Source organism: Aeromonas mytilicola subsp. aquatica, from assembly GCF_044336385.1.
Taxonomy (GTDB): domain Bacteria; phylum Pseudomonadota; class Gammaproteobacteria; order Enterobacterales; family Aeromonadaceae; genus Aeromonas; species Aeromonas rivipollensis.
Map to the genome: position 1 here is coordinate 181,197 of NZ_CP172298.1, position 55,766 is coordinate 236,962.

At 62.2% G+C, this 55,766-nt stretch carries 52 protein-coding genes and 1 pseudogene (2 of these 53 cut by a window edge); 32 read left to right on the plus strand and 21 right to left on the minus strand.

The annotated features are described in order from the left end of the window. The 6 genes from ACFWHB_RS00855 to ACFWHB_RS00880 form a co-directional block, all read left to right on the plus strand. Positions 1-331, plus strand: partial view of an aspartate aminotransferase family protein gene (locus tag ACFWHB_RS00855; RefSeq protein ID WP_395949289.1) — the 3' end only. It extends 1,001 nt beyond the left edge of the window; only the last 331 of its 1,332 coding nucleotides appear in the window; its start codon lies off the left edge, out of view; the stop codon is at positions 329-331. A gap of 103 nt (positions 332-434) precedes the next feature. After that, complete coding sequence (locus tag ACFWHB_RS00860; protein ID WP_395949290.1) at positions 435-1,931, plus strand: CoA-acylating methylmalonate-semialdehyde dehydrogenase; 1,497 nt, start codon at positions 435-437, stop codon at positions 1,929-1,931. Positions 1,932-2,014: 83 nt separating this feature from the next. Beyond that, positions 2,015-2,743: a glutamine amidotransferase-related protein gene (locus ACFWHB_RS00865; protein ID WP_042650122.1), complete on the plus strand. Its 729-nt coding sequence runs from the start codon at positions 2,015-2,017 to the stop codon at positions 2,741-2,743. Between the two features lie 157 nt (positions 2,744-2,900). After that, positions 2,901-3,872 (plus strand): LysR substrate-binding domain-containing protein, encoded by a 972-nt coding sequence (locus tag ACFWHB_RS00870; RefSeq protein WP_025325328.1) that lies wholly within the window; start codon positions 2,901-2,903, stop codon positions 3,870-3,872. Between the two features lie 60 nt (positions 3,873-3,932). Further along, positions 3,933-4,772: a PfkB family carbohydrate kinase gene (locus ACFWHB_RS00875; protein WP_163156298.1), complete on the plus strand. Its 840-nt coding sequence runs from the start codon at positions 3,933-3,935 to the stop codon at positions 4,770-4,772. A 287-nt stretch (positions 4,773-5,059) separates the two neighbouring features. After that, complete coding sequence (locus ACFWHB_RS00880; RefSeq protein ID WP_005326180.1) at positions 5,060-5,512, plus strand: Rrf2 family transcriptional regulator; 453 nt, start codon at positions 5,060-5,062, stop codon at positions 5,510-5,512. A gap of 92 nt (positions 5,513-5,604) precedes the next feature. Here the strand turns inward: ACFWHB_RS00880 and ACFWHB_RS00885 are convergent, their stop codons facing one another. After that, positions 5,605-6,117: a ferredoxin-type protein NapF gene (locus ACFWHB_RS00885; RefSeq protein ID WP_395949291.1), complete on the minus strand. Its 513-nt coding sequence runs from the start codon at positions 6,115-6,117 to the stop codon at positions 5,605-5,607. A gap of 137 nt (positions 6,118-6,254) precedes the next feature. On the opposite strand from ACFWHB_RS00885, the gene ACFWHB_RS00890 reads away from it, so the two are divergent. Continuing rightward, on the plus strand, positions 6,255-6,470 hold the full coding sequence (locus tag ACFWHB_RS00890; protein WP_025325331.1) for a hypothetical protein: 216 nt from the start codon (positions 6,255-6,257) through the stop codon (positions 6,468-6,470). 49 nt (positions 6,471-6,519) lie between these two features. Next, entirely contained in the window at positions 6,520-7,851 is a 1,332-nt protein-coding gene (rmuC, locus tag ACFWHB_RS00895; protein WP_395949292.1) for a DNA recombination protein RmuC, read from the plus strand. A gap of 81 nt (positions 7,852-7,932) precedes the next feature. On the opposite strand, the gene ACFWHB_RS00900 is transcribed toward rmuC, so the two are convergent. The 5 genes from ACFWHB_RS00900 to def form a co-directional block, all read right to left on the minus strand. Continuing rightward, complete coding sequence (locus tag ACFWHB_RS00900; protein WP_106885271.1) at positions 7,933-9,375, minus strand: TrkH family potassium uptake protein; 1,443 nt, start codon at positions 9,373-9,375, stop codon at positions 7,933-7,935. 93 nt (positions 9,376-9,468) lie between these two features. After that, the gene (gene trkA, locus ACFWHB_RS00905) at positions 9,469-10,845 is read right to left on the minus strand and encodes a Trk system potassium transporter TrkA (RefSeq protein ID WP_025325334.1); all 1,377 of its coding nucleotides are present in this window, start codon (positions 10,843-10,845) and stop codon (positions 9,469-9,471) included. An 80-nt stretch (positions 10,846-10,925) separates the two neighbouring features. Further along, positions 10,926-12,218, minus strand: coding sequence for a 16S rRNA (cytosine(967)-C(5))-methyltransferase RsmB (gene rsmB, locus ACFWHB_RS00910; RefSeq protein WP_395949293.1), 1,293 nt, complete (start codon positions 12,216-12,218; stop codon positions 10,926-10,928). Positions 12,219-12,278: 60 nt separating this feature from the next. After that, a complete protein-coding gene (fmt, locus tag ACFWHB_RS00915; protein WP_395949294.1) occupies positions 12,279-13,223 on the minus strand; it encodes a methionyl-tRNA formyltransferase in 945 nt (314 codons plus the stop codon). A gap of 12 nt (positions 13,224-13,235) precedes the next feature. Then, a complete protein-coding gene (gene def, locus ACFWHB_RS00920) occupies positions 13,236-13,748 on the minus strand; it encodes a peptide deformylase (RefSeq protein ID WP_025325337.1) in 513 nt (170 codons plus the stop codon). A gap of 108 nt (positions 13,749-13,856) precedes the next feature. Here def and ACFWHB_RS00925 point away from each other — a divergent pair, with 108 nt between their 5' ends. The 7 genes from ACFWHB_RS00925 (at position 13,857) to aroE (ending at position 19,952) form a co-directional block, all read left to right on the plus strand. Continuing rightward, the gene (locus ACFWHB_RS00925; protein WP_395949295.1) at positions 13,857-14,945 is read left to right on the plus strand and encodes a LysM peptidoglycan-binding domain-containing protein; all 1,089 of its coding nucleotides are present in this window, start codon (positions 13,857-13,859) and stop codon (positions 14,943-14,945) included. 1 nt (position 14,946) lies between these two features. After that, complete coding sequence (gene dprA, locus ACFWHB_RS00930; RefSeq protein WP_395949296.1) at positions 14,947-16,062, plus strand: DNA-processing protein DprA; 1,116 nt, start codon at positions 14,947-14,949, stop codon at positions 16,060-16,062. Then, entirely contained in the window at positions 16,055-16,528 is a 474-nt protein-coding gene (locus ACFWHB_RS00935) for a DUF494 family protein (RefSeq protein ID WP_025325340.1), read from the plus strand. The genes dprA and ACFWHB_RS00935 overlap by 8 nt, the downstream gene beginning before the upstream one ends. Positions 16,529-16,583: 55 nt before the next feature. Then, a complete protein-coding gene (locus ACFWHB_RS00940) occupies positions 16,584-17,141 on the plus strand; it encodes a DNA topoisomerase family protein (protein ID WP_139745007.1) in 558 nt (185 codons plus the stop codon). Positions 17,142-17,455: 314 nt separating this feature from the next. Beyond that, positions 17,456-18,016 carry a Sua5/YciO/YrdC/YwlC family protein gene (locus ACFWHB_RS00945; protein WP_395949297.1) on the plus strand — a complete coding sequence of 187 codons (561 nt, stop codon included), beginning with the start codon at positions 17,456-17,458 and terminating at the stop codon, positions 18,014-18,016. Positions 18,017-18,117: 101 nt separating this feature from the next. Then, on the plus strand, positions 18,118-19,026 hold the full coding sequence (gene hemF, locus ACFWHB_RS00950; protein ID WP_163148941.1) for an oxygen-dependent coproporphyrinogen oxidase: 909 nt from the start codon (positions 18,118-18,120) through the stop codon (positions 19,024-19,026). 104 nt (positions 19,027-19,130) lie between these two features. After that, positions 19,131-19,952 carry a shikimate dehydrogenase gene (aroE, locus tag ACFWHB_RS00955; RefSeq protein ID WP_289986747.1) on the plus strand — a complete coding sequence of 274 codons (822 nt, stop codon included), beginning with the start codon at positions 19,131-19,133 and terminating at the stop codon, positions 19,950-19,952. A gap of 1,012 nt (positions 19,953-20,964) precedes the next feature. Here the strand turns inward: aroE and yihA are convergent. Further along, positions 20,965-21,621 (minus strand): ribosome biogenesis GTP-binding protein YihA/YsxC, encoded by a 657-nt coding sequence (gene yihA / locus ACFWHB_RS00960; RefSeq protein ID WP_395949298.1) that lies wholly within the window; start codon positions 21,619-21,621, stop codon positions 20,965-20,967. Between the two features lie 143 nt (positions 21,622-21,764). Here yihA and ACFWHB_RS00965 point away from each other — a divergent pair, with 143 nt between their 5' ends. From ACFWHB_RS00965 to hemN, 4 genes are all read left to right on the plus strand, one after another. Next, positions 21,765-22,382, plus strand: a complete 618-nt coding sequence (locus ACFWHB_RS00965; RefSeq protein WP_041206664.1) for a c-type cytochrome — start codon at positions 21,765-21,767, stop codon at positions 22,380-22,382. A 795-nt stretch (positions 22,383-23,177) separates the two neighbouring features. Beyond that, positions 23,178-23,753: a Der GTPase-activating protein YihI gene (yihI, locus tag ACFWHB_RS00970; protein ID WP_111911643.1), complete on the plus strand. Its 576-nt coding sequence runs from the start codon at positions 23,178-23,180 to the stop codon at positions 23,751-23,753. An 11-nt stretch (positions 23,754-23,764) separates the two neighbouring features. Beyond that, the gene (locus ACFWHB_RS00975) at positions 23,765-24,205 is read left to right on the plus strand and encodes a DUF2489 domain-containing protein (RefSeq protein ID WP_111911641.1); all 441 of its coding nucleotides are present in this window, start codon (positions 23,765-23,767) and stop codon (positions 24,203-24,205) included. 31 nt (positions 24,206-24,236) lie between these two features. Further along, entirely contained in the window at positions 24,237-25,610 is a 1,374-nt protein-coding gene (gene hemN, locus ACFWHB_RS00980; protein ID WP_111911639.1) for an oxygen-independent coproporphyrinogen III oxidase, read from the plus strand. A gap of 76 nt (positions 25,611-25,686) precedes the next feature. Here the strand turns inward: hemN and add are convergent, their stop codons facing one another. The 5 genes from add to glnA all read right to left on the minus strand — a co-directional run bounded on the left by add (position 25,687) and on the right by glnA (position 31,584). Then, positions 25,687-26,688 (minus strand): adenosine deaminase, encoded by a 1,002-nt coding sequence (gene add, locus ACFWHB_RS00985; protein WP_111911637.1) that lies wholly within the window; start codon positions 26,686-26,688, stop codon positions 25,687-25,689. Between the two features lie 142 nt (positions 26,689-26,830). Further along, the gene (glnG, locus tag ACFWHB_RS00990; RefSeq protein WP_106885257.1) at positions 26,831-28,249 is read right to left on the minus strand and encodes a nitrogen regulation protein NR(I); all 1,419 of its coding nucleotides are present in this window, start codon (positions 28,247-28,249) and stop codon (positions 26,831-26,833) included. Between the two features lie 9 nt (positions 28,250-28,258). Continuing rightward, on the minus strand, positions 28,259-29,314 hold the full coding sequence (gene glnL, locus ACFWHB_RS00995; RefSeq protein WP_041206667.1) for a nitrogen regulation protein NR(II): 1,056 nt from the start codon (positions 29,312-29,314) through the stop codon (positions 28,259-28,261). Positions 29,315-29,400: 86 nt separating this feature from the next. Continuing rightward, positions 29,401-29,976, minus strand: a complete 576-nt coding sequence (locus ACFWHB_RS01000) for a DUF4124 domain-containing protein (protein WP_041206668.1) — start codon at positions 29,974-29,976, stop codon at positions 29,401-29,403. A gap of 198 nt (positions 29,977-30,174) precedes the next feature. Continuing rightward, entirely contained in the window at positions 30,175-31,584 is a 1,410-nt protein-coding gene (glnA, locus tag ACFWHB_RS01005) for a glutamate--ammonia ligase (protein WP_025325354.1), read from the minus strand. A gap of 350 nt (positions 31,585-31,934) precedes the next feature. On the opposite strand from glnA, the gene typA reads away from it, so the two are divergent. From typA to dtd, 4 genes and pseudogenes are all read left to right on the plus strand, one after another. Then, positions 31,935-33,746, plus strand: a complete 1,812-nt coding sequence (typA, locus tag ACFWHB_RS01010; protein WP_041206669.1) for a translational GTPase TypA — start codon at positions 31,935-31,937, stop codon at positions 33,744-33,746. A 177-nt stretch (positions 33,747-33,923) separates the two neighbouring features. Further along, on the plus strand, positions 33,924-34,796 hold the full coding sequence (locus ACFWHB_RS01015; RefSeq protein WP_395949299.1) for a virulence factor BrkB family protein: 873 nt from the start codon (positions 33,924-33,926) through the stop codon (positions 34,794-34,796). Positions 34,797-34,856: 60 nt separating this feature from the next. After that, positions 34,857-34,943, plus strand: a pseudogene (locus ACFWHB_RS01020) (ribonuclease BN); the annotation flags it as partial. Positions 34,944-35,071: 128 nt separating this feature from the next. Beyond that, a complete protein-coding gene (gene dtd, locus ACFWHB_RS01025; protein WP_395949300.1) occupies positions 35,072-35,509 on the plus strand; it encodes a D-aminoacyl-tRNA deacylase in 438 nt (145 codons plus the stop codon). A 98-nt stretch (positions 35,510-35,607) separates the two neighbouring features. Here the strand turns inward: dtd and ACFWHB_RS01030 are convergent, their stop codons facing one another. Next, positions 35,608-36,261, minus strand: a complete 654-nt coding sequence (locus ACFWHB_RS01030; protein ID WP_106887815.1) for a spermidine synthase — start codon at positions 36,259-36,261, stop codon at positions 35,608-35,610. 173 nt (positions 36,262-36,434) lie between these two features. On the opposite strand from ACFWHB_RS01030, the gene ACFWHB_RS01035 reads away from it, so the two are divergent. Then, positions 36,435-37,343 (plus strand): bifunctional GNAT family N-acetyltransferase/hotdog fold thioesterase, encoded by a 909-nt coding sequence (locus ACFWHB_RS01035; RefSeq protein WP_025325359.1) that lies wholly within the window; start codon positions 36,435-36,437, stop codon positions 37,341-37,343. A gap of 53 nt (positions 37,344-37,396) precedes the next feature. Here ACFWHB_RS01035 and ACFWHB_RS01040 read toward each other — a convergent pair whose 3' ends face one another. From ACFWHB_RS01040 to ACFWHB_RS01055, 4 genes are all read right to left on the minus strand, one after another. Further along, positions 37,397-39,466, minus strand: a complete 2,070-nt coding sequence (locus ACFWHB_RS01040) for an AsmA-like C-terminal region-containing protein (RefSeq protein WP_395949301.1) — start codon at positions 39,464-39,466, stop codon at positions 37,397-37,399. A gap of 252 nt (positions 39,467-39,718) precedes the next feature. After that, positions 39,719-41,788, minus strand: a complete 2,070-nt coding sequence (recG, locus tag ACFWHB_RS01045) for an ATP-dependent DNA helicase RecG (RefSeq protein WP_395949302.1) — start codon at positions 41,786-41,788, stop codon at positions 39,719-39,721. A gap of 176 nt (positions 41,789-41,964) precedes the next feature. Then, on the minus strand, positions 41,965-43,314 hold the full coding sequence (gene pssA / locus ACFWHB_RS01050) for a CDP-diacylglycerol--serine O-phosphatidyltransferase (protein ID WP_162520212.1): 1,350 nt from the start codon (positions 43,312-43,314) through the stop codon (positions 41,965-41,967). Positions 43,315-43,467: 153 nt separating this feature from the next. Next, entirely contained in the window at positions 43,468-44,829 is a 1,362-nt protein-coding gene (locus ACFWHB_RS01055) for a GntP family permease (protein WP_201035283.1), read from the minus strand. Positions 44,830-44,993: 164 nt separating this feature from the next. On the opposite strand from ACFWHB_RS01055, the gene ACFWHB_RS01060 reads away from it, so the two are divergent. From ACFWHB_RS01060 to ACFWHB_RS01075, 4 genes are all read left to right on the plus strand, one after another. Then, positions 44,994-45,503: a gluconokinase gene (locus ACFWHB_RS01060; protein ID WP_025325364.1), complete on the plus strand. Its 510-nt coding sequence runs from the start codon at positions 44,994-44,996 to the stop codon at positions 45,501-45,503. Between the two features lie 61 nt (positions 45,504-45,564). After that, the gene (gene edd, locus ACFWHB_RS01065) at positions 45,565-47,361 is read left to right on the plus strand and encodes a phosphogluconate dehydratase (RefSeq protein WP_395949303.1); all 1,797 of its coding nucleotides are present in this window, start codon (positions 45,565-45,567) and stop codon (positions 47,359-47,361) included. 9 nt (positions 47,362-47,370) lie between these two features. Further along, a complete protein-coding gene (locus ACFWHB_RS01070; protein WP_168236207.1) occupies positions 47,371-48,012 on the plus strand; it encodes a bifunctional 4-hydroxy-2-oxoglutarate aldolase/2-dehydro-3-deoxy-phosphogluconate aldolase in 642 nt (213 codons plus the stop codon). A gap of 140 nt (positions 48,013-48,152) precedes the next feature. Further along, positions 48,153-48,845: a helix-turn-helix domain-containing protein gene (locus ACFWHB_RS01075; RefSeq protein WP_395949304.1), complete on the plus strand. Its 693-nt coding sequence runs from the start codon at positions 48,153-48,155 to the stop codon at positions 48,843-48,845. Here ACFWHB_RS01075 and ACFWHB_RS01080 read toward each other — a convergent pair. Both ACFWHB_RS01080 and ACFWHB_RS01085 read right to left on the minus strand, forming a co-directional pair. Continuing rightward, a complete protein-coding gene (locus ACFWHB_RS01080) occupies positions 48,834-49,223 on the minus strand; it encodes a nuclear transport factor 2 family protein (protein ID WP_395949305.1) in 390 nt (129 codons plus the stop codon). The two genes, ACFWHB_RS01075 and ACFWHB_RS01080, sit on opposite strands and share 12 nt — an antisense overlap. A 129-nt stretch (positions 49,224-49,352) precedes the next feature. Next, complete coding sequence (locus ACFWHB_RS01085; protein WP_106885245.1) at positions 49,353-50,360, minus strand: substrate-binding domain-containing protein; 1,008 nt, start codon at positions 50,358-50,360, stop codon at positions 49,353-49,355. 89 nt (positions 50,361-50,449) lie between these two features. Between ACFWHB_RS01085 and ACFWHB_RS01090 the strand changes: the two genes are divergently transcribed. Further along, on the plus strand, positions 50,450-51,100 hold the full coding sequence (locus tag ACFWHB_RS01090) for a Qnr family pentapeptide repeat protein (protein WP_395949306.1): 651 nt from the start codon (positions 50,450-50,452) through the stop codon (positions 51,098-51,100). 226 nt (positions 51,101-51,326) lie between these two features. Here ACFWHB_RS01090 and ACFWHB_RS01095 read toward each other — a convergent pair whose 3' ends face one another. After that, complete coding sequence (locus ACFWHB_RS01095) at positions 51,327-52,730, minus strand: peptidoglycan DD-metalloendopeptidase family protein (protein ID WP_392415726.1); 1,404 nt, start codon at positions 52,728-52,730, stop codon at positions 51,327-51,329. A 9-nt stretch (positions 52,731-52,739) separates the two neighbouring features. Then, entirely contained in the window at positions 52,740-54,269 is a 1,530-nt protein-coding gene (gene gpmM / locus ACFWHB_RS01100) for a 2,3-bisphosphoglycerate-independent phosphoglycerate mutase (protein ID WP_106885242.1), read from the minus strand. A 337-nt stretch (positions 54,270-54,606) separates the two neighbouring features. Here gpmM and ACFWHB_RS01105 point away from each other — a divergent pair, with 337 nt between their 5' ends. The 3 genes in view from ACFWHB_RS01105 to gpsA are tightly spaced (at most 47 nt apart) and all read left to right on the plus strand, a layout consistent with a single transcriptional unit that may run on beyond the window. Continuing rightward, positions 54,607-55,038 carry a rhodanese-like domain-containing protein gene (locus ACFWHB_RS01105; RefSeq protein WP_106885241.1) on the plus strand — a complete coding sequence of 144 codons (432 nt, stop codon included), beginning with the start codon at positions 54,607-54,609 and terminating at the stop codon, positions 55,036-55,038. A 47-nt stretch (positions 55,039-55,085) separates the two neighbouring features. Next, positions 55,086-55,556: a protein-export chaperone SecB gene (gene secB, locus ACFWHB_RS01110; RefSeq protein ID WP_005328525.1), complete on the plus strand. Its 471-nt coding sequence runs from the start codon at positions 55,086-55,088 to the stop codon at positions 55,554-55,556. 2 nt (positions 55,557-55,558) lie between these two features. Then, a protein-coding gene (gpsA, locus tag ACFWHB_RS01115; protein WP_106885240.1) for an NAD(P)H-dependent glycerol-3-phosphate dehydrogenase crosses the window boundary here: on the plus strand, positions 55,559-55,766 show its beginning. The gene runs 797 nt beyond the window's last position; the window shows 208 of its 1,005 coding nt (coding positions 1-208); its start codon is at positions 55,559-55,561; the stop codon falls past the right edge of the window.

Sequence of the window (55,766 nt, forward strand, 5' to 3'; positions counted from 1 at the left end):
CGCGACCCTCGAGATCTACCGCAGCGAGAACCTGCTCCATCGCGCCGCCGATCTGGCTGGCTACTGGGAGGAGGCGGCCCATTCGCTGAAGGGCTGCAAGCACGTGAAGGATGTGCGCAACTACGGGCTGGTGGCGGGCATAGAGCTCGAATCCATGCCGGATGCGCCGGGCAAGCGGGCCTACGAGGTGTTCGTGCGCTGCTTCGAGAAGGGGGCGCTTATCCGGGTGACCGGCGACATCATAGCCCTGTCGCCACCCCTCATCATCGAGCGCAGCGAGATCGACGACCTCTTCACCCTGCTGCAGGATGTCCTGCAGGCCCAGGACTGATACTTACCCTTTGTTGCATGGCGCCCGCCGGGCGCCCTCTTCCTGTGCCTGATGCCCACGGCCGCGCACAAGGATGACGCGAATGACCCATCACGGAGGATTTATGAGTTACAGGATCGACAACTTCATCGACGGCGAAACCACAGAGAGTCGCAGCGAGCGTTTCGGCGCCATCTTCGATCCGGCCACCGGCCAGCAGCAGGGCACTGTGGCCCTCTCCACCGCCGCCGAGTGCCTCGATGCCATCGCCAGCGCCGAACGCGCCTTCGCCGACTGGTCCCAGACCCCGCCGCTGGTGCGGGCACGGGTGATGTTCCGCTTCAAGGAGCTGATGGAGCAGCACAGGGACGAGCTGGCCCGCCTCATCAGCCGTGAGCACGGCAAGGTCTTCTCCGACGCCCAGGGGGAGCTGACCCGGGGGCTGGAGGTGGTGGAGTTTGCCTGCGGCATTCCCCATCTGCTCAAGGGGGAGCACTCTCTCAACGTGGGCCGGGGAGTGGACAGCCACTCCATGATGCAGCCGGTGGGGGTGTGCGCCGGCATCACGCCGTTCAACTTCCCGGCCATGGTGCCGCTGTGGATGTTCCCGGTGGCGTTGGCCTGCGGCAACAGCTTCATCCTCAAGCCGTCCGAGAAGGATCCCTCCCTGGCCCTGCGCATGGCCGAGCTGCTCAAGCAGGCGGGCCTGCCGGACGGGGTGCTCAACGTGGTCAACGGCGACAAGGAGGTGGTGGACGTGCTGCTGACCGACCCGCGGGTACAGGCGGTGTCCTTCGTCGGCTCCACCCCCATAGCCCAGTACATCTATGCCACCGCCTCGGCCTACGGCAAGCGGGTGCAGGCCCTGGGCGGCGCCAAGAACCACATGCTGGTGATGCCGGATGCGGATCTCGATCAGGCGGTCTCCGCCCTGATGGGGGCGGCCTATGGCGCGGCCGGCGAGCGTTGCATGGCGATCTCGGTGGCCCTGGTGGTGGGTGATGCCACCGCCGATGCCCTGGTGGCCAAGCTCAAGCCGCTGGTGGAGGCACTGCGGGTCGGGCCCGGCCTTGGTCCGATCCCGGAGAACGAGATGGGCCCCCTCATCAGCCGTGAGCACCTGGCCAAGGTGCGCGGCTACGTGGATCAGGGGGTGGCAGAGGGCGCCAGTCTGGTGGTCGATGGTCGCGGTGTCAGCCACGGTGAGGGCTACTTCATCGGCGGCAGTCTGTTCGACCGGGTCGGCCCCGAGATGCGCATCTACCGGGAGGAGATCTTCGGCCCCGTGCTCGCCATAGTGCGGGCGCCGGACTACGAGACGGCCCTGCGCCTCATCAACGAACACGAGTACGGCAACGGCACCGCCATCTTTACCTGTGACGGGGATACCGCAAGGGACTTCACCACAAGGGTTCAGGTCGGTATGGTAGGGGTGAACGTCCCCATTCCCGTGCCCATGGCGTTTCACAGCTTCGGTGGCTGGAAGCGGTCCATCTTCGGGCCGCTCAACATGCACGGGCCGGACGGGGTACGCTTCTATACCCGGATGAAGACGGTGACTGCACGCTGGCCCCAGAGCCTGCGGGCCAGCGCCGAGTTCTCCATGCCGACCATGAAATGATCTACATGCAGCAGCTAGCCCTGGCATGGCCCGGCGGAAGGAGTCCGCCGGCGTGTCCCGCTATCCCTGTGAAGGAGTAACAGATGCGACTGGGAATTCTCGATTGTGACCGGCTGGACCCCGACTTGGTTGGGAGTTTCGGCCCCGTTTACTCCGAGATGTTTATCAAGGGCTTCCGGGCGCTGGCCCCGGCGTTGGAATACAGGGTCTGGTCGGCGCTCGATGGGGAGCTGCCGAGCGACTTGAACGAGTGCGATGCCTGGCTCATCACAGGATCGCGCCACGATGCCTACAGCGACATCCCCTGGATCCTGGCGCTGCGCGACTGGATCCGGCGGGCCCACGATGCCAACGTCAAGCTGGCCGGCATCTGCTTCGGCCATCAGGTGATCGCCCAGGCACTGGGGGGAGAGGTGGTGAAGTCCACCAAGGGCTGGGGGCTCGGCGTCTCCGTCCACCCCATGCAGGAGGCGAAACCCTGGATGCAGCCAGGGCTGGAGACCATCAGGATCCTGGCCAGTCACCAGGATCAGGTGGAGCAGCTGCCCCCGGGGGCGACCCTGCTGGCGGGCAACGATTTTTGCCCGAACTTCATGTTCCTGCAGGGGGATCACATAGTCGCCATCCAGGGCCACCCAGAGTTTTCGGTGGAATACAACCGGGCGCTGATCGAGCGGCGGCGGGATCGGCTGCCCGACGAGCACTACCAGAGCAGCCTCTCCTCCCTGGAGGGAGAAGTGGACTCGGCCACCATGATGCAGTGGCTGCTGCAGTTCCTCGGCATGCTGCCGGTCGGCCCTGCCGTGCGCTGAGTGTCCGTTTGTCATATCCCCCCGGCAGATGCTAGATTTTGTAGCAAAATGAAGGATCAAGCGGTGATATGCCCAGTTCGGATGGTACACTGGCCGCCATTTGTGTGGCGGCCTTGTCCATCTGATGACAGCCGCGCCAGCCTGTGAGGGTGCAACCTTGAAACTACAGCAGTTGAAGTATCTGATCGCGGTGCGGGACCACAATCTCAACGTCTCCGTCGCTTCCGATGCGCTCTATACCAGCCAGCCTGGAGTGAGCAAGCAGATCGGCTTGCTGGAGAGCGAGCTGGGGGTGCGCATCTTCGAGCGTCGCGGCAAGCACCTGCACAGGATCACCCCTGTGGGGGAGGAGATCATCAAGTGCGCCGAGGCCATGCTCAACATAGAGAGCAAGATCAAGGCCATCTCCCGGGAGTACCTGGACCCGACAGTGGGCACCCTCAACATCCACACCACCCACACCATAGCCCGCTACCTGCTGCCCAAAAGCGTCACCTATTTCACCAAGAAGTACCCCAAGATCTCGTTCCACCTGCACCCCGTGATGTCGGCCACCAAGGAGCAGATCAGCAAGGGTTACTCGGATTTTTCCATCGTGGCCCACGAGATAGGCTTCGACAAGGAGCTGATCGCGCTGCCCGCCTACCTCTGGACCCTGTCGCTGGTGGTGCCGCAGGATCACCCCCTGGCCAAGGTGAAGAAACCGACCCTGGAGCAGCTCTGCCAGTATCCCATCCTCAGCTACGAGAGCGGCGCCACCGGGCGTCAGGTGCAGGACAGGGTGTTCCAGGCGGCCGGCCTCAGCCCCAACTACTACATGACTGTGATGGATGCGGGCGTCATCAAGCGCTACGTGGAGCTGGGCTTTGGCATCGGCATCATCTCATCCTTGGTGGCCAACGACCACGATGCCCCCAGCCTGGTGGCCATCAACCTGGAGCACCTGTTCGAGCCCTGCCCGGCCCAGCTCTGCTTCAGCAAGAGCATACTGCTGCAGAACTACATGTATGACTTCATCAGCTCCTTCTCCCCCCATCTCACCAAGGAGATGATCCAGAACGTGATGCAGCAGCCGACCCAGGCGCGCATCGACGAGCTGCTGGTCGGGGTGGAGCTGCCCGTCTACTGAGTCGTCTTCCGTCATCGGTCCGGCGTCGCTGGATGCCGGACCCGCCCTGCCGAGGTCCCCATGTCCCGCATCCTGCTGCTTGCCAATCTCAACTGTGATCATGTGCTCTCCCTGGCCGAACCCCTGGTCGCGGGGGCACGGATGCAATACGTGGATCAGGGGCGCAGGCTCGGCGGCGGCGCCGCCAACACCGGCATAGGGCTGGTGTGGGCGGGGCATGAGGTCATCATTGCCTCCCGCATCGGGCTGGACGAGACCGGCGACTGGCTGCTGGAGCAGGCGACGGGTCATGGACTGGACTGCTCCCACGTGGAGCGCTTTGGCGGCGAGACGGGGGAGCTGCTGGTGCTGGTGGACTCCACCGGGGAGCGCACCATTCTAAGGCGTCCGCGCCGCCCGGATCTGCCAGGCGACTTGCCGCTGGAGGGGGTGGATTGCCTCTATGTGAACTATCCGGGCACCGCCATCATCGGCTACATGCGCCAGATGCTCGGCAAGAGCTTCGTGGTGGCCCAGTACCCCAAGGGCGGCCAGGCCCGCCGCCCCTGCCACGTGCTGGTGGCCTCCCGCGCCGATCTCGCCGAGGTGGGCGATCCCTGGCGGCATGCCAGGGAGCTCGCAGGGGAGCAGCTCGAATGGCTGGTGCTGACCGAGGGCAAGGCGGGGGCCGTTGCCATCCACGGCGAAGAGCAGGTGCGGGTGGCGGCGCGGCCGGTGTCCGTGGTCGATACCACGGGGGCGGGGGATGCCTTCGCCGGCGGCCTTATCCACGGTCTGGCCCGCGGCATGGCGATGGGGGATGCCCTGCAGTGCGCGGTGGACTGGGGCGCCTTCGCGGTCGCCTCCGAGAGTTCCATCCCTTCCCAGGCCCTGAAAACCTGGCTGAAACATCCCCACTGACAGACTCTAACCTGCCCGCTCGCCGGACTGTGGCCCCCTGCCTGCCGATGGAATTTAGCCGCCGGAAATGGCCAAAACCCCGCCCCGAGCCGGCAAGTTTGCGATCAATCAAAGAAAGTGTCGATTTATGTACATCTTCGTCGACACCCGCCAGAGCTGCTCTTAACCTTGTCACTCCACGACCCGGCTGAAGAAGCGACACCTGTGCGGGCGCACGTGCAGTCTCACCTCTCTGGCCACTGGCTGTCGTCCTGATTTCTGGCTTGTAGTAAGAGGCAAGTGCGACCATGCAACTGACACGATTTACCGACTACGCCCTGCGTACCCTGACCTTTCTGGCTATCCAGCCCGGTGATCGCCTGTCGACCATCACGGAAGTGGCCGACACCTTCGCCATCTCCCGCAACCACGTGGTCAAGATAGTGCATCAGCTCGGCATCAAGGGGTACATCGAAACGGTACGTGGCAAGCATGGTGGCATCCGTCTCGGCCGCTCCGCCGTCTCCATCAACCTGCGCGATGTGGTGATGGACATGGAGCACGTGCTCTGCCCGGTGGATTGCAAGCGTGAGAACTGCCGCCTCTCCGGCGGCTGCCGCATCCAGGGCATACTGCGCCGCGCCATGAACGCCTTCCTCGAGGTGCTGGGGGAATACACCCTGGCGGATGCGGTGCGGGATCCGACCCGGTTGTGCCACCTGCTTGGCATCGAGCAGGACAATATCCTGACCATGGCCTGAGGGTCATGACGGTGAAAGGGCCCCTCGGGGCCCTTTTTGCTGTCTGGCATGCATGCCGGGGACGGATGTGAGTGCGTCGGATGCTGGAGTCGTCAGAGCTGGGGGATCAGGGTGATGGCGCCGTGCAGGCAGGCGAGGCCGCAGGCGCCGCAACCGTCGCAGGCCGCCATGTTGACGCTCACCCCCTCGCTGCTGGCCTTGATCGCCTGCTGGGGGCAGGCATCCTCGCACAGCAGGCAATAAAAGCCCTGACGGGCCTGACAGCTCGACTCTATCCTGACCCGGGTCTGCACCTGGCGGCCGAGCCGCAGGTCCAGCGCCCCGGTGGGACAGGCTCTGGCGCAGCTGCCACAGTAGCTGCACTGGCCGCAGGCGAGATCCAGCACAGGGGTGCCGGCTATGGGGGTGCCGACATATTCGGGCTGGTCGGCGGGTTTGAGCAGGCCGTTGGGGCAGGCCTTGAAGCACTCGCCGCAGCGGCGGCACTGAGCGAGGAATTGCGGCTCGTCGATGGCCCAGGGCGGGCGCGCCTCGTGGCAAACCACGTCCGGTTTGCGGGGGCCCCCCAGTGCGTGCGTCAGCCAGCGACAGAAAAAATGAGTCATGCTCACCCCTATACCTATTAGGGGTTAATTTTATCCAGTTTTCCGCTGGCAAGCCAGAGAATAGCGCCAGCCAGGATCGCAAGCCGGGTTGCCCTTGTGTAAGCTAGGCGGGTCTTTTTGCGGGATCTGATGAACTCATGTGGTTATTTCTGTGGCGTGCTTCTCTGCTGTATATCTTCCCCCTGCTGATGTGGGCCTACTGCCGTATCAAGGAGATCGAGTTCACCGAGCTCGACACCGGGGTCAACAGTCACAAGTGGGTGGTGCTGGCCGCCTACCTCATCTATGTGCTGTTCTGGTTGCTGCTCAACCGTTATCTCGAACTCTTCCTGCGCCAGCGGAGCCGCCGATGATCGCCGCACGCGTTGATGTCCAGCGCTTCCTGTGTCAGCGGAGTCGGCGATGATCCTGATGACGACCTGGCTGCCTGCCTTGCTGGCGGGTCTGCTGGCCCTGCTCCTCGGCTGGCTGGCGGGGCGTCGCACGGCCCGGGAGGAGACACTGCTCACCGAGGAGCGCCATCAGGCGTTGCAGGACAGGTTCGACGAGCTGCAGGACGAGAAGATGCTGGGCCAGCAGAAGCTGGAGCAGCAGCAGGCCCTGCTGCTCAAGCTCACCGCTCGCCTCAAGGATGCCGAAGCCACCCTGCGCAGCGAGCGCATCGCCAGCGCCGAGAAGCTGCAACTGCAACAGCAGGCGGAGGCCCGCCTCAGCCAGCAGTTCGAGAACCTCGCCAACCGTATCTTCGAACAAAACTCCGGTAACTTCCGCGAACTGAACCAGCACAGCCTGGATCTGCTGCTGACACCGCTCAAGGAGCAGCTCGAGGGTTTCCGTCGTCAGGTGGGGGAGACCCACGCTCAGGAGACGGCCCAGCGCCACAGCCTCAAGTTCGAGCTGGAGCGCCTCGCCGAGCTCAATGCCCGCATGACCGAAGAGGCCGCGGCCCTGACCCGGGCCCTCAAGGGTGACAGCAAGCAGCAGGGCAACTGGGGTGAGGTGGTACTGGCCCGTATCCTCTCCGAATGCGGCCTGCGTGAGGGCCACGAGTACCACACCCAGGTCAATATCGAGGTGGACAAGGGCAAGCGCTATCAGCCCGACGTCATCGTCCACCTGCCCCAGGACAAAGACATCATCATCGACGCCAAGGTGTCGCTGACCGCCTACGAGCGCTGGTACAACGCGGACGACGATCTGGAGAAGGCGGTGGCGCTCAAGGAGCACGTTGCCTCGGTGCGCAACCACATCCGCGAGCTGGGCCGCAAGGATTACCAGCAACTGCCCGGGGTGCGCACCCTGGACTATGTGCTGATGTTCGTGGCGGTGGAGCCAGCCTTCCTCACCGCCCTGGAGGCCGATCCCTCCCTGGTACGTTACGGGCTGGATCACAACATACTGCTGGTGAGCCCCACCAACCTGATGGTGGCGCTGCGCACCATAGAGAACCTGTGGCGCTACGAGCGGCAGAACCAGAACTCGCGCCAGATAGCGGAGCGGGCCGGCCGCCTCTACGAGAAGCTGCGGCTCTTCGTGGAGGAGATGCAGCAGATGGGGGGCAGCCTGCACAAGGCGCAGGAGAGCTACGACAAGGCGATGGGTCGGCTGGTCAACGGCCGTGGCAACCTGATCGCCCAGGTCGAGCGTTTTCGCGAGCTGGGAGTGGAGGTCACCAAGCCCCTGCCTGAGCCCCTGGTCAACCGCGCGCTGGAGCGGGAAGACTCCGCCGACTGAAGCAAGGGCGACGGTCGAACGCAGACAAAAAGGGCAGCCCGCGGGCTGCCCTTTTTGTCATGGTGATCCGCCACTCCGGCCTCATTGGCGCCAGAACGAGGGGAAGAAGATCACCGCCACCGTCAGGATCTCGAGCCGTCCCAGCAACATGCCGAACGACAGTATCCACTTGGCCGTATCCGGCAGACTGGCGAAGTTGGTGCTGGGGCCTATGACGGGCCCCATGCCGGGGCCCACGTTGGCCACCGCCGTGATGGAGCCCGAGATGGCGGTCAGGGGATCCAGGCCTATGGCGGCGAGCAGGGCGGCGATCAGCAAGATGATGGCGAAATAGGCCAGCACGAAGGAGATCATGGATCGGATGATGGCGTCGTTGACCGGACGGCCGTTGTATTTCTGGGGGAAGACCCCCGAGGGGTGCATCAGCTGGCGCATCTGCTTCTTGAACAGGGCGAAGGCCACCTGTATCCGGAAGATCTTGAGCCCGCCGGCGGTAGAGCCGGAGCAGGCGCCGAGCGCCAGCAAGATGATGAAGATGATGCTGGTGAGGGGCCCCCAGGTGCCGAAGTCGCCGAGGCCATAGCCGGTGGTGGTGATCACAGAGACTATGTTGAAGCTGCTGATGCGCAGGGCATCCATAAAGCCGTAGATGTCCCGGACCCACAGATAGAAGGTAACGACGACGGTGACCCAGACCACCAGCCAGAAGAAGCCCTGGACCTGTGCATCCTTGAGCAGGCTGTTGTCACGGCGGGAGAGGGCTTGCACATAGAGCAGGAAGGGCAGGCCGCCGAGGAACATGAAGAGGGTGCCAATCCAGTGCGCCGAGTTGGAGAAGTGGGACATGGACTGATCCGAGGTGGAATAGCCCCCGGTGCTCAGCGTCGTCATGGCGTGGTTGACCGCCTCGAACAGCGTCATGCCGCTCACCCAGTAGGCGAGGAAGCAGAGCATGGAGAGCACCAGATAGACCACCACTATGTTGTTGGCCACCGTCTTGGCGCGGGGCGCGCTCTTGTCTGACCAATCCGAGCTCTCGGTCTGGAACAGTTTCATGCCGCCGACGTTGAGGTAGGGCAGCACGGCCACCGCCATCACGATAAAACCCACGCCCCCCAGCCACTGCAAAATGGAGCGCCACAGCAAGATGCTGTGGGCCATGCCGTCCAGCCCGGACAGCACTGTGGATCCCGTGGTGGTGACCCCCGACATTGTCTCGAAGTAGGCGTCGGTGAAGTCGATGTGGTTGATGAAGAAGAAAGGCAGGGCGCCGAAGATGCAGGCCACCACCCAGACCGAGGTGGTGAGCAGGAACATCTCCCGCACCCCGAGGTGAAACTCCACCTTGCGCCCATGGTGCAGGCAGAGCAGGGCGGCGCCGTGGGTGATCAGCACGGACTTGAGAAACTCGACGAAGCCCTCGGAACCGGTGAACAGCGCCAGCAGGGTGGGCAGCCACATGAAGAGGGCCAGCTTGGAGAGCACCAGCCCGAGGGTGAAGACGATGGGACGCAGCTTGATCATGCAAGATAACCTGGTCGTTGATTGAAAAAAGACCCGGACCTTTCCTCTGGGAAATGTCCGGGTCTGGATGTCGTAGCCTGTTGCATGGAGGGCTTACAGGAAGAAAGGACTGGGCTGGAACAGGCGTTCCACTTCAGGGATGTACTTCTTGTCCACCAGGAACATCACCACGTGGTCATCCTGCTGGATCTGGGTGCGATCGTGGGCGATCAGCACCTCATCTCCCCGTACCACGGCGCCTATGGTGGTGCCCGGCGGCAGCTTGAGCTCACCCACCGTCTTGCCCACTACCTTGGAGGTGTTCTCGTCACCGTGGGCTATGGCCTCGATGGCTTCGGCCGCCCCGCGGCGCAGGCTGTAGACGTTGGCGATGTCGGCACGGCGCACGTGGGTCAGCAGGGCCGAGATGGTGGCCTGCTGGGGCGAGATGGCGATGTCGATGGAGCCGCCCTGCACCAGATCCACGTAGGCACCTCGCTGGATCAGCACCATTGTCTTCTTGGCACCCATCTTCTTGGCGAGCAGGGCCGACATTATGTTGGCCTCGTCCTCGTTGGTCACCGCGATGAAGACGTCGATCTGATCGATGTGCTCCTCCGCCAGCAGCTCCTGATCCGCCGCGTCGCCGCAGAAGACTATGGTGTTTTCCAGGTTCTCCGAGAGCTGCTCCGCCCGCTTCTGGTTGCGCTCTATGAGCTTGACGCTGTAGCGCTTCTCCAGCTGGCGGGCGAGGCCGGCCCCTATGTTGCCACCCCCGACTATCATGATGCGGCGATAGGGGCTCTCGAGCCGTTGCAGCTCCGACATCACGGCCCGGATGTGGCCGGCGGCGGCGACGAAGAACACCTCGTCATCCGCCTCTATGATGGTGGTGCCTTGCGGGCGGATGGAGCGGCCCTGGCGGAAGATGGCGGCGACCCGGGTCTCTATGTTCGGCATGTGATCCCGCAGGGTGGAGAGCGCATTGCCCACCAGGGGGCCGCCGTAGTAGGCCTTGACCGCCACCAGACCCACCTTGCCACCTGCAAAATCAACCACCTGCAGCGCGCCCGGATACTCGATGAGGCGACGCACATAGTCGGTCACCAGCTGCTCGGGGGCGATCAGGTGATCCACGGGTACGGATTCCGGCAGGAACAGCCGATCCCGCTCCACCAGATAGGCAGGGGAGCGGATGCGCGCCACCTTGTTCGGGGTGTTGAACAGGGAGTAGGCCACCTGACAGGCGATCATGTTGGTCTCGTCACTGTTGGTGACCGCGACCAGCATGTCCGCATCCTGGGCCCCCGCCTCGCGCAGCACCCTGGGGTGGGCGCCGTGACCGTTCACCACCCGCAGGTCGAACTTGTCCTGCAGCTCCCGCAGGCGGTCGCTGTCGGTGTCGACTATGGTGATGTCGTTGTTCTCGCCGGCGAGGTTTTCCGCTAGCGTGCCACCCACCTGACCCGCACCCAGAATGATGATTTTCATATGGACATCTTACTCAAGATTGTTGCTTCGAAACGAGGCAAGCCAGCCTGTCGCCCGGACTCATCATCCGGGGGCAGGGCCTACAGCTTGATCAGCTTGGCATAATAGAAGCCGTCCATCTCCGCCTCGCCGGGCAGGAACTGGCGACCCGGGCAATCCGGGTTGTCCTGCTCGTGCAGCGGCACCAGGCGGGCATCCTTGGTGTCAGCCAGGAAGGCGCGGATCTGGTCGCGGTTCTCTTCCGGCAGCACAGAGCAGGTGGCATAGAGCAGGGTGCCGCCGCTTTTGAGCTTGCCCCAGAGGGCGTTCAGAATGCGGCGCTGCAGCTCGGCCAGCTCGCGGATGTCCTGATCCCGGCGCAGCCACTTGATGTCGGGGTGACGGCGGATGACGCCGGTGGCGGAGCAGGGGGCATCCAGCAGGATGCGATCGAACTGGCCCTCTGGCCACCACAGGTCCGGCGTGCTGGCATCCCCGTGGATCACCCGGGCGGTTAGGCCGATACGATCCAGGTTCTCCTGCACCCGGGTGAGGCGGTGCTCGTCCGCATCCACGGCTACCACACCGGCGAGGGCGGGTTGCAGCTCCAGCAGGTGGGCCGTCTTGCCGCCGGGGGCGGCGCAGGCGTCCAACACCCAGTCACCCGGCCGGGGATCGAGCAGACGGGCGGCCTGCTGGGCGGCACCGTCTTGCACCGAGCAGTCACCGGTTTCGAAACCGGGCAGCTTGGTCACGTCGCAAGGGCGCTCCAGCAGTATGCAATCCTCACCCTCTTCGCCGACGACCGCATTGATGCCCACTTCGGCCATGCGGGCCAGCATCTGCTCGCGGCTCTGGCGCTGGCTGTTGTTGCGGATCCACATGGGGGGACGCTGGTTGTTGGCCTCCATGATGAATTCCCAATCCTCGGGATAGGCCTGACGCAGGCGCTTGGTGATCCACTCGGGATGGCCGAGACGAATGCTGGGGACGCGGTCGATGCGCAGCAGTATGACTTCGGCGCTGCGCTGGAAGTTGCGCAGCACGCCGTTGATGAGGCCGCGCAGTGAGGTGCCCTTGAGCAGCTTGACGGCATTGACGGTCTCGGCCACGGCGGCATGAGCCGGAATGCGGGTGTAGATGAGCTGATAGAGACCGACCAGGATCAGATAGTGGAAGATGCGGCTCTTGTTCTTGAGCGGCTTGTCCATCATCTCGCTCACCGCAGCGTCGAGGCGGGGCAGCCAGCGCAGGGTGCCGTAGCAGAGTTCTTGCAGGAGGGCGCGATCGCGAGGCGCCACCTTCTCCTGGGCAGCAGGCAGAACAGCGGAGAGGGATTGGCCCTGATCCAGCACCTGTTGAATAACGAGAGCGGCCTGTGCACGTGTTTTCATAGAGTTACCTTAGATGCGCAAGTCGGGGCCTGGGCCCCGCTTGTGTCAATTCAATCCAGTTCAATGCAATTGCGTGCCGGGTTCAAACCAGTCGCGGCGAGAGTTGAGCAGATCCGGGACGGACATGGCCTTCTTGCCGGGCGGTTGCAGGGTCAGCAGACGCAGCACCCCCTTGCCGGTGGCGACGTCGATCCCCTGCTTGTCGGCCTTGAGCAGGGTGCCGGCGCTCTGGCCATGGTCGCTGTCGATGACCTCGGCCTGCCACACCTTGATGGTCTGCTCCGCGGCCTCGAACCAGCTGATGGGCCAGGGGTTGAAGGCGCGAATGCAGCGCTCGATGGCGACGGCCTCCATGGACCAGTCGATGCGCGCCTCTTCCTTGGAGAGCTTCTGGGCATAGTTGGCCAGCGCATCGTCCTGCGCCTCGGCAGCGGTTTCACCGGCGGCCATGGCGTTAAGGGTGTCGACCAGCGCCTGCGGGCCCAGCTCGGCCAGCTTGTCATACAGGCTGGCGGAGGTTTCGTCGGCGGCGATGGGGCAGCTCACCTTGCGGATCATGGCGCCGGTATCCAGCCCCACATCCATCTGCATTATGGTGACGCCGGTTTCGGCATCTCCCGCCCAGATGGCGCGCTGTATGGGGGCGGCACCGCGCCAGCGTGGCAGCAGGGAGCCGTGCACGTTGAGGCAGCCGAGGCGCGGGGTGTCGAGCACCGCCTTGGGCAGGATCAGGCCGTAGGCCACCACCACCATGAGATCGGCGCCAAGGGCGGCCAGCTCGGCCTGTGCGGCTTCATTGCGCAGGGAGGCCGGCTGGTAGACCGGCAGATCGTGGGCGAGGGCCAGCTCCTTGACCGGGCTGGCGGTCAGTTTCTGGCCGCGGCCCGCCGGCTTGTCGGGCTGGGTGTAAACGGCGACGACCTCATGGTCGGAAGACAACAACGCCGCCAGATGACGGGCGGCGAAGTCGGGGGTACCGGCAAAAATCAGTTTCAGCTTATTCAATGGGGCAGATCCTCAGAGGACTTTGCGATCTTCACGGGCCATCTTTTCCAGCTTCTGACGGATGCGCTGGCGCTTGAGCGGGGACAAGTAATCCACAAACAGCTTGCCGACCAGATGATCCATCTCATGCTGTATGCAGATAGCGAGCAGATCGTCCGCTTCCAGCTCGAATGGCTTGCCGTGGCGATCCAGCGCCCGGACCTTGACCCACTCGGCACGCGGTACCAGAGCGCGGCTGCCGGGGACAGAGAGGCAACCCTCTTCGATGCCAGTGCTGCCTGACTGCTCAAGGATCTCCGGGTTGATCAGCACCAGCTGATCTTCACGGTCTTCAGAGACGTCGATGACGATGATGCGCTGATGAATGTCGACCTGAGTCGCGGCCAGGCCTATGCCTTCCTCCGCGTACATGGTTTCGAACATATCATCTACAATCTGTTGTAACTCGGGTGTAATGGTCTCGACAGGGGCTGCGACTGTGCGCAGGCGCTCATCGGGGAAACGCAATACATCTAGAATGGCCATAGTTTTTTCTTTAGTTTCATATAAACGCAGTCAATATTGACGTAATTCTAGTCATTTACGTCGACAAAAAACAGCAACACTTTGCGTGCAGAAGTAACAGGGAGTGTTATGCATCTGAAGCAAATCATCCTCGCCTGTCTGGCGACAGCCCTGGCCAATGGTGCCATGGCACAGCAGTTGACGCTGAAATCCGGCTATCCCGAGAGTTATGTGGTGCAGAAGGGGGATACCCTCTGGGATATCTCGGGCCAGTATCTGGCCGAACCCTGGCTCTGGCCACGTCTCTGGAACATCAATCCCCAGATCGCCAATCCACACTGGATTTACCCCGGTGACGTGCTGCAGCTGAGCTGGGTCAATGGTGAGCCGCGTCTGGGCAAGGCCAGCCAGGGCGGCAAACAGGTCATTCACCTGTCTCCCAAGAACCGCTACGAGAACAAGGCCAATCCCATTCCGACCCTGCCCCTCAGCGAGATAGTGCCCTTCCTGCAAACCGATCACATTCTGGCCGACAGCCAGCAGAGCAAGGATCTGCCCTATGTGCTTGGCAATAACGACAAGCATATCGGCATGCTGGAGGGGGACACCCTCTATGTGCAGGGGGCGCTGAATCCGGGTCAGAGTTACGGCATCTATCGCCCCGGGGTGACTTACAAGGATAAGCTGACCGGTGAGCAGCTCGGCCAGGAGGCGATTTTTGTCGGCACTGTGCGGGCGGAGGATCGCCAGGTCAACAATAGCACCAGAGTCACGCTGACGCACAACAGGCGCGAGGTATATCAGGGAGACAAGGTCATCCCGTTACCACCGCAGGAGAGCCTCTCTGCCGTCTTTATGCCAAAGGCGGCGCCGGTGATTTCCCCCGGTTATGTGATAGAGCTGCCGAGCAAGGTGCGCGGGGGAGGCAAGTTTGACGTTGTCCTCATCAACAAGGGGCTGCGGGATCAGATTGCCCCCGGCGATGTGCTCGAGATCCTGCGTCCGGGAGCCGAGATGGTGGACAAGAATGGCAAGGTCTCGTATCGGGAATATGCTTCCGTCTATGACAAGGCATTCCACTCTGCTGGCAAGTCGTCCCTGCCCGCCGAAGCGGTTGCCAGGGTCATGCTGTTCAAGGTGTATGACAAGCTGAGTTATGGCCTCATCCTGCAGAGCCAGGATCTGGTCAGCTCGGGTTATCAGGTCAGTAACTTCTGACGTGCCACTTCCACTCGGGCGGCTCTCGCTGTGGTTGACGCTGGATACGGTGACCGGCATAGGTCCGGTCACCGCCGCGCGGCTGCTTACGCACTTCGGCGGCGACATCGACGCCCTGTTTGACTGTGATGATGGCGTGCTGCAATCACTTGGCCTGCAATCGGCCCAAATCCGGCAGCTGAGATGGCCATCACCCCTGGTGGAGCAGGGGTTGAACTGGGCCGCGGCACCTGACAATCACCTGCTGTGCCCGGACAGTCCCGCCTATCCCGCGCTGCTCAAAGAGATCCCCGCCGCCCCCCTGTTGCTCTATTGCCGCGGGGATCTCGCATCCCTTTCTCTGCCACAGCTGGCGATGGTGGGAACCCGTCACCCCACCTATGCAGGCAAGGACAACGCAGCCCGTTTGTGTGCCGAACTGGTGGAGAGCGGTCTGGCGATCACCTCCGGATTGGCGCTGGGCATTGATGGCATCTGTCACCAGCAGGCCTTGGCATCGGGCGGTGTGACGTTGGCGGTGCTGGGCTCCGGGCTTGACTGCCTCTATCCGAAGCGCCATCAGGGCCTGGCGATGCAGATCCTAGAGCACGGCGGCCTGCTTGTCTCCGAGCTGGCGCCGGACCAGGGGCCGCTGGCGGAACATTTCCCTCGTCGCAATCGCATCATCAGTGGCCTGTCGCTGGGTACGCTGGTGGTGGAGGCGGCCGAACAGAGCGGCTCACTCATCACGGCCCGCTACGCGCTGGAGCAGGGCCGGGAGGTCTTTGCCGTCCCAGGTGCGCCGCAAAACACCCAGGCTGCGGGGTGCAACCGCCTGCTTCAGCAGGGGGCCAAGTTGGTCTTGAATGCGGCGGATGTCATGGAAGAGCTGCCAGCCCTTGTGCCATTAAAGAGGCTGGCGAACCCTTCTCCCGAGCCATTGCATAATAGCGAATTGCCTTATGCCGATTTGTTGGATAACGTAGATTATGAGACCACGAGCGTGGATACCGTTGCCGAGCGGGCCCAGCTTCCTGTCGAAGTGGTATTGGGCAGGTTGGTAGAGCTGGAGCTGGCCGGTGCAGTGATGGCGGTAGCCGGTGGATACGTCAGAGCGAGGAGGGCGAATCATGTTTGATGTATTGATGTACCTTTTCGAGACCTACATCCACAGCGATGCAGATGTGATGGTCGAGCAGGATGAACTCACCGACGAACTTAGCCGGGCCGGTTTCAATCAGGACGAGATTGAGAAGGCACTCAACTGGCTGGAACGACTGGCCAATCTGCATGACAGCGAGCGGGAGGTGTATGTCACCGCCAGCGCGCAAGGTTCGATGCGGATCTACGCCCCGCAAGAGCTGGCTCGCCTCAGCACCGAGTGCCGTGGTTTCCTGCTGTTCCTGGAACAGGCTCAGGTGCTGAACGCCGAAACCCGCGAAATCTGTATCGAGCGCTTGCTGGAGCTGGACAAGCCGGATATCGAGCTGGATGACCTGAAGTGGGTCGTCATGATGGTGCTGTTCAACGTCCCGGGCAGTGAGAATGCCTACCAGCAGATGGAGGAGCTGGTGTTTGACGAGTCAGACGGTGTCATTCACTGACAGTCCGGTGCCGCGCTGGTAGAATTCAGGCCATCTGGATTCCAAGGCGCGGCCCATGTCAAAAATAGATCATCACCTCTTTTCTGCCCACGAACATGCATTCGAGCGCGAACCGTGCCCGCAGTGTGGCGCCGAGCTGGTGATCCGTCAGGGCAAGCATGGCCCCTTCCTGGGCTGCTCAGCCTACCCCTCCTGTGACTACATTCGTTCCCTGACGCCCTCCGGCCGCGACATCGAAAAGGTGCTCGAAGGATCCGCTTGCCCCGATTGCGGCCAGCCTCTGGCGATCAAGAAGGGGCGTTACGGCCTGTTCGTGGGTTGTACCCAGTATCCGGCCTGCCAGCATATCGAGTCCCTGCAGGAGAGCGACGATACCCAGATCCTCTGCCCGGAGTGCGGCAAGGGTCATCTAGTGAGCCGCACCTCCCGCTATGGCAAACAGTTTTACTCCTGCGATGCCTATCCTCACTGCAAATACGTGGTGAATGACAAGCCTGTTCCCATGCCCTGCCCCGAGTGTGGCTGGGGCATCATGATCGAGAAGAAAGTGAGAGGGAGTCTGCGCTGGGTCTGCCCGCAAAAGAAATGCTGTCATCAGATTGAGCGGGTATAATCCTGCCGCCATGAGCCGGCTGGCAGCTTGCTGGCAAGAGGGTACTTCAGCTGGATTTATCTTCTTGCTGTGAACCGCCCTTCTACGGCCGTGCCGTTGGGCGCCGATCCCGATGCTGCCGTGCCGCCAGCCTCTTGGTCTGTTCATGTGGCCCGGCATCTCAGGCGTTGCAGTGGCCAATGATGAGCCGAGGCTCTGATGGCGGGTCAAACGTCCGAATGTACTGAAGAGGTGAGGGCTCCAAGGTGCCCTCATGTCGGTTCAACTTACAACCCAGTGATGAGAGGTGGCAGCCCGGCTGTCGCATTTTTTCTATGCCAAACGAATTTGAACAAGCGATCGCCGCCCTGTACCGCGAAGGGGTGATCGCCTATGCCACCGAGGCCGTCTTTGGCCTGGGATGTGACCCCGACTCCGAGGCCGCGGTTCAGCGCCTGCTGGCCATCAAGCAGCGTCCGGTGGAGAAGGGCCTGATCCTGATTGCCGCCGATCTGACCCAACTGCAGAATTACATCGACCTGAGCCAGCTCAGCAACGAGCAGCTTGCTCGCGTGCAGGCGAGCTGGCCCGGCCCCTTCACCTGGATCATGCCTGCCCGCACGACCACGCCGACCTGGCTGACCGGACAGTTCGATACCCTGGCGGTGCGCGTCACGGCCCATCCTCAAGTGCAGGCCCTGTGCCGCGCCTTTGGCAAACCCCTGGTCTCGACCAGTGCCAACCTGACCGGCGAGGAGCCTGCCCGTCGGGTGGCCGATATAGGTGCGCTGCTGGCAAGTCAGCTGGCCCATATCCTGCCTGGGGAAGTCGGGGGACAGGCCAATCCATCCGAGATCAAGGACGCCCGTACCGGCGCCATCATTCGTCCCTCCTGAGGGGGCGCTGATTTGCAGTCATGACGGGCGATGTGCTCATGGCGTGACACCACAATATAAAATGGACGGGACGATCAAGATCCTGCCTGACTGGAGACAAGATGAGCAAACCGGATGTGGCCCAGGTCAAGGCCTTCCTGCTGCAGTTGCAGGATGAGATCTGCCGGGGACTGGAGCAGGCTGACGGCGCCGGGCACTTCGTGGAGGATGCCTGGCGCCGCGAAGGCGGTGGTGGCGGCCGCACCCGGGTGCTGCGCCACGGCGCTGTGATCGAGCAGGGTGGGGTCAACTTCTCCCATGTCTATGGCGATGCCATGCCGGCGTCGGCGACCGCTCACCGCCCTGAACTGGCCGGTCGCAAGTTCGAGGCCATGGGCGTCTCGCTGGTGATCCACCCGCACAACCCCTATGTGCCGACCAGTCATGCCAACGTCCGTTTCTTCATCGCCGAGAAAGAGGGCGAGGCGCCCATCTGGTGGTTTGGCGGTGGCTTCGATTTGACGCCCTTCTATCCGTTTGCCGAGGATGTGCAGCACTGGCATCAGGTCTCCCACGATCTCTGTCAGCCTTTTGGCGACGATATCTACCCCGAGTTCAAGTCCTGGTGCGATCGCTACTTTTTCCTCAAGCATCGCAACGAGACCCGGGGGGTGGGCGGCCTCTTCTTCGATGATCTGAATCGCTGGCCCTTTGCCGACTGCTTCGCCTTCATGCAGGCGGTAGGTCGGGGTTATCTCGATGCCTACCTGCCCATTGTCGAGCAACGCAAGGCGCTGCCCTATGGCGAGCGGGAGCGGGCGTTCCAGCTCTATCGCCGCGGTCGCTACGTGGAGTTCAACCTGGTGTATGACAGGGGCACCCTGTTCGGGTTGCAGACTGGCGGACGTACCGAGTCGATCCTGATGTCGATGCCCCCCCTGGCCCGCTGGGAGTATGACTGGCAGCCGGAGGCGGGCAGCCCCGAGGCGTTGCTCTATACCGACTACCTCACGCCACGAGAGTGGCTGTGACTCGAGGGGCCATGACGGGCCCCTTTTTACTGGCCGATATTCGGCTTGTTCCCGACTGAGAAAACCCGTTAAATCGGGTGATCACCCTCTGATGGAACTCTTTGATGGATCGTTATCTGGTTTTTGGCCACCCGGTGCGCCACAGCAAGTCCCCCTTCATTCATACCCTGTTCGCCAGACAGACCCAGCAAGAGCTGGAGTATGGGTTGGCCGAGCCCGCCGTCGACGAGTTTGCCGCTACCCTGCGCAGCTTCTTTGCCCAGGGGGGCAAGGGGTGCAATGTCACAGTGCCCTTCAAGGAGCAGGCGTTCGCCCTGGTCGATCGGTTGAGTCCAAGGGCCAAGCGGGCAGGGGCGGTCAATACCATCAAGCTGACCGATGACGGCGTGCTGTTGGGGGACAACACAGATGGCGCCGGGCTGGTAGCCGATCTCAAGGCCCATGGGGTGACGCTGGCGGACAGCCGGATCCTGCTGCTGGGGGCCGGTGGGGCGGCTCGCGGTGCGTTGGCGCCGCTGCTGGCGGAGAAGCCGGGCGAGTTGGTCATCGCCAACCGCACTCATGGAAAAGCGCAGCAGCTGGCTGCCGAATTTCAGGATCTGGGAGCGCTCAGTGCCAGGACTTATGAACAGCTGGCGGGGCCGTTCGATCTCATCATCAATTCCACCTCCGCCAGTCTGCAAGGGGAGCTGCCACCGCTGGCACCGGCCCTGATCCACGCCGATATCGCCATTTACGACATGATGTACGGTGCGACGGACACGGCCTTCATCGGCTGGGCCAAGCAGCATGGCGCTCGTCAGACCATGGACGGGCTCGGCATGCTGGTGGAGCAGGCTGCTGAAGCCTTTACCGTGTGGCGCGGCATCCGGCCTGGCACCAAGCAGGTGTTGAGAGAACTGAAACGCAATCTGGGCACCCTGTAAGTCGGTCCGCTTATCAAGCGGGTGAGGAGTGGCACAACCGCGAGTGTGCGCTCCTGCTGGCAGGCTGTTGCGATGTCACACCCTATGTCTGAGCAGAACCTCTCTCTTCCTCGGGGGGAAAGTGCTCCCCGTGCGTGGGAGAATGAAATTAGCACCATTATAAAAATAAATATAAATTGATAGGTAACAATGGGTTGCGATGATTTCAGGCTAGTGTCGCTCACGTTTATCAAGTTTTTTCTCAAAGCAGCGGAACTTGTGCGAAATGGTGCTGACTAACTAGATAGTTGAGGAAGTGCTAGCTAGTCACCTTTATAACTCCCCGGTATTTATACTGGGGATTTTTTTATCCATTTGAAAAATATAGAAATTTACCTTCCCCATTTTTGGTGAAACTAAATTACATAAATTACTTTCACTTTCTGCTGCTTTGCTATACAGTTATCGGCGTAGGGTACAGAGGTAAGATGTTCTATCTTTCAGACCTTTTATTTCACGTAATTGAATGTGGCTGAATAGCAGCCCCGATGAGTCATCGTCGGGGTGTTTTTTTATGCGAAGTGTTTAGAGTAAATGCTTTAAACTGGACAATCTTTTGTTAGAATAGGGATGTTTCTTGAGGAAAACCAATCGTCTTTGTTCTCGAGAACTCGCTTTTTCCCAATTTTTTGAACTCATTTCTTCAGGCCGGTCCGCGACAGCGAGACTGGCCTCATTTTTATCCCTTCCTATTCCTTTCTTGTAATAAATTTTCAGTTTTGTTGATGTTCGGCATTATTCCCGGTTTGTTTGGTGGGACGGATGAAAACGGTGTCAAAGAGAGTGAAAGTTAATTCTCACAGCAGCCTAACGTCCTATCTCTCTGATGTACAAGACTTATAAGCTATAGGGATGGGTTGTAACAGAGGTTGTAACAGAAGGGGACGCGGGACAGGCCCAGGCAGGGAAAAACTGAAAGTCTTTCAATCAGCGGAGGGCCAACTCCGCTCATTGCAGCAAGAAGAGGAGCGATTTACTCCTCGATCTGGTGGTCTTCTTCTGTGTCGAACGAAGCGGTTTCGGCATTGGACAGATACCAGCCGCTCAGGGTCTGGGCCAACTTCTCGACGCCTATGTTGTTGAGGGAGGAGAAGGCTTCAACCTGGATCTGCGGACCCAGCTCGGCTACTGCCTGGCGCACCTTGATCACCTGGTTGTTGCGGGGGCCCGGGCTCAGCTTGTCTGCCTTGGTCAGCAGCAGCATCACCGGCAGCTCGCGGTGTGAGCTCCACTCCAGCATGTTCATGTCGGTCTCTTTGAGCGGATGGCGAATGTCCATCAGGATCACCAGACCTTTCAAGGATTCGCGGCGCTGCAGGTATTCAGCCAGTGACTTTTGCCACTTGAGCTTCATTTCCAGCGGAACCTGCGCATAACCGTAGCCCGGCAAGTCGACCAGGCGCTTGCCCGGTTCCAGTTCAAACAGGTTGATCAGCTGGGTACGGCCCGGTGTCTTACTGGTCCGTGCCAGGTTCTTGTGTTTGGTCAAGGTATTCAATGCAGATGATTTACCGGCGTTGGAACGCCCGGCAAACGCAATCTCGACACCCCCATCATTTGGCAGGTGGCGGATGTCGGGTGCGCTGGTCACAAAATGCACCTTATTGAAATTCAGAGTTTGTGTATCCAACGTAAATTCCCCATAGAGATAGAGGGTTATAGAGTTACTTTTTTGTGAAATCGTGTAAAATGGCGTCGTTTAAACGCGTTTATTTTAACATGCCTTCGGCGGCATGGGATCTGGAAGTCTAATAACGAGAAAGTTGGAACGCCATGAAGAACCTAGTCATTACACTTGCTCTGATGGTTGGCGTAACTGGGATGGCACAAGCCAAGGGCGATGCCGCTGCGGGACAAACCAAGGCTGCCGTCTGTGCGGCCTGTCATGGACCGGACGGCAACAGCCCAGTCGACATGTATCCCAAGATTGCTGGTCAGCACGCATCATATATCAAAAAACAATTAGTTGAACTGAAGGCTGCAGCTTCTGGCCAAACTGGTCGGGTTGCTCCCATCATGGGACCCATGGCGTTGCCTCTGTCCGATCAGGATATGGACGACCTGGCGGCCTACTTCTCCAGCCAGAAGGTGACTCCGGTTGCCGTGCCCGATGACGTGGTTGCCGCAGGCAAGGCGCTCTATATGGGAGGCGACATGGAACGTGGCCTGGCTGCCTGTACCGCCTGCCATGGTCCGCGCGGTTCCGGCGTCGAGCAGGCCAAGTATCCCAGCTTGTCGGGGCAGCACCCTGCGTATATCAAGGCGCAGCTCACCGCCTTCCGTGCGGCAGCCCGTGACAATGACCCCAATGGCATGATGCGGGATGTGGCCAAGAAGCTGACGGATCAGGATATCGAAGCCCTCTCCAAATACGTGGCGGGTCTGCACTGATAAGGTCCTGAATCTATCTTGTTGAAAAGAGCAGGGAACTCTCAAGGTTCCCTGCTCTTTTTTGGGGCTTCTGGCACCATGCCTGCAAATGCCCTGCATTGTTGTAAGAGATCCCCCATTTCCGAGTCCGGTCGGGGCTGAAACAGCGTTCAGCCTTCGATGCGGAAGCTATAACTTTCAATATGTTAAAAATGAGATGGCCACTTATCTTCATTTGAAAGCATACCGGGTGGATTGAGCCCGACTACGAAATTGTTACAGTGAGCTCATGGAATGACCTGACGAGCTGTTGGCGTGCGGGTTGGACAGGGAGTCGGCTCAGCAGACAAGTGATGAGCAAGAGAGTCAGAGACCAGGATGGTGACCGCCAGGGATGAGCGGGGCTGCGGGAGGCAACCACCCCAGAAAGACGACCGGATGTTGTCCTCATGGGTTAGACAAGCACACGCACATTCAGGATCGAGCAACAAGGGTCAGGAAGACCTAACGACATGATGCGCAGAGGTACGCCCAGGGATAAGGCGATTTGCAGCCAGGGAATGGGACTCGCATGACAGGATCAAGGCAGCTTCGGCTGCCTTTTTTCTGTTGGGTCATTAACCCGCCAAGGCATTCTGTGTCAAAATACCAGCAACATGCCCAGAGGATGCCGATCCTGCGGTGTTCAGCGACCGAATATGGTCGAATTGGTGCGGGATCCCACTCTTGTTCCAGATTTACTGTTCCCCACTTCAGCATCCTCCCCGGACGAAACAATCCCGGGGGTTTCAATCCAGTTATTTGTCGGAGTCATTCATGTCGGCCAAACAACCCACCCGCAAGCCTACCGGCAAGCGCAAAGAATCAGATGCCAGTGCCCTGGAAGGTCGTGAGCGCAAACGCGCCGCCAAGCGCAAGGGCTTGAAGGCGGGCTCCCGTCAGCAGGTCGAGCAAGGTAACAAGGGCGGTAGTGGCAAGCAGGCCAAGGATCCGCGCATCGGTTCCCGCAAGCCGGTCGTGCTGATCGTGGAAGAGAAGAAGTCCCAGTCCGTGGTGGCCAAACCACAAAAAGAGAAGAAGTTGGTGATGACGCCCGAGCAGGAGCTGGCCTCCATCGAGAATGATGATCGCCTGAACGATCTGCTGGATCGACTGGATGCCGGCGAAACTCTGGAAGCGGCCGAGCAGGCCTGGGTCGATCAGCGCGTCGATCGCTATCAGGAGCTGATGGACGAGCTCGGCATCATAGACACCGACGAAGATGACGACGGTGATTTTGACGACGTCGAGTATGAAGAGCCAAGACAGCCTGCCTCCGAGGAAGAGCTGTGGGAGCGTTTCAGCCAGGTTGACTATCAGCCCGAACCCAAGCCCGAGCCGAAGAAGAAGTGATGAGTGGATGGATGCTGGCCGCCCTGCTGGGGGGCCTTGTCTTGCTGGGGCTGGCTGTCTATGCCGGCACCCTGCTGGCACGTCTCAAGCGTCAGCACGACATGCAGCGGCAGGCCATCGCGGCCCGCAACGAGCGCATCCTCGACAGCGTCAGGGTGATAGCCCATGCGGTACGGGATGGTCAGTGCGACTACTCGGAGGGGGCCATCCGGCTGACCAACCTGCTGGATGCCTTGCAGATCAAGGGAGGGCGAGCCTTCGCCAATGAATTCCCTGGTCTCTATGGCCTCTACGAGAAGGTGAAGGAGATGCCGACTCACGAGGCGAGGCGAGCCCTCAAGCGCAACGAAGTGATGAAGATGGATCTCGAACGCAGCGGCTACGAGGCCGAGCTGGAGGCGCAGATCCTCAAGGATGTCGCCCGACTGAAGGACTTTCAGCTAAGCCGGTGAGCCCTGGATAACAAAGAAAGAGGAAGTAAGCGTGCAAGCAGAACAGATTGTGTGGGATCAGGCCCTGATCGAGAAATATAACTACAGCGGCCCGCGTTACACCTCCTATCCCACCGCGCTGGAGTTCAACGAGGGCTTCGGTTATCCGGACTTCGTCCAGGCCGCGGGCCAGTATCCGGCGCGCAATCTGTCGCTCTACGTGCACATCCCCTTCTGCCACAAGCTTTGCTACTACTGCGGCTGCAACAAGGTGATCACCCGTCACCAGCACAAGGCCGATCAATACCTCGATTACCTCGAGCAGGAGATCAAGGCGCAGGCCCCCCTGTTCAAACACCGGCTGGTGACCCAGCTGCACTGGGGCGGCGGCACCCCCACCTATCTGAACGAAGGGCAGACCCGTCGCCTGATGGCCATCTTGCGGGAGCACTTCCGGTTTGAGGATGAGGGGGAGATCAGCATAGAGGTAGACCCGCGCGAGATCGAACTCTCCATGCTGGATGTGCTGCGGGAGCTGGGCTTCAACCGCATTAGCCTCGGCGTGCAGGATTTCAACAAGGCGGTCCAGGTCGCGGTCAACCGCGAGCAGGACAACGACTTCATCCGCGCCATGCTGGAGCGCGCCCGGGCATTGGGGTTCCGCTCCACCAATCTCGACCTCATCTACGGCCTGCCGCACCAGAACCGGGAGAGCTTCCACCACACCCTGGAGGAAGTGCTCAAGACGGATCCGGCCCGCCTCTCCATCTTCAACTATGCCCACCTGCCGAGCCGCTTCGCCGCCCAGCACAAGCTGAAGGAGGAAGACATGCCGGCGCCCCGGGAGAAGCTGGCCATGCTGCAGGACACCATCGCCTTCCTCACCGGTCAGGGTTATCAGTTCATCGGCATGGATCACTTCGCCAAGCCCGATGACGAGCTGGCGGTGGCCCAGCGCGAGGGCAAGCTGCACCGCAACTTCCAGGGCTACACCACCCAGGGGGATTGCGATCTGCTGGGGCTGGGGGTCTCTTCCATCAGCATGATGGGGGATGCCTACTCCCAGAATCAGAAGGATCTCAAAACCTATTACGCCCAGGTGGAGACGCTCGGCCACGCCCAGTGGAAGGGGTGCTCCCTCAACCGGGACGATCTGATCCGCCGCGAGGTGATCAAGCGCCTCATCTGCGACTTCTCCCTGAACTTCGCCGCCGTCGAGCAGGCCCATGACCTGGTCTTCCGGGAGTACTTCGCCGAAGATCTCAAGCTGCTGCAGACTTTCATCGACGATGGTCTGGTGCGCATGACAGACGACGGACTTGAGGTGGTCTCCACCGGTCAGCTGCTCATTCGCAACATCTGCATGTGCTTCGATGTCTACCTGCGCAGCAAGGCGCGCCAGCAGCAGTTCTCCCGGGTGATCTGAACCGGCAGCCCGGCGCTGAAGATAAAAAAACCGCCTCTCGGCGGTTTTTTTATGGAGTAAGCAAGCGGCTCAAGACTCAGCGGCTGGCGGCGCGGGCGCTCAGCTCGGCTTTCTCGCCATCGCTCAGGAAGGCCAGGGTCAGGCCGTTCTGCTGGGCGGTGCGGATCTCGCTCGCCGTCATGCCGGCGGCCGGGGCGGCCACCTCGTATTCATGGGGCAAGTCAATGCCTTCCACTGCGGGGTCGTCGGTGTTGAGGCAGGCCAGCACGCCGGCGGCCAGGAACTGGCGGATCGGGTGCTCGGTCAGGCTGGCGACAGTGGTGGTCTGGATATTGGAGGTGAGGCAGGACTCGATGCCGATGCGGTGCTCCGCCAGATAGGCCATCAGGGCCGGATCCTGGACGGCCTTGACACCGTGGCCGATACGCTCGGCGCCCAGATCGCGAATGGCCTGCCACATGCTCTCGGGGCCGGCCGCTTCACCTGCGTGCACTGTCACCCGCATACCCGCATCCCGCACCTTGCGGAAGTGATCGGTGAAGAGGTCCCCCGGGAAGCCCAGCTCGTCACCGGCCAGATCGATGGCGACCAGCTTGTCACGGTGGGCCAGACAGGCGGCCAGCTCCTTGTTGCACTGCTCGGTGCCGAAGGTGCGGCTCATGATGCCGATGAGGTTGGTCTTGATGCCAAAGTCGCGGCTGCCGGCGGCCACGCCGTCGATGATGGCTTCCACCACGCCCTGCGGATGCAGCTTGTGGGCCATCGCCATGTAGGCGGGGCTGAAGCGCAGCTCGGCATAGTCGATGCCGGCGCGCAGCAGATCTTCCACGTTCTCGTAGGCGACCCGGCGGCAGGCGTCGTAATCGGCCAGCACGGCCACGCCCCAGTCCAGTTTCTTCAGGAAGGCCACCAGACTCGGCTCGTTCTCGACGATCTGCACGTGAGGGCGCAGGGCCTCCAGCTCATCGGCTGGCAGCTGGATGTTGTGCAGGCGACCCAGCTCGAGAATGGTCTGCGGACGGATGTTGCCATCCAGATGGCGGTGCAGGTCGGTCAGGGGGAGGGATCTGTCAATCATGATGGCGCCTTCTGCGAGTCGGGTTGGAAAGCCTGCCATTCTAGGCGGGGATCTTGAAAAAGATACCCCGTTTGCAGGCAAACGGGGTCTGATTGGTCAGGCTTTCCCTCAAGGCGTGATGGGAATCGTTTTTCCCGAAGACTCAGGGAATGTCGAGTTCCTTGAGCTTGCGGGTCAGGGTATTGCGACCCCAGCCGAGCAGGCGGGCGGCCTCCTGCTTGTGGCCATGGGTGTGCTCCAGTGCCGTCTCCAGCATGATCCGCTCGAACTGGGGCATGGCATCGGCCAGGATGTCGGTCTCCCCCAGCGCCAGCTTGGCGGCCACCCAGTCTTGCAGTTGTTGCTGCCAGCCACCGGTCAGCGCGGGCTGGCCGGGTTCCGCCGTACTGGTGATGGGGGTCAGCAGCTCGGTGGGCAGATCGCCGACCAGCACCTCCTGGCCCGAGGCCATCACGGTCAACCAGCGGCAGACGTTCTCCAGCTGGCGCACGTTGCCGGGCCAGGGCAGGCGGCTGATGTAGGTCTGGGTATCCGGGTGCAGGCTCTTGGCCTCCACGTTCAGCTCCTTGGCGGCCCTCAGCAGGAAGTGCTGGGCCAGCTGGGGTATGTCCTCCCGTCTCTCCTTGAGGGCGGGGATATGGATACGGATGACGTTGAGGCGGTGGAACAGGTCTTCGCGAAACTCGCCGTCGGCGACCCGTTTCTCCAGATTCTGGTGGGTGGCGGCGATGATCCGCACGTCCACCTGCACCGGTTGATGGCCGCCGACCCGGTAGAACTGGCCATCGGCCAGCACCCGCAGCAGCCGGGTCTGGACGTCGAGGGGCATGTCGCCTATTTCGTCGAGAAACAGGGTGCCGCCGTCGGCCTGCTCGAAACGGCCGTGGCGGATGTTGTTGGCGCCGGTGAAGGCCCCTTTCTCATGGCCGAATAGTTCGGATTCGATGAGATCCTTCGGGATGGCGGCCATGTTGAGGGCGATGAAATTCTTGTGGGCGCGCGGGCTGTGCTTGTGCAGGGCATGGGCGACCAGCTCCTTGCCGGTGCCGCTCTGGCCGTTGATCAGCACCGAGATGCTGGAGCGGGACAGTCGACCTATGGCGCGAAACACCTCCTGCATGGCGGGGGCCTCACCGATGATCTCCGGGGTGGTGGTGGCCTCCTGCTGGCGAGCCTTGCGCTTGGTGCGCTGCTCTTTCAGATGATTCTCGGCGCGGCGCACCAGGGTGACCGCCTCGTCGATGTCGAACGGTTTGGGCAGGTATTCGAAGGCGCCGCGCTGGTAGGCGTTGACCGCGCTGTCGAGATCCGAGTGCGCCGTCATGATGATGATGGGCAGATCCGCCTGGCGGCGGTGGATCTGCTCCAGCAGGCTGAGGCCGTCTATGCCCGGCATGCGGATGTCGGAGAGGATCACGTCCGGCGAGCGCATCTCCAGCGAACTCAGCAGGGCTTCGCCATCGGCAAAGCTCTCGCATTCGAAGCCTTCGCTACCAAGGGTGCGCTCCAGGACCCACCGGATGGAGCTGTCGTCATCGACGATCCACACTTTTGCTGTCATGAGGTTCCCTTACTTGCGAAGTGGTAGGTAGATGGTGAATTCGGTGTGGCCGGGCCAGCTGATGCAGTCGATGCGTCCCTTGTGCTGATCGATCAGGTTCTGGGCGATGGAGAGGCCGAGGCCTGTGCCCCCCTCCTTGCCGGTGATCATGGGGTAGAAGAGGGTGTCGCGAATGGCATCGGGAATGCCGGGGCCGTTGTCGATGATCTTGATCTCGGCGGCCAGGCGGTAGCGCTGGCCGTGGATGGTGATCTGGAAGGCGGTGCGGGTCTTGATGCGGATGAGCCCGGTCTGGTCACCGAGGGCCTCGGCGGCATTGCGGACTATGTTGAGAAACGCCTGCTGCAGCTGGTCCGGCTCCATCTCGAACTCGGGAATGCTGGGGTCGTAGTCCCGCTCGATGCGGATCTGGGGCGGCAGCTCCAGGTCTACCAGGCGGCGTACCTGCTCCAGCACCGAATGCACATTGTGCATCTGATGGCGTCCCGGCCGCTGAGGGCCGAGCAGACGGTCGACCAGTACCCGCAGGCGATCGGCCTGCTCTATGATGATGCCGGTGTATTCACGCAGGGCCGGGTCCGGCAGCTCCTTTTGCAACAGCTGGGCCGCGCCGCGCAGACCCCCGAGGGGGTTCTTGATCTCGTGGGCCAGCCCGCGCACCAGCTCCTTGGCGGCTTGCTGCTGGGCATGCTGTTGCAGCTCCTGGCTGATCTTCTTCTGTTGATCGATTTTGCGCAGCTCCACCACCATCAGCCGCTGCTCGTGGTCGGCCATGGGGCTCACGCTGATCTCCACCAGCCTGGGCTCTCCCTCCACCACCAGGGTGACTTCGCTGTCGGTGAAGCCCTGCCCCGAAATGAGGCACTGCTTGAATCGTTGCAGGTCGAGGGAGATGTGCTCCAGCAGATGGGGCAGTTCGATCCCGATCAGTCGCCGTTCGCTGAGGGAAAGCAGCTGTTCGGCCGCCGGGTTGACGAATTGAATGCAGAGCCGCTCATCCATCAGGATGACGGCGGTCAGCAGGTTGTCCAAGAGTGTCTTGGCGTGATCCGAGCGGGTTGGCACAGGTTTCTCCCTAAAACGGTGCTTTACACCTGTTATGCACCGATATGGTGCATTGAGTTTACCCGCATCGGTGCGTCACATCACCCCTAATTGGCCTTGGGGGTGGCTTTGGGAGCCGGATTCACAGTCGTTCTATGCAGGTAAAAGGTGGCTGCTTTGGATTTAGCAAGGATCGTACCGTCTTTGGTGAGCAGCTCGAGCCGCGCCTCGTAGGCGCCGCGAGGGAGGTTCTCAACCCGGATGGCCAGGCTGTTGTGAACGAGGGGAATGGCCTTGTCGTTCAGCAGAAGGCGCACGTCATATTGCACCGGCGCCTGGGGATGGACCTGTGCCTGGAAGACGATGTTGCCCGTGTTGTCGCGCAATGTGCTGCCTGGCTCGGGGGAGAGCAGTTCTATCTCCAGGGGGGCCGCTTCCTGGGCCTTCCTGGCATCGACCCCGGTCAGGCTGTTGAAGTCATCTACCTGGACCGAATGGGGCGAGGTGCCGATGAGGGGGGAGACCCGCAGGTCTAACTCCCTGGCGTTCTTGCCGGGGGGAGGGGCGTCGGTGTAATGGGTCACCCCTTGAGGGTCGACCCAGGAATAGACTCTGGCCGCCTGGGCGGTGCAGGAGAGCATCAGCAAGAGGCCCAGCGTCCATGTCGGGTGTACTGTTTTCATCCATCTCTCCTTGACGGGGTTCACCTTAATCCTATCAGAGAAAAAAAGGTCGGGTTTATTGTCGGATCGGCGGTGAAAAATGGGTTCGCTGAGCCCTAGCCCCATGCTGCGTGAGGCCATGAGTCATGATATTTCAGCCCCTTAGATAAAAAACCCGCCAGATGGCGGGTTTGTCATGATGAAGCAATGGGCACCGGATTAGACGGAGTAGTACAGCTCGAACTCCAGCGGGTGCGGGGTCATGCGGACACGATCCACGTCATGCTGCTTCAGCTCCAGGTAGGAGTTGATGAAGTCGTCGCTGAAGACGCCGCCACGGGTCAGGAACTCGCGGTCTGCATCCAGTGCGGACAGGGCCTCGTCCAGGGAACCGGCAACGGTCGGCACTTCTGCGGCTTCTTCCGGCGGCAGGTCATACAAGTTCTTGTCCATGGCATCGCCCGGATGGATCTTGTTGATGATACCGTCCAGACCGGCCATCAGCTGGGCAGCGAAGGCCAGGTAGGGGTTGGCAGCCGGATCCGGGAAGCGCACTTCAATGCGGCGTGCTTTCGGGCTCGGCACCACCGGGATACGGATGGAGGCAGAGCGGTTGCGGGCGGAGTAGGCCAGCATGACGGGGGCTTCATAGCCCGGCACCAGACGCTTGTAGGAGTTGGTGGTCGGGTTGGCGAAGGCGTTGATGGCCTTGGCGTGCTTGATGATGCCGCCGATGTAGTGCAGCGCCATCTCGGACAGACCGCCGTACAGGTCGCCGGCGAACAGGTTGACGCCGTTCTTGGCCAGGGACTGGTGGCAGTGCATGCCGGAGCCGTTGTCACCGAACATGGGTTTCGGCATGAAGGTGACTGTCTTGTTGTAGGCGTGGGCCACGTTGTGGATCACGTACTTCAGCACCTGCACTTCGTCAGCTTTCAGGGTGAGAGTATTGAAGCGGGTTGCGATCTCGTTCTGACCGGCAGTGGCCACTTCGTGGTGGTGAGCTTCAACGACCTGGCCCATCTCTTCCAGCACCAGACACATGGCGGCACGGATGTCCTGGGAGGAGTCAACCGGCGCAACCGGGAAGTAACCACCCTTGACGAAGGGACGGTGACCCTTGTTGCCGTGCTCGTACTCGGTACCCGAGTTCCAGGCAGCTTCTTCGGATTCGATCTTCACGAAGCTGTGGCCCATGGTGTTGGAGAAGGTGATGTTGTCGAACATGAAGAATTCCGGCTCCGGCCCGAACAGCACGGTGTCAGCGATGCCGCTGGCTTTCAGGAAATCTTCGGCACGCTTGGCGATGGAGCGCGGATCGCGGTCATAACCTTGCATGGTGGCGGGTTCAAGCACGTCACAGACGATGTTCAGCGTGGTCTCTTCGGTGAACGGGTCCAGTTTGGCGGAGGCCGGATCCGGCATCAGCACCATGTCAGACTCGTTGATGCCCTTCCAGCCGCCGATGGAGGAGCCATCGAACATCTTGCCGTCTTCGAAGAAGTCTTCGTCGACCTGGTGGGAAGGAATGGATACGTGCTGCTCTTTACCCTTGGTGTCGGTAAAACGCAGATCAACAAACTTGACTTCGTGTTCCTGGATCAGGGCCAAAACGTTCTGGGCTGACATGCTAAGTAACCTCCGGTGTTAAAACTCTTTGGGTGAATGCGTCATCACATTCACATAAGCCAGTATCGTGCCAAGTTTGTGACAGCTTGATTTCAGTGCATTTGCACCCTTTCAGGCTGTCGGGACTCCCGCTTTCATGCTTGGCTGCGCCTCAAAGTGGTGCAACCTTGGATCGTTTTGGTGCACCAGGATGGTGCGCCTACGTGTCAAGGCCATCTAAGCAGGCTTTTGGCGCGGGGTCCATGATCCAGATCCCCTGTCGTACACGAATGGTCTGCAATTCTGCTAGGCAGATCACAAAGGCGAGAGTACAATTAGCGCCCAATTTTACCCGGTGATTTGAGGCGAGAATGTTAGAGAATTTACGCAATATTGCGATTATTGCGCACGTAGACCACGGCAAAACTACCCTGGTTGATAAGCTGCTGCAGCAGTCTGGAACCCTGGACCGTACCACTGATGGTCAAGAGCGTCTGATGGATTCCAACGATCTGGAAAAGGAACGTGGTATTACCATTCTCGCCAAGAACACTGCGATCCGCTGGAATGACTACCGTATCAACATCGTCGATACCCCGGGTCACGCCGACTTCGGTGGTGAAGTTGAGCGCGTCATGTCCATGGTTGACTCCGTGCTGCTGCTGGTCGACGCCGTTGACGGTCCTATGCCGCAAACCCGTTTCGTGACCCAGAAAGCCTTCGCCCAGGGTCTGAAGCCGATCGTGGTCATCAACAAGATCGACCGTCCGGGTGCTCGTCCTGACTGGGTAATGGATCAGGTATTCGACCTGTTCGACAACCTGGGTGCCACCGATGAGCAACTGGACTTCAAGGTTGTTTACGCCTCTGCACTGAACGGTTGGGCCACCCTGGACCAGAGCGTCGAGTCCGACAACATGGAACCCCTGTTCCAGGCCATCGTTGACAACGTCGAGCAGCCGAAGGGTGACCCCGCCGGTGGCTTCCAGATGCAGATCTCCCAGCTGGACTACAACTCCTACGTCGGTGTTATCGGTATCGGCCGCATCACCCGTGGTCGCGTCAAGACCAACCAGCAGGTCACCATCGTTGGTGCCAACGGCAAGAACCGTACCGGCAAGGTCGGTCAGGTGCTGGGTTACCTGGGTCTGTCCCGTACCGAAGTGGCCGACGCGCAAGCGGGCGACATCATCGCCATCACCGGTCTGGGCGAGCTGAAGATCTCCGACACCATCTGTGACAACAATGCTGTCGAAGCCCTGCCACCGCTCTCCGTCGACGAGCCGACCGTGAACATGACCTTCCAGGTCAACACCTCACCGTTCGCCGGCAAAGAAGGCAAGTTCGTGACCTCCCGCAACATTCTGGAGCGTCTGAACCAGGAGCTGGTCCACAACGTGGCCCTGCGTGTGGAAGAGACCGAAGATCCGGACAAGTTCCGCGTCTCCGGCCGTGGTGAACTGCACCTGTCCATCCTGATCGAAAACATGCGTCGCGAAGGCTACGAGCTGGCGGTATCCCGTCCGGAAGTTATCCTGCGCACCGTTGACGGCGTGCTGCACGAACCGTTCGAAACCGTGACCGTGGACGTGGAAGAGATCCACCAAGGTTCCGTCATGGAGCAACTCGGCCTGCGTAAGGGCGAGATGACCAACATGACCCCGGATGGCAAGGGCCGTGTCCGTCTCGACTTCATGATCCCGAGTCGTGGCCTGATCGGCTTCCAGACCGAGTTCCTGACCATGACTTCAGGTACCGGTCTGCTGTACCACACCTTCGACCATTACGGTCCGCACAAGGGTGGCAGCATCGGTGAGCGTCAGAACGGCGTGCTGATCTCCAACGCTACCGGCAAGGCCCTGACCTTCGCCCTGTTCGGTCTGCAAGACCGTGGTCGTCTGTTCATCGGTCACGCGACCGAAGTGTACGAAGGCCAGGTGATCGGGATCCACTCCCGCTCCAACGACCTGACCGTCAACTGCCTGAAGGGCAAACAGCTGACCAACATGCGTGCCTCCGGTACCGACGAAGCCCAGGTGCTGACTCCGCCGATCCGCATGACCCTGGAGCAGGCTCTCGAGTTCATCGACAACGATGAGCTGGTGGAGATCACTCCGAAGGCCATCCGTATCCGCAAGAAACTGCTGACCGAGATGGATCGCAAGCGCGCCGGTCGTGCTTGATCGATAGCTGTTCATCGACAGACCAAAGAGAGGCCTTATGGCCTCTTTTTTTATGGTCGCGCGGCGGCCTCTTGCTCCGGGTTGGTCGATGGTGATGGCCGCGAATCGGCTCATGGGTGGTCAGATGGGCACCCTATCTGACACAATATCTGCATGATGACGCTTACGAGAATCAAGATGCAGCAGCAAATCCGGGGCCGCCTGGCCCACGCACTCTCCTTCTTGCGCCACGATGGCGCCCATTTTGCCCAGTTTGTCTGGGGCCGTTTCCAGCAGGACAGGCTGACGGTCACCGCCGGTTACCTGGCCTATGTGACCCTGCTCTCCCTGGTGCCCATGGTCGCCGTGGTGTTCGGCATGATGTCGGCCTTCCCGGTGTTCCAGACCCTGAAACAGCAGGTGGAGCAGTTCGTCTATCACAACTTCGTGCCCACCGCCGGCGAGATGCTCAAGGAGTACATAGACGGCTTCGTGGCCAATGCCACCAACACCACTGCGGTCGGCATAGGCGCCCTGATAGTGGTGGCCCTGATGTTGATCTCGGCCATCGACAAGAACCTCAACTACATCTGGCGTTCGACCCAGAATCGACCGCTGGCCCAGGCTTTCGCCATGTACTGGATGATACTGACCCTGGGCCCCGTGCTCATCGGGGCCAGCCTCGCCATCTCCTCCTACATACTGTCGCTGAAGCTGTTTGCCGCTGACAGCCTGTTTGGCGCAGGATATCTGGTGCTGCGCAGCCTGCCGTTCCTGTTCTCTGTGTTCGGCTTCCTGCTTATTTATACCGTGGTGCCCAACTGCAAGGTGCGGCTGACCCACGCCTTGATCGGCGCCCTGGTGGCGGCCACCCTGTTCGAGCTGGCCAAGCGCGGCTTCTCCATCTACATCACCAACTTCCCCTCCTATCAGGCCATCTACGGCGCCCTGGCGACCATCCCCATTCTGTTCGTCTGGGTGTATCTAAGTTGGTTGGTAGTCTTGCTCGGTGCGGAGACCACCGCCTGCCTCGGAGAGTATGAGAAGCCCGGCAACGAGGAGCTGGCCTGAGTCAGCTGCTCATTGTTGGCACCGATATCCATTCTGTTCGTCTGGGCCTTTGTAAACACTCTGAGTTGGTTGGTGGTCTTGCTCGGCGCGGAGACCACCGCCTGCCTGGGGGAATACGAGAAACCGGGCAACGAGGAGCTGGCCTGAGGCCAGCCTGCCATAGCCCCGATCCCGGCGGGAAAGGCGTTGGCCCGGGCAGGGCATTTATTGGTAGCATCAACGACCGCCCCGTCATGACGACGGCGGCGGTCGTTCTGTTTTGAGAGGAGAGGGATGTGATTGCATTGATCCAACGGGTATCCGAGGCCAGCGTGACCGTCGAGGGAGAGGTGACCGGGGCCATAGGCCAGGGGTTGCTGGTGCTGCTCGGGGTAGAGCAGGGGGACGATGAGGCCAAGGCCGACAAGCTGCTGCACAAGGTGAGCGGCTATCGCATCTTCTCCGATGCAGAGGGCAAGATGAACCTCAATGTGGGCCAGGTCGGAGGCAGCCTGCTGGTGGTCTCCCAGTTCACCCTGGCGGCGGATACCGGCAAGGGGATGCGACCCAGCTTCTCCGGCGGTGCCCACCCGAGCGATGCCGAGCGGCTCTGTGACTACTTCGTTGCCCGGGCCAAGGAGGGCGGCATGCCGACCGAGACAGGACGTTTTGCCGCCGACATGAAGGTCAGGCTGCTCAACGACGGCCCCGTGACCTTCTGGCTGCAGGTGTAGGTATCATTGCTGGCGCCAGGCCGAGGATGCCTGGCTTTTCACCCTGCCGAGGGCTCTCGCGGCGACCCGCCAGCAAGAGTGAGGGCCCGCAACAGGCCCTAGGCGAGATTGGTGGCGTGCAATATGACGTTGCGATAACCCGGCACCCCGTGGGCGCTGGTGGGGCCTATCCACTCCTCGGCCAGCCGTTTCGCCTGCGCCAGTTCGAGGTGGGTCCGTGGCAGCAGGTTGACGATGAGGGTGCCGTGCAGGCATCTGGCCAACGCCTGATAGATGGGCGCCTGGAACAGCAGCAGGGGATTGCCGTCCTGGCTGAACAAGTCCAGCAGCACCAGATCGTAGGCGTCCTGGCTCTGGAGCAGGAAGTGCAGGGCGTCCGCATGATGCAGCCTAGGGGGGCGCTGCGAGGCATCCTGGAAGAACTGCTGGAACAGGGTGAGGATCTCGGCGTCCAGATCCACGCAGTCGTGGCGGGCTTCGGGCCAGCGCGCCCCCAGATGACGGGTGAGATCCCCCCCTCCCAACCCCAGCTCCAGGATCCGGCTCGCCTCTGCGGGTAGCCGCTCGGCGATGCTCTGTTGATGGGGCAGGCAGAGGTGTTCCGGCTGGCTCAGGCTCATGGCGGATTGCACCACGCCGTCCATTTCCAGCCAGCGGTGGCGGGCATTTTCCAGGATGGAGAGGCGGCGTTCGGGTTTGGCGCTGAGGTGCAATAAGTGATCGGCTTGGTACGCTTGCAGATTGAAGTCCATGAATTTGCACGGCAAGATGGCTTTCGACCAGTGTAACTCAAGGATGTCGCTATGTACCGGGTGGTCACTCCTCAAACGGCAGCCGAGCGGGGCTCTTACTACCAGCTGCGCTGGGAGGCATTGGTGCGCAAGCTCTTCAATCTGCCCGTCGGCGCAAACTCAAGGATCTCTTTATGTACCGGGTAGTTACCCCCCAAACCCCAGCCGAGCTGGATGCCTACTACCAGTTACGCTGGGAACTCCTACGCAAGCCCTTCAATCTGCCCGTGGGCTCCGAGCGTGACGAATACGATACCGTCGCCATTCATCGGCTGATGCTGGCCGAAGACGGTACCCCCATCGCCGTCGGTCGCCTCTTCATCGGGGGTGACGAGGCCCAGATCCGCTTTATGGCGCTGCGCCCGGAGTTTCGCGGTCAGGGGCTAGGGGCCCGCATGGTGGAGGATCTCGAACAGCTTGCCCGGGACGAGAAGGTGAAACGGCTGGTGATGAACGCGCGCCAGGAGGCGGTAGAGTTCTATCGCAGGTGCGGTTTTCTCGAGGTGGGTGAGGGGCCCGTCTCCTTCGGTCGTATTCCCCATCGACAGATGATCAAATCCATCAGTCCGCTGCAGACCATCCAGTATCGCCCCGAGTGGTGTCAGGATCTCACCACCCGCTGGTCGAGGGGGATCCCCATCAGCGAGAAGATGGGGGTGCACATCACCCACTACGATGGCCAGACCTTCCACCTCAAGGCCAACCTGGCGGCCAACCTCAACGTCCACGACACCATGTTCGCCGGCAGCATCTACAGTCAGTGCGTGCTGGCGGGCTGGGGCCTCATCTGGCTGCAGCTCAAGGAGGCCGGTCTGGGTGGGGATACAGTGCTGGCTGAGGGCAACATCAAATATTACAGACCCGTGAGCGAGGAGCCGGAGGCCAGGGTCGCCCGGGAGGGGATGCCCGCCGTGCTGGCGCCGCTCAAGAACGGGGAGTCCGCCAAGTTCAGCCTGCGGGTGCAGCTGTTCAGCGGCCGCAAGCTGGCGGTGGAGTTTGTCGGCCAGTACGTGGTGCTGCCCATCAAGCGGGCGGGACACTGACCCCGCCGTCCGACATCCGTTAGCAACAAGGCCTCATGATGAGGCCTTGTTCGTCATTGCGCCGCGGTGGCGGGGGGCATCTGGGGTCGCCGGAGCGGGCCACTGCGCCCCTGGGCCGGGTAGCGTACGCCTGTCTCCCAGTCGCAAGTGGCTTCCCCGGTCGGGAAGCGCCATTCAAGGGCCGGGCTCTCAAGGGGGCCACGCCAGCGCGCCAGCAGCTCGGCGCAGCGCCGTTTGTTCAGCACGCCGAGATCAAGCTGCCACTGGTCGCTGGCGAGATCGACCCCGCCCTGCAACGCCAGCAGGTGGGTGATGGTGGAGGCCCCGCCCTGCTCGATCTGCAGCTTGCCCTGCTCGGCCCTGGCCTTCAGCTTGATGTGGTAGAAGGGGGTATCCCCCTGCTGCATCGCCTGCCACAGGGTCTCGGGGGTCAGGGTGGGCGGGGCCGCCTCCTTGAACCAGTTGTCCAGCAGAGGGTCTATCCCGACCTTGTCCCAGAAGGGATCCCTGGCCTCCAGGCTCAGGCTGCCCTGCAGGGTGCGGCGCCAGTTGCCGGTGGCCTGCTCCGGCTGCGGGGCCAGATCCGCCTGCAGATCCGTCTCCAGATCCACCTTGCCCGCCAGCGAAACGGGGGCATGGAGCAGTTCGCCCCACTTCTCCAGATCCAGCTGCTTGCCCTGCAGTTGCAGGCGGCTCTCCTGCCCGGGCACCTTGCCCCATTGGCCGCTCAGGCTGAGGGAGCCCTCATCCGGCAGTTCGCTGCTGAGCCTGTTGAGCTGCCAGGCGCCGGGGGTCAGCTCCGCGTCCAGGGCGCCGTTGCGGGCACTCAAGCCGTCCCACACCAGCTCGAACCACTTGCTCTCGATGCTGGCCCGGCCCAGCAGCGGGTCCGGCTGGTTGCCCTTCAGGCTGAGATCGCTCAGATAGAGCTGCCAGCCGGTCAGGGAGAGGGGCAGGGTGTCGTCGAAGGAGAGCACCTTGAGCTTGTCGAAGGCCAGCTTGCGCACCTCGATCTGCTGCGGGCGCCAGCCCTGCCACTCCTGCCACCACCCTTCCGGCAGGCTGATGTCCATGCCGCTCAGGGCCAGGTCCTTGAGGGTCAGCTTTTGCTGTTGGGTGTCGAGGGCAAGCTCGACATTGAACTCCCCGTCGTATGCCTTGCCCTGCAGTTCGGCATCGATCTGCCCGGGGAAGAAGGCGAGCTTGCCCTCGATGGCTTCCAGCTGGAACAGGCCGCGGCCGAGATCTGACAGGGTGCCGGAGAGATAGCCGCTTGGCTGGTTGCCCGCCTGCCAGTCGAAGGCGGTGAGCTGACCGCTGAAGTTGTTGAGGGAGAGCTCCTGCTCTATGGCGTTGACGCTGACCCGATCGAGCTGGCCCCGATCCAGGGTGATGCGGCGCAGGGGGAACTCACCCTGAGGGATATCCCCCAGTTCGACCCGCATGCCACGGGCCTTCAAGGCGTGCAGTTGTAGGCTGCGATCCGGCCAGTTCAGCACCATGCCGGTTTCCAGCAGACCGTCGAACAGGTTGGTGGTCAGCTTGTCCGTGCTCAGCACCTGCCCCTCCAGTCGCCCCTTGAGGCTGAGGCGGGCCAGGGTGAGCTGCGGCGTCTCCAGCTGGTTGATGCCGAGGCTGAGGTTGGCCTGGGGCTGGCGTTTAGGATCGATCAGCTCCCAGTCGCTCAGGGTGGCGCTCAGGCCGCGCAGGGTCAGCTCCGGGCTCAGCAGGCTCAGGTTGTCTATGGTGCTGTCGCTGATGGTGAGGGAGTGCACCGGCAGGGTCGGCAGCTGGTTCGGTAGCGGCAACTTGATGACGGGGCGGATGAGATCCAGGTGGGCGATGCGTACGTCCCGGTTCAGCCAGTCGATGTTGTCTATCTCCAGATAGATCTTCTCCAGCTGCACCGCATCCCCGTATTGCACCTGCTCCGCCAGCAGGGTGTAGGGGTGAAGCGGGTTGAACACCAGTCGCCCTATGGTGACTGGCACGCCGGTCTGCTGGCTGATCCAGCTGGCGATGGGGCCCTTGGCACGCTCGGCGTCGAACAGGCCGAGGCCGACCCAGACGAACAGCAGCAGGAAGGCAAACAGATAGAGCAGGGCGCGTAGCCAGGAATTCATCGGTGTTTTCCTCCTGTGATCTGTTGGGGGTCAGGCGTTGGAATAGTGATCCCGCAGGCCCAGCCAGCGGCGGATCAAGGGTTCGACGTGGCTGGGATGCTTGTCCATCAGGAATCTGACCATCTTCTGCATCTGCCTCGGTCAGGCATTGGAGTAGTGATCCCGTAAACCGAGCCAACGCCGTATCAAGGGTTCGACATGGCTCGGATGCAGGTCCATCAAGAATCTGACCATCTTCTGCATGTCCCCGGGTCAGGCATTGGAATAGTGATCCCGCAGGCCGAGCCAGCGGCGGATCAGGGGTTCGACATGGCTCGGATGCTTGTCCATCAAGAAGCGCGCCATCTTCTGCACCTGGGGAATGAGCGACTGGTCGCGCACCAGATCGGCGATCTTGAGATCTGCCAACCCGGTCTGGCGGGTGCCGAGCAGTTCCCCCGGGCCACGCAGCTCGAGATCCCGCTGGGCGATCAGGAAGCCGTCGTTGGTCTCCCGCAGCACCCCGAGCCGACTCTGAGCCGTCTTGGAGAGGGGGGCATGGTAGAGCAGCACGCAATGGGAGGCCACCGAGCCCCGGCCGACCCGGCCGCGCAGCTGGTGCAACTGGGCCAGCCCCAGCCGTTCCGGGTTCTCGATGATCATCAGGCTGGCATTGGGCACGTCTACCCCCACCTCGATGACTGTGGTGGCGACCAGCAGCTGCAAGATGCCCGCTTTGAACTCCTCCATCACCCGCTGCTTCTCGACCGGGCGCATCCGCCCATGGACCAGGCCTATGTGCAGGCCGGGCAGCCTGGCTTGCAGCTCGGCGGCCGTGTCTTCGGCGGCCTGGCACTCCAGCACCTCGGACTCCTCGATCAGGGTGCAGACCCAGTAGGCCTGCTTGCCCTCGGTGCAGGCGAGTTTCACCCGCTCGATCACATCCTGACGGCGACTGTCCGGCAGGGCGACAGTAGTGATGGGAGTGCGGCCGGGCGGCAGCTCGTCGATGACGGAGGTGTCGAGATCGGCATAGGCTGTCATCGCCAGGGTCCGGGGAATGGGGGTGGCGGTCATGATCAGCTGATGGGGATGCACCCCCTCCCGCTCCCCTTTTTCGCGCAGGGCGAGGCGCTGGTGTACCCCGAACCTGTGTTGTTCGTCGATGATCACCAGGGCCAGGCGCTGGAACACCACCTGCTCCTGGAAGATGGCGTGGGTGCCCACCACCATCTTGACGCTGCCGTCTTTGATCGCCGCCAGCGCCTCCTCCCGCGCCTTGCCCTTCTGCTTGCCCGCCAGCCAGCCCACCTTGATGCCGAGGGGGGCCAGCCAGTTGCTGAAGTTGACTGCGTGCTGTTCGGCCAGCAGTTCGGTCGGCGCCATCAGCCCCACCTGGCAGCCGTTGCCTATGGCTTGCAGCGCCGCCAAGGCCGCGACCAGCGTCTTGCCTGAGCCCACATCCCCCTGCACCAGCCGCATCATGGGATGGCTGCGTTGCAGATCCTGGCTGATCTCCGCCACCACCCGATTCTGGGCCCCGGTCGGCTTGAACGGCAGGGCGCCGAGCAGCTGTGTGACCAGGGTGGGGGCCGGTTTGAGGGTACGGGCCAGCTGGGTCTGGGCCTGGGCGCGGACCTTGAGGACGGAGAGGTTGTGGGCCAGCAGCTCTTCCAGCACCAGTCGCTGCTGGGCCGGGTGCTGGCCGCTCTCCAGCAGGGCCAGCGCCACCGAGGGGGGCGGACGGTGCAGCAGACGCAGGGCGGCGGCGAGGTCTATCTGCTGGGGGTAGAGGCCGGCGGGCAGCAGCTCCTCCACCCCGTAGAGATCGAGCTGGGCCAGCGCCTGACCCGTGAGGCTGCGCAGGCTGAGCTGGCGCAAGCCTTCGGTGGTCGGGTAGACGGGGGTGAGCGCCTCTTCGGTCTGGCCGGCCTGCTCCTCGCCGAGCAGCTTGTACTCGGGGTGGGCCATCTCCAGCCCGTATTTGCCGGGACGGGCCTCGCCGAAGCAGCGGATCAACCGGCCCTGGGCCAGGCTGTTCTTCTGGGCGGCGGTGAAATTGAAGAAACGCAGGGTCAGGCTGCCGGTGCCGTCGCTGATGCGGCACACCAGCATGCGGCGGCGCCCCATGACCAGCTGGGTATCCTGGATTTCGCCCTCGACGGCGCCGTGCAGCCCGGGCGGCAGATCGCCTATGGGCCACACCTGGGTGCGGTCCTCGTAGCGCAGGGGGAGGTGGAACAGCAGATCCTGTACCGTGGCCAGCCCCAGCCGCTCGAGCTTCTCCAGCATCTTGCTGCCGACGCCCTTGAGGCTATCGAGAGGAATTTTATCCAATTTCATCAATTAGATGCCCGAAAACACTGTAAATATGTCCAGATGATAGGGGTTGTTGCTGTCTCGATGCAAGCCGCGTTGCAGCGGCAGGGGCCCCCAAGCTGGGTGAGAGGGCACATAGGACAAAGGCCTGCCGAAAACGGCAGGCCTTTGGAGGGGCAGACAGGGGAGGCGGATAAGGCCTAGATGATCCGCTTGAGCAGGATGTGGGCCCTGACCCTGTGGATCCTGGCAAGCAGCTTGCGCACCTGCTCGGGGTAATCCTTGATCTGCTCTATCTGATCGAAGTGGCTGATGCGACGGGTATGGGCCAGTATGTTCTCGCGCTCCTCCTGGAAGCGCACGCGCAGGTGGTGGTGGCGGTCATGGACCAGCAGGCCGTTCTCCAGATCCAGCGCCCAGGCGCGGGGATTGAGGTTGTTGCCGGTGAGCAGGGCCCACTCCTCGTCCACGAAGATCCCCTTGAGGTGATAGGAGTGCTTGTCGCAGCACCAGAGCATCAGGTTGAGACGGCCGCTGTCGATATGGTGCTGGTTGCGCTCGGCAAACTTGCGCAGGTTGGTCTCGTAGAGATAGGGCAGGCCGCCTATGGTGGAGAATTTCTCCTCCGGCGGGATGAAGAAGTCGTTGGCTGTCTTGTCGCCCACCACTATGGTCACCTTGCAGCCGCGCTTTAGCAGGGCTTCCACGTCCTTGTTCAACTCCTTGGGGGGGTTGAAGTAAGGGGTGCAGATGAAGATCTCCCGCTCGGTGGCCCGCACCAGGTTGCGGATCATCCGGTTGAGCTGGTTGCCGCGCTTGCCCAGGCCCACCATGGGGGTGATGGCGATCTCCTGGCTGTTGGCCGGTATGCTCTCGAATCTGTACTGGCTGGTGCGCAGGTTGTGCTTGAAGCGGCGGATCTGCCCCTTGAGCTGCTTGGCACCCGGAATGCCGGTGCGATCCAGCCGCTGCACGGCCTCGCTCTTGAGGAAGACGTCATCCACGTAGTTGACCATGCTGCGGGTCAGGGCCTGGCTGTGGATCTGGTGATAGCGATCGAAGCGGTAGCGCTCCTGCTGGTGCAGGTAGATGTCGTTGAGGCTGGCACCCGAGTAGAGCAGGATGTCGTCGAAGATGAAGCCCTTGAGGTGCAGGACGCCGAGCAGCTCGCGGCCCTTGACCGGCACGCCGTAGATCTCGATCTGGTGTTCATGGCGGGCGGCCATGGCCTGATACATCAGGTGGTTGCCCCCCTGTTTGCCCTTGCCGATCAGGCCGCGCTGGGCGCGGTGGAAGTCGACGAAGACCTTGATGTCGAGGGCGGGGTTGCGCTGCTTGGCGGCGTAGAGGGCGGAGAGGATTTCCCGTCCCGCCTCGTCATCCTGCAGGTAGAGGGCGATCAGATAGATACGCTGGGTCGCGTTGGCGATGAGCGAGAGGATACGGCTCTTGAAATCTTTGGCGCTGTTGAGTACCTGGAACTGATCTGCGGCAACCGCGATCTGGGGTAAACGTGCCAGCAACTGTCGATAATGTGCCGATGAATGCATAGAGAAGCCTGAAATCACGGGATGAAGCGTTCCACTCGGGGCGATGAATAGGCAATTCTAGCAACCTGCGGCGATGGGCCCAAGCAAGAATCCGTAAAAATGTCGATGGAACGCCATATCGGGGCCGCCGGACGGGGCCCCGATATGGGGGAGTTAGAAGACGATGCTTGCCATGGCAACGATGAGGAAGGCGATGGTACCGAGCAGTGTCTCCATCACTGTCCAGGTCTTGAGGGTGGTCTTCTCGTCCATGTTGAGGAAGCGGCTGACCAGCCAGAAACCGGAATCGTTGAAGTGGGAGAGCACGGTCGCCCCACCGGCGATGGCGATGACGATGAAGGTCAGATCCAGATCGCTCAGCCCGGCCGTGGCCGCGACCGTCGGCGCCATCAGGGCGGCCGTGGTGGTCAGGGCTACCGTGGCCGAGCCCTGGGCCACCCGCAGTGCGGTAGAGACCAGGAAGGCAGCCAGGATCACCGGCATGCCGGTGTCGGAGAGCACGTCAGCCAGGGCTGTGCCGATGCCGCTGGCCCGCAGCACGCCGCCGAACATGCCACCGGCACCCGTCACCAGGATGACGGCGCAGACGGGAGCCAGGGCGTCGTTGCAGAACTTCTCGAGCTGCACCTTGCCCTGGGTCTGACGGAACAGCCAGAGGGCATAGAGCACTGTGATGAGCAGGGCCACCGGGGTCTTGCCGACCATGCGCAGCACGTTCACCCAGTCGGCACCCTTGTCGATTACCCCCATGACGCTCAGGGTGTTGAGGCCGGTATCCATGAAGATGAGCACCAGCGGCAGCAGCAGGATGGAGAGCACCTGGCCAAAGCTCGGCGCCTGGTCGGAGAGTCGCTCTGCGGTCTCGGTGAAGCTCGGGGGCAGGGGCAGCTCAAACTTCTTGCCGGACCAGAGCCCGAACAGATAGGCACCCAGATACCAGGTCGGCAGCGCGACCAGCAGACCCACTATGGTGAGCAGCCCTATGTTGGCACCCAGCAGTTCGCTGGCGGCCACCGGGCCCGGGTGGGGTGGCAGGAAGGCGTGCATCACCGCGAAGGCACCGGCGGAGGGCAGGGCATATTTGAGGACTGAGCCGCCGAACTGCTTGGCCACGCTGAAGATGATGGGCAGCATGACGATGAGGCCGGCATCGAAGAAGATAGGGAAGCCGAACAGCAGGGAGGCGATCCCTAGCGCGAAGGGAGCGCGGTGGGAGCCGAAGCGGTTGATCAGGGTGTCGGCAAGCACCTTGGCGCCCCCCGTCATCTCCAGGATCCTGCCTATCATGGCACCGAGGCCGACCAGCAGCGCGACCGAGGCCAGGGTGCCGCCGAAACCGGTCAGCATGGTGGGGATCACCTGGTCATAGGTGACCCCGGTGGCCAGGGCCGTCAGCATGCTGACCAGGGTCAATGCCACGAAGGCATGTACCTTGAATCGCATGATCAGCACCAGCAGCATGACGATAGCGCCAGCGGCTACCGAGAGCAGGTAGGCGACATCGGGTGTGTTCATCGCTCCGTCCATAAAATGTCCTCAAATGGTTCTAGTAGTTGTTCTGCACATTTCTGTGCTCCACTTCACATTGCGCAACGTTACCGGTAACATGTTACCGGTAACGTGCTAACTTAGAACCCATCAGGTAAACGTTTTTTGAAAAGTGAGAGAGAGGTCAAATAATGGCGGGCAAGAGCATTATCGTGATGGGTGTGTGTGGCAGTGGCAAGTCCAGCATAGGCCTCAAGGTGGCCAGCGCCCTGGGCGCCAAGTTCATCGACGGTGATGATCTGCACCCCCGCGCCAACATCCAGAAGATGGCGGGCGGCAACCCTCTCAACGACGAAGACAGGGCACCCTGGCTGGAGCGGATCCGCGATGCGGCCTACAGCCTGGAGCAGAAGAACGAGCTGGGCGTCATCGTCTGCTCGGCCCTCAAGAAGCAGTACCGCGATCAGATCCGCGAGGGCAACGAGTCGGTGCACTTCCTGTTTCTGGACGGCAGCCAGTCCCTCATTCTCGACCGGATGCGGGCACGCAAGGGCCACTTCATGCGGGAAGGCATGGTAAAGAGTCAGTTTGAGACCCTGGAGCGGCCGGATGGCGAGGCCGGTGTGTTTCGCGTCGACATAGATGGCACCTTCGAGCAGGTGGTTGACCGCGCCGTCACCGCCCTGGCGCAGGTGCAATGAGCCATTTCGCGATCCTGGCCTTTGTCGATCGCGTCCGTATTTCCGTGTTGGAGACAATCCTATGACCCATCCCGTGATCACCGAAGTGACCCGCCGCATCCGCGAGCGCAGTGTCGCTCGCCGTCAGGCCTTCCTGGCCCGCATCCAGCGCCAGACCGAGCAGGGCAAGACCCGCGCCTCCCTCTCCTGTGGCAACCTGGCCCACGCCGTGGCCGCCTCCAGCTGTGACGACAAGGGGCGCATCCTCGACATGACCCGCGCCAACGTGGCCATAGTCACCGCCTACAACGACATGCTGAGCGCCCATCAGCCCTATCAGGGCTATCCGGACATCATCAAGGGTGCGCTGGCCGAGCTGGGCCACAGCGCCCAGGTCGCCGGCGGCGTGCCCGCCATGTGCGACGGCGTGACCCAGGGCCAGCCGGGGATGGACATGTCCCTCTTCTCCCGGGATCTCATCGCACAGGCCACCGCGGTTTCCCTCTCCCACAACACCTTCGACGCCACCCTGCTGCTCGGCATCTGTGACAAGATAGCCCCGGGCCAGATCATGGGGGCCCTCTCCCATGCGCACCTGCCCACCGCCTTCGTGCCCGCCGGCCCCATGGCGAGCGGCATAGGCAACGACGAGAAGGTGAAGGTGCGCCAGCAGTACGCCGCCGGTGAAGTGGGCCGCGATGCCCTGCTGAAGATGGAGTGCGGCGCCTACCATTCGGCCGGCACCTGCACCTTCTATGGCACCGCCAATACCAACCAGCTGGTGTTCGAGGCCATGGGCCTGATGTTGCCGGGCTCCGCCTTCGTGCACCCCCACAGCGAACTGCGCCACGCCCTCACGTGCGAGGCGGCCCGCCGCATCAGCGCCATGATCCCGGGCTCCCCGGCCTACCGCCCCTTGAGCCAGGTGCTGGACGAGCGCGCCCTGGTCAACGGCCTGGTGGCCCTGCTTGCCTCCGGCGGCAGCACCAACCACAGCATCCACATGGTGGCGCTGGCCCGCGCCGCCGGCCTGGAGCTGACCTGGGACGACTTGAGCGATCTCTCCGACGTGGTGCCGCTCTTGGTGCGCATGTACCCGAACGGCCCGGCGGACGTGAACGCCTTCGAGCAGGCGGGCGCCGTGCCCGGCCTGATGCGCCGTCTGGCCGAGGCGGACCTGATCCACCTGGATGCCACCCCTGTGTTTGGCGAGATGCAGGATTACCTCAGCCGCCCCGCGCTGGTGGATGGCAAGCTGGTGTGGCAGCCGGTGGGGGAGAGCACGGATCCGAGCGTGCTGTCCGTCGCTGGCAGCGTGTTCCAGGCCACAGGCGGCACCAAACTGCTCAGTGGCAACCTGGGCCGCGCCGTGGTCAAGGTCTCGGCGGTCGCCCCCGAATACAGGGTGATTGAAGCGCCGGCCCGGGTCTTCTCCTCCCAGCACGCTGTGGAGGCGGCCTACAAGGCGGGGGATCTCAATCAGGACGCCGTCATAGTAGTGCGCCACAATGGCCCTGCCGCCAACGGCATGCCGGAGCTGCACAAGCTGATGCCGGTGCTCGGCAACCTGCAGAAGGCCGGTCACAAGGTGGCCCTGGTCACCGATGGTCGCCTCTCCGGCGCCTCCGGCAAGATCCCGGCCGCCATCCACGTCACCCCGGAGGCGCTGCACGGCGGGGCCATAGGCCTGCTTGCCGATGGCGATCTGCTGCGGGTGGACGCCGACAGCGGCCGCCTCGACTGCCTGACCGATTTGAGCGGCCGCACCCAGGCCGACATCGACCTCACCCTGGAACAAGAGGGGTGGGGCCGTGAACTGTTCAGCGTGATGCGTCGCGCGGTATCGAGCGCCGAGTGCGGCGCCACCATCTTTGACTGAGGAAGAGTTATGCAGAACTGGAAAGTGACCCCTGCCGAGGTGTTTGCCGCCTCTCCGCTGGTACCCGTGATGGTCATCAACGACCTGGAGCAGGCCCTGCCGATGGCCAAGGCGCTGCTGGATGGCGGCATCTCTGTGTTCGAGATCACCCTGCGCACCCCGGTGGCCCTCGACGCCATCGCCCTCATCGCCAAGGCGATGCCGGATGCCATGGTCGGTGCCGGTACAGTGCTCAACTGCGCACAGTTTGACGCCGCCGTGGCCGCCGGTGCCCGCTTCGTCATCTCCCCGGGGATGACTCCGGCCCTGCTGGCCCACGCGGCCAAGAGCACTGCACCGCTGATCCCGGGGGTGGCGACACCGTCCGAGGTGATGCAGGCGCTGGAAGCGGGCTACGACCACCTGAAGTTCTTCCCGGCCGAAGCGAATGGCGGCACCAAGGCGCTCTCTGCCATAGCCGCGCCCCTGCCCCAGGTGAAATTCTGCCCCACCGGTGGCATAGGCCCGAAAAACGTGGCCGACTACCTGGCGCTCAAATGCGTGGCCACGGTCGGCGGCTCCTGGATGCTGCCGGCCGATGCGGTCAAGAGCGGCAACTGGGAGGAGGTGACCCGCCTCTCCCGCGAAGCGGTTGAAATGGTTAAACGCTAAGCGCCCATCGTTTAGATAAATTGAACAGGCCACCCTCGGGTGGCCTGTCGTTTTTGCGGCCCCGGGAGGCCGGAAAGCCATTTACATTGCGCCGCCGGCTGTCTTAAGGTCGGGGTCGGTTCCTCAGGTTGCCGCCCCTTATGAGTTTTCTTCACCACTCCTACCCGCTGGGGCACCTCACCGCCCTGCACTGCCACTCCCAGGCCCAATACTGCTACCTGCACCAGGGCGGCGGCGTCATCACAGGTCACGATGGGGGCGGCTTGCTGGTGGCCGGCCAGCTCTGCCTCATCCCCGCCGGCTGGGCACACGAGTTTCGCGTGTTGCGCCACTCCCGGCTCTCGCTGCTCTACAGCCCGCAACCGGCATGCACCACTTTCAGTCAGTTGCAGGTGAACCCCATGCTGGCGGGCCTCTTTGCCCGCCTGCCTGAGCTGGGGGAGGGAGAGACGCGGGACGCCTATCTGAGGGTGCTGCGCCACGAGCTGGGACTCGCCGCTCCGCTGGCGGGGCAGCTCCCCCTGGCCGTGGATCTGGATCCGCGCCTGCTACGGGTGCTGGAGAGGGTATGCCAGGCCCCCTCCGTCAAGGTGACGCTGGAGGCGCTGGCCCGTGACTGCGGCGCCTCGGTGCGCACCCTCAATCGCCTCTTTGCCCGTCAGCTGGGGTGCAGTTTTCGTCAGTGGCGGGAGCGGGTGTTGATGGGGCGGGCCCGTCAGTTGCAACACCAGGGGATGGCGCCTGCCGAGATTGCCGGGATCCTCGGCTATGAGGATCCCGAGGCCTTCTCGGCGGCCCTGGCGCGGGTGCAGGGCCGTGGCTCAGCGCCGTGAGCCTATATCTGCGTCCTCCTTGCCCCCCGCCAGCAGGCAGGTGACCTCCTCGGTGTGACAGAGCCGGCCATCGCGAAAGGTGAAGAGGCCGCTCACCTTGCAGGCCAGGGTACCGCCATCCCGACGGGTGGCTCGAACCAGATGGGTAGAATGTACCCGTTGCCCCAGCTCCAGGGTGGCGACAAACTCGATGGCGGCCTCCGCCAGATGGCCTCTCAAGGCGGCGATATGCTGGCGAAAGGCGGCGTAGTCGAGGGTCTCGCCGTTCACCTGCTGGCAATAGTCGGGGCTGAACCAGGTGTCGAGCTCGGCCAGGGTGAAGCCGGGATCGCAGATGACGCGCTGCAGGCAGGTCTTCAATCTTTCGGTGTGATTCATCTTCTGCTCCTGAATGTGGGACAAGCTGCGCCAGCATAAATCAGTGAGCAGGGAGGGATCCCGGGAGGACGCGCCATCATGGCGGTCACAGGCGCCAAAGTGGCGCCGGGTGGGTGTGAAGGGGCGGGATCAGCCCAGGCTCTCCCCCTCATAGAGGGAGAAGCCCATGTCCTTGCGGTGCTCGGCCTGGGGTTGCCCATTGAGCCTGGCCAGCAGCATGGCGGCCGCCTCGCGACCTATGGCCTCGCGGGGGGTGCTGATGCTCGCCAGCTTGGGGGTCATGGCGTGGCCTATGTCGAGGGCGTTGCAGCCGGCGATGGCAATCTGCTGGGGCACGGGTATCCACTTGGCCTGGCACTGCAGCAGGGCACCGACCGCCACGTCGTCGTTGGTGCAGAACAGGCCGTCGAGGTCGGGGTAGCGGGCCATGGCCTGCTCCAGCAGCTCGCCGCCCAGGGTGAAGCTGGAGGACTGTTCGGTCAGCAGGTGCTGGCCATCCAGGCCGAAGTCCGCCATCGCCTGGTAGTAGCCCTCCATCCGCAGCTGGGTGCGCACATCTAGGCGCGCCCCCAGGTAGACCACCTTGCGCCGTCCCCGGCGCAGCATCTCTGTTACCATGGCCCGGGCGGCGGCGCGGTGATCCATGCCGACCACCATGTCGATGGGGGAGAGCGGCAGATCCATGGTCTCCACCACGGGAATGCCGGCGGTGGCGATCATCTTGCGGGTGCGCTCTGTGTGCTGGGTGTCCGAGAGGATGAGGCCATCCACGTTGTAGGAGAGCAGGGAGGCAACCTGCTCCTCCTCCCGCTCCGGGCTGTAGCCATAGTGGGCGAGCAGGGTCTGGTAGCCGGCGGGCCGGGTCACCGCCTCTATGCCGTGGATCACCGCCGAGAAGACCTGGTTGGAGAGGGAGGGGATCAGTATGCCGATCGCCTTGCTGGTGGCGTTGGAGAGCATGTCCGGCGCCCGGTTCGGGATGTAGCCGAGCTCCTCCACCGCTGCGGCGATCCGCTCACGGGTGCCTTCGGCCACGGCGGATGGGTCACGCAGGTAGCGGCTGACCGTCATCTTGGTGACCCCGGTCAGGTCGGCGATGTCCTGCAGTGTGGGGCGGCGCTTGCGGGTGTCGTTCATCTCGGGATCCGGCAAAGAATGTTACATGTAACATTACCGTTTTTGCGCAACAAAGTCAGCATATGACGCCATCACAGGAGAGGCTGGGGATGATCAAGGGCAAGTGTTTCGAGGGGAAAAGGTTCGAGCAGCAGGAGGTGGAGGGGGAGCAGTTCTCGGAGTGCCGCTTTATCGACTGCAACTTCTCCTGGCTGGATCTGAGCGATAGCCGCTTCGTCGATTGCAGCTTCTACGATCGGGAGAGTGAGCGGGGCTGCCTGTTGCAAGGCTGCGACCTGCGGGAGGCGAGCTTTCTGCGCTGCGATCTCACCCTGGCGGATTGCAGCCGCAGCCAGTGTCTGGGGCTGGAGATGCGTGACTGTCAGGCGGTCGGCATCAACTTCGGCCACGCCAGCTTCGCCAACCAGATCACCGCCAAGAGCTACTTCTGCGAGGCCCATCTTACGGGGAACAATTTCAGCTACGCCAACTTCGACGGCTGCCTGCTGGAGAAGTGCGAACTCGGCGGCAACCGCTGGCAGGGGGCCAGCCTGCTGGGGGCCTCGCTGGCGGGATCCGATCTCAGCGGCTCCGAGTTTGGGCAGATCGACTGGACCAGCTTCAACCTGCAGGGCTGCGATCTGCGCCAGTGCGATCTGCCCGGGCTGGATCTGCGCCGGGTCAACCTGGACGGGGTGCAGATAAACGAGGAGCAGCAGCAGACCCTGCTGGAGCAGATAGGGATCCTTGTCTTCCCCTGAGACGGGGGAAAACGATGTAAGTTTTCATCAACCAGGACGGGCGGCCCGGCTCTTCCCCTGCAAAGCAAAAAGCCTGCGTGATGCAGGCTTTTTGCTGGGGGCGGTGAGGGTATGCCGCCGTTCGCGCCCTTCTCCCCTCGCGGGAGAAGGGCTGGAGATGAGGGGGCGCTGGCTCAGCGTCTGGCCAGCTGTCGTGGGCCGGGTTGAGGGCCTCGCCAAGGTGGGCTTAGCGTCTGGCCAGCCACTTGGTCGGGTTGATGGCCTCGCCCTGGTAGCGGATCTCGAAGTAGAGGCCGGGTCTGTCCTGGCCGCCGCTGTCGCCGACCAGGGCCACTGGTTCCCCCTGCTCCACGCTCTGGCCCACCTGACGCAGCAGCGACTGATTGTGACCGTAGAGGCTCATGTAGCCGCGGCCGTGGTCTATCACCAGCAGCATGCCGAAGCCGTCCAGCCAGTCCGCATAGACCACCTGGCCAGGCGCCACCGCCTTGACCTGGGTCCCCTCGCTTGCGCCTATCAGGGTGCCCTTCCACTTGAGCTCGGCGGTGCGCGGCGAGCCGTAGGAGATGAGGATGGGGCCTTGTACCGGCCAGCGCAGGCTGCCGTTGGTGCTGAGGCCGTTGTAGCCGCCACTGGCCTTGGTGCTGCTGCTGCGCGCGGCGGCTTGCTGCTTCGCCACCCGGTTCTGCTGTTCGGTGACCCTCTGCTGCTCGGCGGCGAGCCGTTGTTGTTCGCCCGCCTTCTGCTGCTGGGCCGCGATCCGCTGTTGCTCCGCAATCCGCTTCTGCTCGGCGGCCAGGCGTTGGGCCTCCAGGCGGCGCTGGCGCTCCTGCTCGGCCTTGATCTTGGCGAGGCGCTCCCGCTCGGCCCGTTCGCGGCGTTCCTTCTCTTCCTGCTGGCGACGCAACTCTTCCAGCCTGGCCTTCAGGGCCTTCTCCGCCTTGACCAGCTTGGTGAGCTTCTGTTCGTCGTTTTGCACCGACTGCTGCAACTGGTTGCGCACCTTGGCACGGCTCTGCTGGCTGGCCAGCAGGCTTTGGTGATGCTCCTGCTGTTCGCTCAGCAGGGTCTGCAGCCTGGTCTCGGTCTCTTTGGTGGCCAGCTGGTTTTTCGCCAGCTTGTTGCGGGTGGCGCGCAGGGCGTCTATGGCCTCGATGCGAGCCTTGTTGAGATAGTCGTAGTAATCGAGAGAGCGGCTCAGCTTGGCCGGATCCTGCTGATTGAGCAGCAGTTTGAGGTAGTCGTGGTTACCCGCCTGGAAGGCGCTTTCCGCCTGCTTGGCCAGCAACTGTTTCTGGTGTTTGGCTTGTTGTTCCAGCGCCAGCTTGTCCTGCTGCAGGTCGGCCAGCTTCTGCTGGTTCTGCTTCAGTTGCAGTCTGGTCTGATCCAGCTTGGCGGCGGCGGCCGAGATGGCCTGCTCGTCAGCCTTGAGCTGGGTGTTGAGCTTGGCAAGCTCCTGCTTGCTGAGCTTGAGGGTCTTCTGCTGTTCCTTTATCTCGGACTGCATGGCCCCCAGCTGCTGGTTTGCAGCCTGGGCCGTGCCGGCGCCGCCGACCAGGCAAAAAAACAGCGCGCCGGCCAACAGGCCGACGCGACTGGTTTTCTGTGAAATAACTTCGCATCCCCGCATGGGGCAGGATTATTTCAGAATCATCAGGGGCTTGCCAGTCATTTCCGGCGGCACAGGAAGACCCATAAGGGTCAGCATGGTCGGGGCCAGATCGGACAGTTTGCCGCCCTCCAGTACCTCGGCCTTGCGACCGAAATAGATGAGGGGAACCGGCAGATTGGTGTGGGCGGTGTGGGCCTGACCAGTCTCTTCGTCCAGCATCTTCTCGGCGTTGCCGTGGTCGGCGGTGATCAGGCACTCGCCACCCACTTCCGCCAGGGCCTCGGTGACGCGGCCTATGCAGTGGTCAACGGCTTCGCAGGCCTTGACGGCCGCATCGAACACGCCGGTGTGGCCAACCATGTCGCCGTTCGGGTAGTTGCAGATGATGACGTCGTACTTGCCGCTCTTGATGGCGCCGACCAGCTTGTCGGTCAGCTCTTCGGAGCTCATCTCCGGCTGCAGGTCATAGGTGGCCACTTTCGGGCTGGCGACGATCTCGCGGTCTTCACCGGTGAAGCAATCTTCTTCGCCACCGTTGAAGAAGAAGGTGACGTGGGCGTACTTCTCGGTCTCGGAGATGCGCAGCTGGGTCTTGCCCTGCTTGGCCAGCCACTCGCCCAGGGTGTTGACCAGGGCGGTGGGCGGGTAGGCGCAGGCGGTCTTGATGTCGGCCGCGTACTCGGTCAGCATCACGAAGTTCAGGGCAGGGGTGGCGGCACGGGCGAAGCCGGTGAAGTCGCTGTCGACGAAGGCGCGGGTGATCTCGCGGGCACGGTCGGCACGGAAGTTCATGAAGATCAGCGCATCGCCGTCGATCATAGGGGCAGCGTCGCCGATGCGGGTGGCCTTGACGAACTCGTCGTTCTCTTCACGGGCATAGGCGGCAGCCAGGGCGTCGGTGGCGTTGTCGGCGGTGAACTCGCCCTTGCCCTGGGTCATCAGGTCATAAGCTTGCTGCACGCGATCCCAGCGGTTGTCACGGTCCATGGCGAAGTAACGGCCGATCATGGAGGCGAAACGACCCTTGCCCAGGCGGGCGAACAGAGCGTCGAACTGCTCGATGGAGGACTGGGCGGAGCGCGGCGGCACGTCGCGGCCATCCAGGAAGGCGTGGAAGTAGATCTTCTCGGCGCCACGCTTGGCGGCCATTTCGATCATGCCCATGATGTGCTCTTCGTGGCTGTGTACGCCACCCGGGGACATCAGACCCATGATGTGCACGGCCTTGCCCTTGGTCACGGCAGCGTCAACAGCCTTGCCCAGCTCGACGTTCTGGAAGAAGTCGCCGTCCTGGATGTCTTTGGAGATGCGGGTCAGCTCCTGATAGACGATGCGACCGGCGCCGATGTTGACGTGGCCCACTTCGGAGTTCCCCATCTGGCCGTCCGGCAGACCCACATCCAGGCCGGAGCCGGAGATCAGGGTGCTGGTGTAGTCACGGGCCAGGCGGTCCAGGTTCGGGGTCTTGGCGGCGGCAACGGCGTTGTGCTCTTGCTTGGTGCTGTAGCCCCAACCGTCCATGATGACCAGAACCAAAGGTTTCTTAGCTGTTGACATAAGACTATGTCCTCTCGGATAGGAATGAATTGCGGGAAGTGAAACTAGCGTAATATTACTACATCTGCCGAAATAGTCACCTGATAGCCAAGTCCCTCTTCCACCTCTGTTTTTACCTGTTATCCGGCTGTATTTGGCATGTTGCCGGCTTGTCTTTGTGCACGGTTCTCCCCCTGGCGCCTCTCCCCCGCAGCGGGTGGCAGCCCCGTCCCCAAGCCGGTCTGGGGGCGGACAATCCCTGATGGGAGCTTGCTCTCGCTTTGCCGCCAAGATGGCTGATCTTATCAAGGGCCCCATGTATACTCGGGCCCTTGTCTTGGTCCCTGGATAGTAGAAGATGCAAGAGTATTTGGATTTTGCGGCCCGCAACCCGCTGCTGGCAGCAGCCTGGTTCGGCCTGGCAGGCACCCTGGTGTACACCACTGTGCGTGCTCGTTTTTCTCCGGTGAAGGCGGTGAACAATCACGGCGCCACCCTGCTGATCAACCGTGAAAATGCCACTGTGGTGGACATTCGCAGTCAGGATGAGTTTGCCAAGGGTCATCTGGCCGGCGCCCATCACCTGCCCCTCACCCAGATCCAGGCGAACAATCTGGGACCGGTTGAAAAGCACAAAGATGCCCCCATCATAGTGGTGTGCGAGTCGGGGATGACCGCTGGTGGCGCGGGTCGCCAACTGAGCAAAGCCGGTTTCAAACAGGTATATGTGCTCAGCGGTGGCATGGCCCAATGGCGTGCAGATAATCTGCCGGTGACCAAAAAACGCTGATTTAAGGGCCTGCGCCCACTCATTGTCTTAAAAAGGAATCAAACGAAATGGCTGACGAAATCAACAACCAGGAAGTGCAACCGGAATTCCACATCCAGCGTGTCTACACCAAGGATGTCTCCTTCGAAGCCCCCAATACTCCGCACATCTTCCAGAAAGAGTGGCAGCCGGACGTCAAGCTGGACATGGACACCAAGACCAATGTCCTGGCCGACGGCGTGTACGAGGTCGTGCTGACCCTGACCGTGACCTGCAAGCTGGAAACCGAGACCGCCTTCCTGTGTGAAGTGCAGCAGGCCGGTATCTTCACCATTGGCAACCTGCCGGAGCCGCAGCTGGCACACTGCCTGGCCGCTTTCTGCCCGAACATCCTGTTCCCCTATGCCCGCGAAGCCGTGGCCAACCTGGTGAGCAAGGGTTCCTTCCCGCAGCTGAATCTGGCACCGGTCAACTTCGACGCCCTGTTTGCCCAGCACATGGCACAGGTTCAGGCCCAGCAGGCGACTGCGGAAGCCTGATAATGGCCGACCAGATCGCAATCTCGGTCTTGGGGGCGGGGTCTTATGGCTCCGCCCTTGCCATTTCTCTGGCGCGCAACGGCCATCCGACCCTGCTGTGGGGTCACGATCCCGCCCATGTCGCCGAGCTGGAACAAGATCGCTGCAACAAGGCGTTTTTGCCTGATGTCCCTTTCCCCGCCGATCTGCAGCTGACTGCCGATCTGCAAG

Excerpts from the sequence above, each read along its gene's own strand:
- ACFWHB_RS00940 (WP_139745007.1), top strand. The coding sequence starts at position 16,584 with ATGTCAAAAATAGATCATCACCTCTTTTCTGCCCACGAACATGCATTC.
- hemF (WP_163148941.1), top strand. The coding sequence starts at position 18,118 with ATGAGCAAACCGGATGTGGCCCAGGTCAAGGCCTTCCTGCTGCAGTTG.
- ACFWHB_RS01075 (WP_395949304.1), top strand. The coding sequence starts at position 48,153 with ATGAGTTTTCTTCACCACTCCTACCCGCTGGGGCACCTCACCGCCCTG.
- glnG (WP_106885257.1), bottom strand. The coding sequence starts at position 28,249 with ATGACAGCAAAAGTGTGGATCGTCGATGACGACAGCTCCATCCGGTGG.
- ACFWHB_RS01105 (WP_106885241.1), top strand. The coding sequence starts at position 54,607 with ATGCAAGAGTATTTGGATTTTGCGGCCCGCAACCCGCTGCTGGCAGCA.
- ACFWHB_RS00945 (WP_395949297.1), top strand. The coding sequence starts at position 17,456 with ATGCCAAACGAATTTGAACAAGCGATCGCCGCCCTGTACCGCGAAGGG.
- ACFWHB_RS00880 (WP_005326180.1), top strand. The coding sequence starts at position 5,060 with ATGCAACTGACACGATTTACCGACTACGCCCTGCGTACCCTGACCTTT.
- pssA (WP_162520212.1), bottom strand. The coding sequence starts at position 43,314 with ATGCATTCATCGGCACATTATCGACAGTTGCTGGCACGTTTACCCCAG.
- aroE (WP_289986747.1), top strand. The coding sequence starts at position 19,131 with ATGGATCGTTATCTGGTTTTTGGCCACCCGGTGCGCCACAGCAAGTCC.
- ACFWHB_RS01040 (WP_395949301.1), bottom strand. The coding sequence starts at position 39,466 with ATGAATTCCTGGCTACGCGCCCTGCTCTATCTGTTTGCCTTCCTGCTG.
- typA (WP_041206669.1), top strand. The coding sequence starts at position 31,935 with ATGTTAGAGAATTTACGCAATATTGCGATTATTGCGCACGTAGACCAC.
- ACFWHB_RS01030 (WP_106887815.1), bottom strand. The coding sequence starts at position 36,261 with ATGGACTTCAATCTGCAAGCGTACCAAGCCGATCACTTATTGCACCTC.
- ACFWHB_RS01095 (WP_392415726.1), bottom strand. The coding sequence starts at position 52,730 with ATGCGGGGATGCGAAGTTATTTCACAGAAAACCAGTCGCGTCGGCCTG.
- ACFWHB_RS00875 (WP_163156298.1), top strand. The coding sequence starts at position 3,933 with ATGTCCCGCATCCTGCTGCTTGCCAATCTCAACTGTGATCATGTGCTC.
- ACFWHB_RS01085 (WP_106885245.1), bottom strand. The coding sequence starts at position 50,360 with ATGAACGACACCCGCAAGCGCCGCCCCACACTGCAGGACATCGCCGAC.
- def (WP_025325337.1), bottom strand. The coding sequence starts at position 13,748 with ATGGCCATTCTAGATGTATTGCGTTTCCCCGATGAGCGCCTGCGCACA.
- rsmB (WP_395949293.1), bottom strand. The coding sequence starts at position 12,218 with ATGAAAACACGTGCACAGGCCGCTCTCGTTATTCAACAGGTGCTGGAT.
- ACFWHB_RS01035 (WP_025325359.1), top strand. The coding sequence starts at position 36,435 with ATGTACCGGGTAGTTACCCCCCAAACCCCAGCCGAGCTGGATGCCTAC.
- trkA (WP_025325334.1), bottom strand. The coding sequence starts at position 10,845 with ATGAAAATCATCATTCTGGGTGCGGGTCAGGTGGGTGGCACGCTAGCG.
- yihI (WP_111911643.1), top strand. The coding sequence starts at position 23,178 with ATGTCGGCCAAACAACCCACCCGCAAGCCTACCGGCAAGCGCAAAGAA.
- secB (WP_005328525.1), top strand. The coding sequence starts at position 55,086 with ATGGCTGACGAAATCAACAACCAGGAAGTGCAACCGGAATTCCACATC.
- ACFWHB_RS01090 (WP_395949306.1), top strand. The coding sequence starts at position 50,450 with ATGATCAAGGGCAAGTGTTTCGAGGGGAAAAGGTTCGAGCAGCAGGAG.
- ACFWHB_RS01060 (WP_025325364.1), top strand. The coding sequence starts at position 44,994 with ATGGCGGGCAAGAGCATTATCGTGATGGGTGTGTGTGGCAGTGGCAAG.
- glnA (WP_025325354.1), bottom strand. The coding sequence starts at position 31,584 with ATGTCAGCCCAGAACGTTTTGGCCCTGATCCAGGAACACGAAGTCAAG.
- ACFWHB_RS00890 (WP_025325331.1), top strand. The coding sequence starts at position 6,255 with ATGTGGTTATTTCTGTGGCGTGCTTCTCTGCTGTATATCTTCCCCCTG.
- ACFWHB_RS00965 (WP_041206664.1), top strand. The coding sequence starts at position 21,765 with ATGAAGAACCTAGTCATTACACTTGCTCTGATGGTTGGCGTAACTGGG.
- rmuC (WP_395949292.1), top strand. The coding sequence starts at position 6,520 with ATGATCCTGATGACGACCTGGCTGCCTGCCTTGCTGGCGGGTCTGCTG.
- ACFWHB_RS01080 (WP_395949305.1), bottom strand. The coding sequence starts at position 49,223 with ATGAATCACACCGAAAGATTGAAGACCTGCCTGCAGCGCGTCATCTGC.
- ACFWHB_RS00860 (WP_395949290.1), top strand. The coding sequence starts at position 435 with ATGAGTTACAGGATCGACAACTTCATCGACGGCGAAACCACAGAGAGT.
- ACFWHB_RS01015 (WP_395949299.1), top strand. The coding sequence starts at position 33,924 with ATGCAGCAGCAAATCCGGGGCCGCCTGGCCCACGCACTCTCCTTCTTG.
- ACFWHB_RS00865 (WP_042650122.1), top strand. The coding sequence starts at position 2,015 with ATGCGACTGGGAATTCTCGATTGTGACCGGCTGGACCCCGACTTGGTT.
- gpmM (WP_106885242.1), bottom strand. The coding sequence starts at position 54,269 with ATGTCAACAGCTAAGAAACCTTTGGTTCTGGTCATCATGGACGGTTGG.
- ACFWHB_RS00935 (WP_025325340.1), top strand. The coding sequence starts at position 16,055 with ATGTTTGATGTATTGATGTACCTTTTCGAGACCTACATCCACAGCGAT.
- ACFWHB_RS01055 (WP_201035283.1), bottom strand. The coding sequence starts at position 44,829 with ATGAACACACCCGATGTCGCCTACCTGCTCTCGGTAGCCGCTGGCGCT.
- ACFWHB_RS00925 (WP_395949295.1), top strand. The coding sequence starts at position 13,857 with ATGCATCTGAAGCAAATCATCCTCGCCTGTCTGGCGACAGCCCTGGCC.
- ACFWHB_RS00885 (WP_395949291.1), bottom strand. The coding sequence starts at position 6,117 with ATGACTCATTTTTTCTGTCGCTGGCTGACGCACGCACTGGGGGGCCCC.
- ACFWHB_RS01070 (WP_168236207.1), top strand. The coding sequence starts at position 47,371 with ATGCAGAACTGGAAAGTGACCCCTGCCGAGGTGTTTGCCGCCTCTCCG.
- add (WP_111911637.1), bottom strand. The coding sequence starts at position 26,688 with ATGATTGACAGATCCCTCCCCCTGACCGACCTGCACCGCCATCTGGAT.
- edd (WP_395949303.1), top strand. The coding sequence starts at position 45,565 with ATGACCCATCCCGTGATCACCGAAGTGACCCGCCGCATCCGCGAGCGC.
- ACFWHB_RS00975 (WP_111911641.1), top strand. The coding sequence starts at position 23,765 with ATGCTGGCCGCCCTGCTGGGGGGCCTTGTCTTGCTGGGGCTGGCTGTC.
- ACFWHB_RS00900 (WP_106885271.1), bottom strand. The coding sequence starts at position 9,375 with ATGATCAAGCTGCGTCCCATCGTCTTCACCCTCGGGCTGGTGCTCTCC.
- recG (WP_395949302.1), bottom strand. The coding sequence starts at position 41,788 with ATGAAATTGGATAAAATTCCTCTCGATAGCCTCAAGGGCGTCGGCAGC.
- ACFWHB_RS01000 (WP_041206668.1), bottom strand. The coding sequence starts at position 29,976 with ATGAAAACAGTACACCCGACATGGACGCTGGGCCTCTTGCTGATGCTC.